45 protein-coding genes (2 of these 45 running past the window's edge) are annotated in these 57,671 nt (G+C 70.2%); 15 read left to right on the top strand and 30 right to left on the bottom strand.

What is annotated here, in order from left to right; translation table 11 throughout:
• From Q0Z83_RS51305 to Q0Z83_RS51285, 5 genes are all read right to left on the bottom strand, one after another.
• Positions 1–41 carry the beginning of a hypothetical protein gene (locus tag Q0Z83_RS51305; RefSeq protein WP_317790842.1) on the bottom strand. The gene continues 1,870 nt to the left of window position 1, outside the view, so the window shows 41 of its 1,911 coding nt (coding positions 1–41); it begins with the start codon at positions 39–41; its stop codon lies beyond the left edge, outside the window.
• Complete coding sequence (locus tag Q0Z83_RS51300; RefSeq protein WP_317790841.1) at positions 38–1,147, bottom strand: glycosyltransferase family 4 protein; 1,110 nt, start codon at positions 1,145–1,147, stop codon at positions 38–40. Before Q0Z83_RS51300 ends, Q0Z83_RS51305 begins: the two co-directional genes overlap by 4 nt.
• Positions 1,144–2,013 carry a glycosyltransferase family 2 protein gene (locus tag Q0Z83_RS51295; protein ID WP_317790840.1) on the bottom strand — a complete coding sequence of 290 codons (870 nt, stop codon included), beginning with the start codon at positions 2,011–2,013 and terminating at the stop codon, positions 1,144–1,146. Before Q0Z83_RS51295 ends, Q0Z83_RS51300 begins: the two co-directional genes overlap by 4 nt.
• 92 nt (positions 2,014–2,105) lie before the next feature.
• Positions 2,106–2,786, bottom strand: a complete 681-nt coding sequence (locus Q0Z83_RS51290; RefSeq protein WP_317790839.1) for an L-type lectin-domain containing protein — start codon at positions 2,784–2,786, stop codon at positions 2,106–2,108.
• Between the two features lie 336 nt (positions 2,787–3,122).
• Positions 3,123–5,441, bottom strand: coding sequence for a GcvT family protein (locus tag Q0Z83_RS51285; RefSeq protein WP_317790838.1), 2,319 nt, complete (start codon positions 5,439–5,441; stop codon positions 3,123–3,125).
• 74 nt (positions 5,442–5,515) lie between these two features.
• Between Q0Z83_RS51285 and Q0Z83_RS51280 the strand changes: the two genes are divergently transcribed.
• The 4 genes from Q0Z83_RS51280 to Q0Z83_RS51265 all read left to right on the top strand — a co-directional run bounded on the left by Q0Z83_RS51280 (position 5,516) and on the right by Q0Z83_RS51265 (position 10,456).
• Positions 5,516–6,283, top strand: coding sequence for a glycerophosphodiester phosphodiesterase (locus tag Q0Z83_RS51280; protein ID WP_317790837.1), 768 nt, complete (start codon positions 5,516–5,518; stop codon positions 6,281–6,283).
• A gap of 257 nt (positions 6,284–6,540) precedes the next feature.
• On the top strand, positions 6,541–7,983 hold the full coding sequence (locus Q0Z83_RS56025) for a hypothetical protein (protein WP_378079024.1): 1,443 nt from the start codon (positions 6,541–6,543) through the stop codon (positions 7,981–7,983).
• 420 nt (positions 7,984–8,403) lie between these two features.
• Positions 8,404–9,234, top strand: a complete 831-nt coding sequence (locus tag Q0Z83_RS51270; protein ID WP_317790836.1) for a siderophore-interacting protein — start codon at positions 8,404–8,406, stop codon at positions 9,232–9,234.
• A 46-nt stretch (positions 9,235–9,280) separates the two neighbouring features.
• Complete coding sequence (locus Q0Z83_RS51265; RefSeq protein ID WP_317790835.1) at positions 9,281–10,456, top strand: CynX/NimT family MFS transporter; 1,176 nt, start codon at positions 9,281–9,283, stop codon at positions 10,454–10,456.
• A gap of 22 nt (positions 10,457–10,478) precedes the next feature.
• On the opposite strand, the gene Q0Z83_RS51260 is transcribed toward Q0Z83_RS51265, so the two are convergent.
• Positions 10,479–11,939, bottom strand: a complete 1,461-nt coding sequence (locus Q0Z83_RS51260) for a glycosyltransferase family 39 protein (RefSeq protein ID WP_317790834.1) — start codon at positions 11,937–11,939, stop codon at positions 10,479–10,481.
• A gap of 381 nt (positions 11,940–12,320) precedes the next feature.
• On the opposite strand from Q0Z83_RS51260, the gene Q0Z83_RS51255 reads away from it, so the two are divergent.
• Positions 12,321–16,553 carry an AAA family ATPase gene (locus Q0Z83_RS51255; RefSeq protein ID WP_317790833.1) on the top strand — a complete coding sequence of 1,411 codons (4,233 nt, stop codon included), beginning with the start codon at positions 12,321–12,323 and terminating at the stop codon, positions 16,551–16,553.
• A 7-nt stretch (positions 16,554–16,560) separates the two neighbouring features.
• Here the strand turns inward: Q0Z83_RS51255 and Q0Z83_RS51250 are convergent, their stop codons facing one another.
• Positions 16,561–17,211 (bottom strand): 4'-phosphopantetheinyl transferase family protein, encoded by a 651-nt coding sequence (locus tag Q0Z83_RS51250; RefSeq protein WP_317797360.1) that lies wholly within the window; start codon positions 17,209–17,211, stop codon positions 16,561–16,563.
• Between the two features lie 130 nt (positions 17,212–17,341).
• On the opposite strand from Q0Z83_RS51250, the gene Q0Z83_RS51245 reads away from it, so the two are divergent.
• Positions 17,342–19,780, top strand: coding sequence for a glycogen/starch/alpha-glucan phosphorylase (locus Q0Z83_RS51245; RefSeq protein ID WP_317790832.1), 2,439 nt, complete (start codon positions 17,342–17,344; stop codon positions 19,778–19,780).
• A 68-nt stretch (positions 19,781–19,848) separates the two neighbouring features.
• On the opposite strand, the gene Q0Z83_RS51240 is transcribed toward Q0Z83_RS51245, so the two are convergent.
• On the bottom strand, positions 19,849–20,619 hold the full coding sequence (locus Q0Z83_RS51240; RefSeq protein WP_317790831.1) for a sulfite exporter TauE/SafE family protein: 771 nt from the start codon (positions 20,617–20,619) through the stop codon (positions 19,849–19,851).
• 145 nt (positions 20,620–20,764) lie between these two features.
• On the opposite strand from Q0Z83_RS51240, the gene Q0Z83_RS51235 reads away from it, so the two are divergent.
• Positions 20,765–21,265, top strand: coding sequence for a SigE family RNA polymerase sigma factor (locus Q0Z83_RS51235; protein WP_317790830.1), 501 nt, complete (start codon positions 20,765–20,767; stop codon positions 21,263–21,265).
• A complete protein-coding gene (locus Q0Z83_RS51230) occupies positions 21,262–22,116 on the top strand; it encodes a hypothetical protein (RefSeq protein WP_317790829.1) in 855 nt (284 codons plus the stop codon). Before Q0Z83_RS51235 ends, Q0Z83_RS51230 begins: the two co-directional genes overlap by 4 nt.
• 6 nt (positions 22,117–22,122) lie before the next feature.
• Here the strand turns inward: Q0Z83_RS51230 and Q0Z83_RS51225 are convergent, their stop codons facing one another.
• The 7 genes from Q0Z83_RS51225 to Q0Z83_RS51195 form a co-directional block, all read right to left on the bottom strand.
• Positions 22,123–23,700: a ricin-type beta-trefoil lectin domain protein gene (locus tag Q0Z83_RS51225; protein WP_317790828.1), complete on the bottom strand. Its 1,578-nt coding sequence runs from the start codon at positions 23,698–23,700 to the stop codon at positions 22,123–22,125.
• Positions 23,697–24,290: a prepilin-type N-terminal cleavage/methylation domain-containing protein gene (locus tag Q0Z83_RS51220; protein ID WP_317790827.1), complete on the bottom strand. Its 594-nt coding sequence runs from the start codon at positions 24,288–24,290 to the stop codon at positions 23,697–23,699. Before Q0Z83_RS51220 ends, Q0Z83_RS51225 begins: the two co-directional genes overlap by 4 nt.
• Positions 24,287–25,681, bottom strand: a complete 1,395-nt coding sequence (locus tag Q0Z83_RS51215; RefSeq protein ID WP_317790826.1) for a putative Ig domain-containing protein — start codon at positions 25,679–25,681, stop codon at positions 24,287–24,289. Before Q0Z83_RS51215 ends, Q0Z83_RS51220 begins: the two co-directional genes overlap by 4 nt.
• Positions 25,671–27,185 (bottom strand): ricin-type beta-trefoil lectin domain protein, encoded by a 1,515-nt coding sequence (locus tag Q0Z83_RS51210; protein ID WP_317790825.1) that lies wholly within the window; start codon positions 27,183–27,185, stop codon positions 25,671–25,673. The genes Q0Z83_RS51215 and Q0Z83_RS51210 overlap by 11 nt, the downstream gene beginning before the upstream one ends.
• Complete coding sequence (locus tag Q0Z83_RS51205) at positions 27,182–27,835, bottom strand: PulJ/GspJ family protein (RefSeq protein ID WP_317790824.1); 654 nt, start codon at positions 27,833–27,835, stop codon at positions 27,182–27,184. Before Q0Z83_RS51205 ends, Q0Z83_RS51210 begins: the two co-directional genes overlap by 4 nt.
• On the bottom strand, positions 27,832–29,532 hold the full coding sequence (locus Q0Z83_RS51200; RefSeq protein ID WP_317790823.1) for a putative Ig domain-containing protein: 1,701 nt from the start codon (positions 29,530–29,532) through the stop codon (positions 27,832–27,834). The genes Q0Z83_RS51205 and Q0Z83_RS51200 overlap by 4 nt, the downstream gene beginning before the upstream one ends.
• A gap of 74 nt (positions 29,533–29,606) precedes the next feature.
• Complete coding sequence (locus Q0Z83_RS51195) at positions 29,607–30,605, bottom strand: polyprenyl synthetase family protein (protein ID WP_317790822.1); 999 nt, start codon at positions 30,603–30,605, stop codon at positions 29,607–29,609.
• Positions 30,606–30,669: 64 nt separating this feature from the next.
• On the opposite strand from Q0Z83_RS51195, the gene Q0Z83_RS51190 reads away from it, so the two are divergent.
• Positions 30,670–31,836 (top strand): acyl-CoA dehydrogenase family protein, encoded by a 1,167-nt coding sequence (locus Q0Z83_RS51190; protein WP_317790821.1) that lies wholly within the window; start codon positions 30,670–30,672, stop codon positions 31,834–31,836.
• Between the two features lies 1 nt (position 31,837).
• Here Q0Z83_RS51190 and Q0Z83_RS51185 read toward each other — a convergent pair whose 3' ends face one another.
• From Q0Z83_RS51185 to Q0Z83_RS51175, 3 genes are read right to left on the bottom strand one after another with little or no spacing between them, the layout of a single operon-like run.
• Positions 31,838–33,451 carry a vWA domain-containing protein gene (locus Q0Z83_RS51185; RefSeq protein WP_317790820.1) on the bottom strand — a complete coding sequence of 538 codons (1,614 nt, stop codon included), beginning with the start codon at positions 33,449–33,451 and terminating at the stop codon, positions 31,838–31,840.
• Positions 33,448–34,521, bottom strand: a complete 1,074-nt coding sequence (locus Q0Z83_RS51180; RefSeq protein ID WP_317790819.1) for a hypothetical protein — start codon at positions 34,519–34,521, stop codon at positions 33,448–33,450. The genes Q0Z83_RS51185 and Q0Z83_RS51180 overlap by 4 nt, the downstream gene beginning before the upstream one ends.
• The gene (locus Q0Z83_RS51175; protein WP_317790818.1) at positions 34,518–35,567 is read right to left on the bottom strand and encodes a serine/threonine-protein kinase; all 1,050 of its coding nucleotides are present in this window, start codon (positions 35,565–35,567) and stop codon (positions 34,518–34,520) included. The genes Q0Z83_RS51180 and Q0Z83_RS51175 overlap by 4 nt, the downstream gene beginning before the upstream one ends.
• Before the next feature lie 181 nt (positions 35,568–35,748).
• On the opposite strand from Q0Z83_RS51175, the gene Q0Z83_RS51170 reads away from it, so the two are divergent.
• Both Q0Z83_RS51170 and Q0Z83_RS51165 read left to right on the top strand, forming a co-directional pair.
• Positions 35,749–36,990: a VWA domain-containing protein gene (locus Q0Z83_RS51170; RefSeq protein ID WP_317790817.1), complete on the top strand. Its 1,242-nt coding sequence runs from the start codon at positions 35,749–35,751 to the stop codon at positions 36,988–36,990.
• Positions 36,960–37,730 carry a heme exporter protein CcmD gene (locus Q0Z83_RS51165; protein WP_378079039.1) on the top strand — a complete coding sequence of 257 codons (771 nt, stop codon included), beginning with the start codon at positions 36,960–36,962 and terminating at the stop codon, positions 37,728–37,730. The genes Q0Z83_RS51170 and Q0Z83_RS51165 overlap by 31 nt, the downstream gene beginning before the upstream one ends.
• Before the next feature lie 53 nt (positions 37,731–37,783).
• Here the strand turns inward: Q0Z83_RS51165 and Q0Z83_RS51160 are convergent, their stop codons facing one another.
• From Q0Z83_RS51160 to Q0Z83_RS51140, 5 genes are all read right to left on the bottom strand, one after another.
• Positions 37,784–39,670, bottom strand: a complete 1,887-nt coding sequence (locus tag Q0Z83_RS51160) for a GGDEF domain-containing phosphodiesterase (protein WP_317790815.1) — start codon at positions 39,668–39,670, stop codon at positions 37,784–37,786.
• Positions 39,667–40,218 (bottom strand): RNA polymerase sigma factor, encoded by a 552-nt coding sequence (locus Q0Z83_RS51155; RefSeq protein WP_317790814.1) that lies wholly within the window; start codon positions 40,216–40,218, stop codon positions 39,667–39,669. The genes Q0Z83_RS51160 and Q0Z83_RS51155 overlap by 4 nt, the downstream gene beginning before the upstream one ends.
• Positions 40,215–40,481: a hypothetical protein gene (locus Q0Z83_RS51150; RefSeq protein WP_317790813.1), complete on the bottom strand. Its 267-nt coding sequence runs from the start codon at positions 40,479–40,481 to the stop codon at positions 40,215–40,217. The genes Q0Z83_RS51155 and Q0Z83_RS51150 overlap by 4 nt, the downstream gene beginning before the upstream one ends.
• 214 nt (positions 40,482–40,695) lie before the next feature.
• Complete coding sequence (locus Q0Z83_RS51145) at positions 40,696–42,084, bottom strand: Nramp family divalent metal transporter (RefSeq protein ID WP_317790812.1); 1,389 nt, start codon at positions 42,082–42,084, stop codon at positions 40,696–40,698.
• Complete coding sequence (locus tag Q0Z83_RS51140; protein WP_317790811.1) at positions 42,059–42,901, bottom strand: shikimate dehydrogenase; 843 nt, start codon at positions 42,899–42,901, stop codon at positions 42,059–42,061. The genes Q0Z83_RS51145 and Q0Z83_RS51140 overlap by 26 nt, the downstream gene beginning before the upstream one ends.
• Before the next feature lie 106 nt (positions 42,902–43,007).
• Between Q0Z83_RS51140 and Q0Z83_RS51135 the strand changes: the two genes are divergently transcribed.
• Complete coding sequence (locus Q0Z83_RS51135; RefSeq protein ID WP_317790810.1) at positions 43,008–43,643, top strand: TetR/AcrR family transcriptional regulator; 636 nt, start codon at positions 43,008–43,010, stop codon at positions 43,641–43,643.
• Between the two features lie 7 nt (positions 43,644–43,650).
• On the top strand, positions 43,651–45,444 hold the full coding sequence (locus tag Q0Z83_RS51130; RefSeq protein WP_317790809.1) for a bifunctional sugar phosphate isomerase/epimerase/4-hydroxyphenylpyruvate dioxygenase family protein: 1,794 nt from the start codon (positions 43,651–43,653) through the stop codon (positions 45,442–45,444).
• Positions 45,445–45,553: 109 nt separating this feature from the next.
• Here the strand turns inward: Q0Z83_RS51130 and Q0Z83_RS51125 are convergent, their stop codons facing one another.
• From Q0Z83_RS51125 to Q0Z83_RS51100, 6 genes are all read right to left on the bottom strand, one after another.
• Positions 45,554–46,636: a VWA domain-containing protein gene (locus tag Q0Z83_RS51125; protein ID WP_317790808.1), complete on the bottom strand. Its 1,083-nt coding sequence runs from the start codon at positions 46,634–46,636 to the stop codon at positions 45,554–45,556.
• Positions 46,636–47,604: a VWA domain-containing protein gene (locus tag Q0Z83_RS51120; RefSeq protein WP_317790807.1), complete on the bottom strand. Its 969-nt coding sequence runs from the start codon at positions 47,602–47,604 to the stop codon at positions 46,636–46,638. Before Q0Z83_RS51120 ends, Q0Z83_RS51125 begins: the two co-directional genes overlap by 1 nt.
• On the bottom strand, positions 47,601–48,479 hold the full coding sequence (locus tag Q0Z83_RS51115; RefSeq protein WP_317790806.1) for a DUF58 domain-containing protein: 879 nt from the start codon (positions 48,477–48,479) through the stop codon (positions 47,601–47,603). Before Q0Z83_RS51115 ends, Q0Z83_RS51120 begins: the two co-directional genes overlap by 4 nt.
• A complete protein-coding gene (locus Q0Z83_RS51110; protein ID WP_317790805.1) occupies positions 48,476–49,471 on the bottom strand; it encodes an AAA family ATPase in 996 nt (331 codons plus the stop codon). The genes Q0Z83_RS51115 and Q0Z83_RS51110 overlap by 4 nt, the downstream gene beginning before the upstream one ends.
• Before the next feature lie 21 nt (positions 49,472–49,492).
• Positions 49,493–50,344 carry a S1C family serine protease gene (locus Q0Z83_RS51105; protein WP_317790804.1) on the bottom strand — a complete coding sequence of 284 codons (852 nt, stop codon included), beginning with the start codon at positions 50,342–50,344 and terminating at the stop codon, positions 49,493–49,495.
• A 198-nt stretch (positions 50,345–50,542) separates the two neighbouring features.
• A complete protein-coding gene (locus Q0Z83_RS51100) occupies positions 50,543–51,244 on the bottom strand; it encodes a carbonic anhydrase (RefSeq protein WP_317790803.1) in 702 nt (233 codons plus the stop codon).
• 147 nt (positions 51,245–51,391) lie between these two features.
• Here Q0Z83_RS51100 and Q0Z83_RS51095 point away from each other — a divergent pair, with 147 nt between their 5' ends.
• Positions 51,392–53,260 (top strand): acyl-CoA dehydrogenase family protein, encoded by a 1,869-nt coding sequence (locus Q0Z83_RS51095; protein WP_317790802.1) that lies wholly within the window; start codon positions 51,392–51,394, stop codon positions 53,258–53,260.
• Between the two features lie 39 nt (positions 53,261–53,299).
• Here the strand turns inward: Q0Z83_RS51095 and Q0Z83_RS51090 are convergent, their stop codons facing one another.
• Positions 53,300–54,901: a chitinase gene (locus Q0Z83_RS51090; RefSeq protein WP_317790801.1), complete on the bottom strand. Its 1,602-nt coding sequence runs from the start codon at positions 54,899–54,901 to the stop codon at positions 53,300–53,302.
• Between the two features lie 180 nt (positions 54,902–55,081).
• Between Q0Z83_RS51090 and Q0Z83_RS51085 the strand changes: the two genes are divergently transcribed.
• Positions 55,082–57,671, top strand: the 5' portion of a protein-coding gene (locus tag Q0Z83_RS51085; protein WP_317790800.1) for an EAL domain-containing protein. Its footprint extends 422 nt past the window's final position; only the first 2,590 of its 3,012 coding nucleotides appear in the window; it begins with the start codon at positions 55,082–55,084; its stop codon lies beyond the right edge, outside the window.

Genomic DNA, 57,671 nt, shown 5'->3' with positions numbered 1-57,671 from the left:
TCCCGCCGGTCGATGGTGGGACTGGCCGTGGCAGCGCTCATCGCGCCACGGCCCCCACCGGGCCGGTCCCGACGGAGGTGGTCCGGCGGGCCACCGCGGCGTAGATGTTGCGTGTCGCGCCGACGACGTCCGACCAGGTCGGCAGGATGGCGGGCCGGGTACGCCCGATGGCCGCGGCGTCCTTGAGTGCGGCCGCCAGCGCGTTCTCGTCGTCCGGGTCGGCGAACCGCAGCCACGCGCTGTCCCCGGCCAGCCCGGCGACCTCGCGGTGCGCGGGGATCGGGGTGGCCACGGTCGGCAGGCCGGCGGCGAGCGCGTCGGCGACCGCCATGCCGAACGCCTCGTGAGTGGAGGCGGAGACCGCCGCCGAGGCCTGGGCCAGGCACGAGTCGAAGGCGGCGTCGTCGAGGCGGCCGTGGAAGACCACTCGCCCGGCCAGTCCGAGACCGGCCGCGAGCCTGCGCAGCCGGTCTCCGGCGGGGCCGGTGCCGACCACGTCGAGGCGGTGCTCGGGGCCGAGCCGGGTCATCGCCCGGATCACCCGGTCGACCCGTTTGTACTGCTCCAGCCGCCCGACGCAGAGGATTCGGCGGGTGCGCGGCGAGGCCGGGCCACGAATCGGACGCGGGTCGGTGCCGTTCGGGATGACCACGGCCCGGGTGCCGACCGCCGGGAAGTCACGCAGCACCAGCTCGCGCTCGGCCGAGGTGACGCAGACGACGGCGGCGGCCCGGTTCATGATGGTCCGGCCGAGCGGCCGGTAGAGCGGGTGCAGCGCCGCCCGGAACCTGGTGTGCCCGGTGCCGTGGTAGTGCGGCGTGAACACCAGCGGGGACCGGTTGCCCAGGGCGGCGCAGAGCGCGGTGAGGGCGTGGTAGCTGTGCGCGTGCAGGACGTCGTACTCCCCGGCGTGGGCGCGCAGCCAGCGCCACAGCGGCACGGACAGTCGGTAGTTGCCGGCCGGGACGGTGAGCGGGAAACGGCGGACGAGCACACCGTCGACGGTCTCCACCGACCGGACGGCGTGCTGGGTGATCACCTCGACCTCGTCGCCGGCCGCGATCAGCCCGGCGCAGAGCCGCTTCACATGGGTCTCCACCCCGCCGATGTCCGGGTGGTAGGCGTTCGCGACGATGCCGATCCTCATCGGGCCTGCCGTTCGGCGATCTGCTTGACGCGGGCCCGCCGGGGCCATTCCCGCGCGATGGTACGCAGCACGCGCATACCATCGGTGAGGGCGTTGAGATTGCTGACCCCGTGGATGCGGTTGTGCTCGAAGCTGGCCACTTCGGTGATCTTCAGGTCGGCCCGGGCCGCACGCAGGTTGAGCAGGGTCTCGATCTCGAACCCGTCGCCCCACAGCCGACCGTCCGTGTTGTCCGGCATCGGGGAGGTGCTGTCCAGGTCGAAGACGTCCAGGCAGTGCGCCCAGAACGCGTTGTAGCCGTAGCAGAGGTCGCTGTACCTGGTCCGGAACAGGACGTTCACCAGCAGGCTGAGGCACTTGTTACCGGCCCGCCGCAGCCGGGTGATGTCGGCGCTGCCGCCGGACGGCCGGAACCGGGAGCCCTTGGCGAAGTCGGCGCCCGCACGCAACGCCTCGACGAAGCGGGGGATCTCCAGCGGGTCGGTGGAGCCGTCGGCGTCGATCATCACGATGATGTCGCCCGTCGCCGCGGCGAATCCGCAGGCCAGCGCGTTGCCCTTGCCTTTGCGGTTCTGCCTGACGACACGGATGTCGGGCCGCAGCCGGCGGGCCACCGCCACCGTGTCGTCGATGGACCCGCCGTCCACCAGGACGATCTCGTCGACCTGCGGGAGCCGGGCGAAGACGTGCGGGATGTTGCGCGCCTCGTTGAGCGCCGGGACGATGACGCTGATCCGGGGTTCCGGCTCGGCGCCGTCGTCCGGGTCGTCGGGAAGGTCGGGGATCGCCGGGACGGCGGCCTGGATGGCCTCGATGTCGATGACGGTGTTCGTCTCGCCGGGAAGCACACGGTCGACCGTGGGCATAACTCTCTCCGATCGGGGAGGCTGGAGTCGGCCCGGTCCGGGCCGGAGCATGGGAAGGTGCCGGGGCGCGAGGCCCCGGCGGGACGGTGCGCTCACGCGTGCGGCATGCCGACCGACCACTCGTAGACGTCCTGGCGTGCGGTCAGGCTGCCGGTGGCGCCGGTGAACCCGACCCAGCCGTACCGGACGCCGGCCTTACGAGCGAGGTCCACCTTCTGGTCGAGCAGGAGTTCCTCGGTGGCCTTGCCGGCCCGCGGACGGATGTAGACGGTCAGCCGGTGCTGGCCGGCCTCGTACCGGATCCGGGCCTGGAACGGCTTGCCGTAGAGCCGGATCGAGGATTCGGCGGCCGACTCGTGCCGGTCCGGGTTGCCGTTGACCGACACCGCGAGGTGGTTGCTGCTCGGGTCCGGGGTGTTCTGGAAGATGTCGAACTCGACCGCCACACTGCGCCAGATGCCGCGATAGCCGAGGCCACCGCCCCAGCCGCCGAGCGCGCGGGGCCCTTCGCCCTGTGCGACGAACGCGATGCCGTCGGCGCCGACCTTGCCGGCGCGCAGGTGGGCGGTGAAGGTGGTCTCGAAGGAACTGGTCAGGTCGACCATCTCCATGCTCCAGGCCGACCCGGCCTGGCGGTATCCACCGTCGGTCAGGCGGATGACGCGTGCGTCGTCCCCGGCCCGCCACATCAGGGAGGCGGTCCCGTTGAGGGCCAGCGGGGGCGTGTACGGCGGCGGATCGGCGTCGGCCGCGAGCGCTCCTCCCGAATTCACCGCGGCCACTATGGAGAGCAGGGCGGAGGCCCAGAGACCGCCCCGCGCGACCCTGGACGTACGAGAAAAGCGCACGACATACTCCACTTCAAACGGATTTGCCCGAGTTAGACCTGGCCTAAGCTAGGGCAGTCCGCGAAGCCGTGTGAGCGAGTCCCGTTATTTACCCCGGACGGTTTCGTTTCGAGACGATCAGCGCGCGGCACGCAGCGTGGACCGGCCGGTCGACCCGGTCGGGAACCCACGATCGTGTGAACGGCGGCAACGGCGACTCGCCTGTCCTGATCGACTCGATGCTAGTCACAACCGGGCCGTTCGCGACGGAGAATCCGCAGATCAGCGCCGTAGACGCTCGTGTTTCGGATCGAACAGCGGCTCGGCCGCCACGGTGGCGAGCAGTAGCCGGTCGAAATAGCCGATCTCCACCTGTGTGCCCGGCAGGGCCAAGGCCGACGGCAGCCAGGCGTACGCGATCGGGGCACCCACCGACCAGCCGTACGCCGCGCTCGTCACGTGCCCGACCGGGAACCCGCCCGCGTACACCGGTTCCCGGCCGAGCGGAACGTCCCCGGTGTCGGCCAGCACCAGGCAGGTCAGCCGCCGATCCGGGGGCTGCTCCCCGAACGGCCGCAGACCGGCCTGATACGGGTCGTCCTCACCGGTCATGTCCCGTCCCCAAGCGCGATACCCCTTCTCCAGGCGCAGGCTGTCGAACGCCAGCCGGCCGGCCACGATCAGCCCGTGTTCCCGACCCGCCTCCCAGAGGGTGTCCCAGAGCCGCAGGCCGTACTGGGCCTCGGTGTAGATCTCCCAGCCCAGCTCACCGACATAGGACAGTCGCAGCATGGTCACCGGAACCGTGCCGAGGTGACCCTCGCGGGCCCGGAAGTAACGGAACGCCTCGGCCGACACGTCCACGTCGGTGAGCGGGGCGACCAGTTCGCGGGCCGCCGGACCCCACAGGCCGACGCCGCAGGTGCCGCCCGTGACATCGCGTACCGAGACGCCGGGTGGCGCGTGCCGACGCAGCCAGTCGACGTCGAGCGGCCCGTTCCCACCGACCCGGAACCGGTCCTCGCCGAGCCGGGCCACCGTGACGTCGCTGCGCACCCCGCCCGCCCGGTCCGGCAGAAAGGTGTAGACGACGGTGCCGACCGGACGGTCCACATCGTCGGCCACCAGACCGGAGAGAAAGGAGACCGGACCGGTCACGTCGATCCGGGTCAGCGGCGTCATGTCGTAGAGAGCGACCCGGCGGCGGGTCAGCCGGGCCTCGGTCTCGGCGATCGGCGACCAGTGTCGGGCCGACCACTCGTCCCGGGGGCGCGGCGCCTCCGGGGGCGGATTGGTCGCATACCAGAGCGGACGCTCCCAACCGGCCGCCTCACCGAACACCGCGCCCAGCTCGGTCTGTCTGGGGTGGAACGGGCTGACCCGGACGTTGCGCACCGGGGGCGGATCAGCCGGATGCACGATGTCGTAGACCTCGACGAAGTTGCGGATCGCCCGGCGGCGTACATAGTCCGGGGCGAGCTGAGCCGCGTCGAACCGGTTGAGGTCGCACTCGTGCAGGTCGATCGCGGGCCGACCGTCCACCATCCACTCGGCGACCGCCTTGGCCGCGCCCGCCGAATGGGTCACCCACACCGCCTCGGCCACCCAGAACCCGCGCAGCGCGGCCGCCTCGCCGAGCAGCGGGAAGCCGTCCGCGGTGAACGAGAAGACGCCGTTGAACGCCTCCTCCAGGGTGGCGCCGCGCAACGCCGGGATCAGCTCGCCGGCCGCCGTCCAGGACTGCCGGAAGGTGTCCGGGGTGAACGGCAGCTTCGACGGGTGCGCGTCGCCGGGCAGGTCGGCCAGGTCGACCGGCATCGGCTCGTGCCGGTAGGAGCCGATGCCGAACCTGTCGCCGTGCGCGCGGAAGTACAGGTCACGGTCCTGGTGGCGGAGGATCGGCAGGGAGTCGGCGGCGCCGGCCGGGGTGGTCCGGACGTACTGGTGCGCCATCGGCAGCAGCGGGATCGACACGCCGGCCAGCGCCCCGATCGCCGGCCCCCACAGCCCGGCGCAGCTGACCACCAGGTCCGCCGGGAACTCCTCGTCGGCGGTCGCCACCCCGGTCACCCGGCCGGCACGGGAGAGAACGCGGGTCACCGTCATGTCGCCGAGAAACCGGGCGCCCCGGGCGGTGGCTCGGGCGGCCTGCGCCTCGGCCGCGCGGACCGTCGGAACCAGTCCGTCGGACGGCACATGAAGCCCGCCGACAATTAATGATTTGTCCAATAATGGGTAGAGAGTTGCGCAGGCGGCCGGATCCAGGACGGATGACGGGACTCCCCAGGACTGTCCGAAGCCGAAACGACGGTGGAGTTCGGCGAGACGGGCCGCCGTGGTCGCCACCTCGAGACTGCCGACCGGCGAGAAGCAGCCGAGCTCGGAGTACTTCTCGACGGTGTACCGGGCGAGCCGCGACATGGTCCGCGACGGATTGGTCTGGAAGACCAGCCCCGGCGCGTGCGAACTGGACCCGCCGGTCTCGAAGAGCGGCCCCCGATCCAGGACCGTGACACCGGTCCAGCCGCGACCGGTCAGCTCGTCGGCGAGCGCGCACCCGACGATCCCCGCGCCGATGATGACAACAGTGGGTCCGGACATCGCGCCCCCTCTTCGCCGTCACCGCCATTCGACCTCTTTTGGCCCACACCAACAAGCCCCGGCATACTGCCCCGGTGAACCACCCGTTCCTGGACGCACCGGGACCGCTAGCCTTCGCGCACCGCGGCGGTGCCGCCGACGGCGACGAGAACACCGCCGAGGCCTTCCAGCGAGCCGTCGACATGGGTTATCGGTACGTGGAGACCGACGTGCACGCCACCGCGGACGGGATTCCGGTCGTCATCCACGACGAGCGGCTCGACCGGGTCGCCGGGCGGCGGGCTCTGGTCGCCGAGCTGACCTGGGCCGACCTCTCCTCGGTACGGGTGGGTGGTGCCGCCGCCGTACCCCGCCTCGACGAGGTGCTGGACGCCTGGCCCGGGATCCGCTTCAACGTGGACGTCAAGGCCGACGGCGTGGCCGAGCCGGCCGTCGCCGCGGTGCGGGCCACCGCCGCCGAGGACCGGGTGCTGCTCGCCTCGTTCAGCGACGCCCGACTGACCCGGGTCCGCGCACTCGCCGGGCCCCGGGTGGCCACCTCGCTCGGTATGCGGGCCACCACCCGCCTGCGGCTGGCCTCGACCGCCGGTCTCCGGCTACGCGTGCCCGAGTCGGTGGTCGCCGTCCAGATCCCGGTCCGGCACGGCCCGGTCACCGTGCTCACTCCGCGATTTCTCACCTATCTGCACCGGCTCGGATTGCAGGCCCATGTGTGGACGATCGACGATCCGGAAGAAATGATTCGACTCCTCGACATGGGCGTCGACGGCATCATGACGGACCGTATCGAGGTGTTGCGCGACGTCTATGCCGCGCGCGGTTTCTGGCCCACTGACGGATAGTGGCGCTTCCCGTTCGATCAGTTACCATCCCTGGTCAGAGACTTTTTCTCGAGATCGCATGAACCCCGGACATCATCCGTTCGGAGGATGCTTGAGGTTCGAGGCCGGACCTACATATTTTCTTTAAGGCGGCCATAAGAAATCGGCGAACCCGGTTCCGGAATTGCTTTCTGTGAGACGCGCCCTTAACGTCTGGTCGGTCGGCGCCGGGAACCGGCGCCGTCATTGACCGGGAATCGGGAAAAGAAGGTCTCGTCATGCGAAGCTCGGGGCAACGACGTACCCGGCTGTTGGCCGCCGGCGCCGTGATCACCGCCATCGGCGGGGTGATCGGTTTCACCCAGTTCGCCAACGCCGCGGACACGCCCGCCGCCAGTACCAAAGCCGGTGAGAGCGGGGCCGGAAAGGTCGTCGGCAACAACCTGACGATCCTCACCGACACCTGCGTGGACAGTGACCTGGAGGCGCACGACGGCTTCCAGAAGGGCAACCGGTGCGTCTCCACCGAGTTCGGTGAGGTGGGCGTCGCCGCCAACAACCCCACGCTGCTGATCACCGAGGCGCCGGACGAGGTCGCCGTCAACACGCCGTTCCAGCTGCGGATCAGCACCCGCAACCTGATCCGGGACCGCTTCCTCGCGGCCGGCCAGGGCGGTTACTACGTGGAGTCCAGCGTCCTGCAGAACGGCCTGGTCCGCGGTCACTTCCACACCGCCTGCCGGATCCTGAACAACGACGACGAGGCGCCCGAGTCCGCGCCGGTGCCGGCGTTCTTCGTGGCCACCGAGGACAGCCGGGGTGGCGCCGACCCGGACACCGTCACGATCCAGGTGCCGGGGCTGCCCCAGGAGGGCGAGTTCCAGTGCTCCTCGTGGGCCGGTGACGGTTCGCACCGGATCCCGATGATGGAGCGCGCCAACCAGACTCCCGCTCTCGACTCCGTCCGGGTCATCGCCCGCGCCGCGAACAACGGCGGGAACAACGGTGGTAACCAGGGCGGGAACAACAACGGCGGCGGTGACCAAGGCGGCAACAACGGCGGCGGTGACCAGGGCGGCAACCAGGGTGGCGGCGACAACGGCGGCAACCAGGGTGGCGACAACGGCGGGAACGACAACGGCGGGGGCAACAACAACGGCGGGAACGACAACGGGGGCAACGACACCAACAGTGGTGAGGTGACCCCGACGACGCCGGCCACCAAGCCCGCGACCGCGAAGCCGAACAGCACCGTGGTCACCGCGACTCCGCGCAACACCACGACCACCACGGACAGTGACGACGAGGCGGAGGCCGGCACCAAGGGGAACACCACCAAGGCGACCCCGACGCCGACCAGGACCCCGGCTTCGACGAAGTCCGAATCTGCGGAATCTGAAAACTCTGAAGAACCTTCCCAGTCGGAGGAGACCGCCACCAAGCCGGCGACGACCAAGAAGACCACCCAGGCGGTCGAGCCGGAGTACGACTCCGAGCCCGAGCCGACCGACGGTCCCGGTCTGGCCGCCGACCCGGGTGACGGCGCCCCCGACGAGCCGGAGAACACCACCGACACGGTCGCCGAACCGCCCGCCAAGGCCGGCCAGACGACCCTGATCAGCAGCAACCTGGCCTGGATCGGCGGCGGCGCCGTACTGGTCCTGATCGGCCTGCTGATAGCGGCCATGCTGCGGAGCCGGCCGCGCAACACCTGGCGCTGACCCCGCGCCACGAACACCGAACGGCGGGCAGGACCTCGGTCCGGCCCGCCGTTCGCGTTCCGGACCACCGCAACAGCCCGGCGGCGGCGTTTCGGTCGGAGTGGGCAGCCCCGTCGCCCCGGAACAGGCGGGACGGCGTAGTTGCTTCTGGCGAGTCGTGGCCGTACCGGATGAGCTCACAAAGGCCGAAGGATCAGATTGCGGAGACGGTCCGCTGACCCCGACGGATGCCTTCTATGCTGCGTATCCACCGAACCGCCGCGGAAATCAGCCACCGGGTGAGAAATTTCAGGAAAGCGGGGGCGGACGGGTAGAACGGCCAAAATAAGGGTAGCCTTACCTGCCGAGATCCGTTTTCACCGGCAGTATCGGCAGTTCCCGTTTCCGGCAGTTCTCGTTTCCGGCAGTGAGGTGCAGTCCATGGCGAACAGACCCGCGCGACCGGCCCACGAGGGTGTGGTCACCCGCGTGGAGCAGCTGACCCCGCACATGGTGCGTGTCGTGATCGGCGGTGACGCTCTGACCCGGATCGAGGCCGGGCAGTTCACCGACCACTACATCAAGGTGCTGTTTCCGCTGCCCGGGATCACCTATCCGGAGCCGTTCGACCAGGGTGTCATCCGGGAGACGCTGCCGCGTGAGGCGTGGCCCGTCGTCCGGACCTACACGGTGCGTAAGTGGCTGCCCGAGGCGGGCGAGATGTGGGTCGACTTCGTGGTGCACGGCGACGAGGGCATCGCCGGCCCGTGGGCGGCCGCGGCCCAGCCCGGCGACGTGATCCGGTTCATGGGGCCGGGCGGCGGCTACGCGCCCGACGACACCGCCGACTGGCACCTGCTCGCCGGTGACGAGAGCGCACTGCCCGCGATCAGCGCCGCCCTGGAGCGGATGCCCGAGGGCGCCAAGGTGCGGGCGTTCGTCGAGGTCGCCGGGCCCGCCGAGGAGCAGAAGATCGAGACCCTGGCCGACGCGGAGATCACCTGGCTGCATCGGGACGCCGGCGAGTCGCTCGTCGACGCGGTCCGCGGTCTGGAGTTCCCGGCCGGGCGGATGCAGGCGTTCGTGCACGGCGAGGCCGGTTTCGTCCGTGACCTGCGCCGCTTCCTGCGGGTCGAGCACGGCATCCCGATGTCCCAGTTGTCCATCTCCGGCTACTGGCGGCGCGGGATGAACGAGGACGGCTGGCAGTCCAGCAAGCGGGAGTGGAACGAACAGGTCGAGCGCGAGCAGGAGCCGGCCGCCGCCGCGTGACGACCTTGTAAGGAGTGTTACGCCGGTCACCCGATACCCTGATGGCGTGGTGATCCAGGCAAGGCCCCGGGCCGGTGGGCTGTTCGCGCTGACGGCGCTGCTGCTCGCCGCGGTCAACCTGCGGCTCGCGGTCACCAGCATCGGCCCGGTTCTCACCGAGATCCGGGCCGGGCTGGGGATGAGCGCCACCGTGGCCGGGCTGCTCACGTCCGTACCCGTGCTGTGTTTCGCCTCGATCGGTCTCGCGGCGCCCCGCCTCGCCCGCCGGTTCGGCTCCGCGCGTGTCGTCCTCGGCGGCCTGCTGCTCCTGGCGGTCGGCTTGACGATTCGGCCGTATGCCGGCGGCCCCGCGCTGTTCCTGCTGTTCAGCGCGGTCGCCTTGGCCGGGATCGCGCTGGTCAACGTGCTGCTGCCGTCGATCGTCAAGGACCGCTTCCCGGACCGGGTGGGCACCGTCACCGGCCTCTATTCGGTGGCGCTCAACATCGGCGCCACCACGGCCGCCGCCGCGACCGTGCCGATCACCGGCGCCTTCGACGGCGACTGGCGGCTCGGCCTGGCCTGCTGGTCCCTCGCCGCGCTGCTCGCCCTTCCCCCGTGGTTGCTGATGGCCCGCACGCGCGAGACCGCGACCGCTTCCGACACCCCTTCCGCGGTACGGGTGAGCCGCCACCCGGTGGCGTGGGCCCTGGCCGTGTACTTCGGCATGCAGTCCACCTCGGCCTACGTGATCATCGGCTGGCTCCCGGAGATCTACCGCGACGCGGGCCTGTCCCCCGCCCTGGCCGGTGTCCTGTTCGCGGTCACCTCCCTGCTCGGCGTGCCGCTGTCGTTCGTGCTGTCGTCGTATGCCGGCCGTCTCCGCTCCCAGAGCGGCATCGCCCTCGTGCTCGGCCTGTTCGGCATCGCCGGCTGGGCCGGGCTGTGGGCCGATCCGGCCGCCGCGCCGTGGGTGTGGGCGGTCCTGCTCGGCGTCGTCAACGCCGCGTTCCCGCTGGCCCTCACGATGATCGCGCTCCGCGGCCGGACACCCGCGACGGTGGTGCAGTTGTCGGCGTTCGCGCAGAGCATCGGCTACCTGTTCGCGATCCCGGGACCGATCCTGATCGGCGCCCTGCACGACGCCTCCGGCGGCTGGCGGGTCCCGCTGGCCCTGATGGTCGCCCTGATGATCCCGCAGATCATCGCAGGCATGGCCGCGGGCCGAAACCGCCAGATCTGACCGACGCCTGTGGTCGGAACACCTAGTCGTAGTGCTGGAGCTCCGGCCAGACCAGCGACCACGGGCGGTCCATCCGGCACACGTAGACCGGGATGCCGACCTCCTCGTTCTCGACGCCGGCCGAGTTGCGCAGGGTCGTCTTGGCCGTGCAGGTCCCGAGCCCTTCGGGCGGCGTCTCCACCACCGCGATCACGATCTTCTTGGCGTCCGGCGGCGGGCCGTAGTCGTGCAGCGTGTTGTGCCCGCTGTACACCTCCGGCAACCGCAGTGACGGACCGTACCGATCGAGGGCCCCGGCCTCGCCGTAATTGCCGGTGAACAGCACGGACCGGGCCTGGTCGGCCGCCGACAGCCCGGCCCACACGGTGCCGATCTGCCACACGTAGTCCCGCCAGCCGACCTGATCGGCGATCGTCTGGTTCACCTCGGCCGGCAGCGTCCCGGCCAGGTCCTCCTCCGGGATCACCGGCAGCGACGACACCACCGCGGCCGCCGACATGACCACCGCCGCTCCGGCGACCAGCGTCTGACGGCCACGCCGGCCGGTCGCCCAGCGGGCCACCGCGACCGCGCCGATCGCATACAGCCCGAGCAGCAACCCGACGGTGTAGTAGGGCTGCCCGGCCGAGATCAACACCACGACGAGCATCAGAGGGTACGCCACCGCCAGCGCCCGCAGCCGCCGCAACCTCGGATCGCGTACCAGCACGACCAGCCCGGCGATCCACACCGGAGGCAGTGCCAGGAACGCGAACTGGAGCGGCAGCAGCATCACCCGGGACTCGTCACCCTTGTTCTCCGCGATCGCCGCCGCCATCTCGGCCTGCGGGAACCCGTTCAGCACCTGGTAGATCAGGTTCGGCGCGCCGATCACCAGTGCGGCGGCCACGCCGTACCAGACGTGTCGGGACCGCAGCGCCGACCGCGGCCCGGCCAGCAGCAGACCCGCCGCCAGGCAGACCAGGAGCAGGACCACGAGATGCTTGTTCCACAGGCCGAGCCCGGCCATGATCCCAGCGCCGACCCACGCCCACGGGCGGTCCCAGAGCAACGCCCGGACCACGAAGAACAGCACACCGGCCCAGACCAGCAGGTCGGGCGTGGCGGTCGAGGTGACGTGCGCCGACGACAACGGGAAGACCCCGAACACGGCGGACGCGGCGAGCGCCTGGGCGGCCGTCCCGCCGCCTGTCTCGCGGGCGATGGCCGCCACCACCAGCGCGGTGAGCCCGAGCAGAGCGGCGGCCGGCACCCGGATCGCCCACAGGTTGTCGCCGAACATCTCGATCCCGAGCCGGACCAGCATCGGTGTGAACGGCGGCTGGTCGGCGTAACCCCATTGCGGGTGTTCGCCGAGGATCCGGAAGTACAACTCGTCGCGGTGGTAGTCGTAGTCGTCGGCGGTGATCAGAAGCAGTAGCACGGCGGCTGACGCGATCAGGCCGACAGGCCACCAGGCGTACGGCCGACGGGCGGATTCCATACGCTGCGTGTCCACAGTGCCACTCAGTGCATCGACCACCCGTTCACCGTACGGGCTGCCGCCCACCGTCCGCCAATGTCAACTCGACCAGCCCGCCCCCAGGAGGCACGTGCCACACCCACGGCACGCCCCGTCCCCCTCGACCGTCCCGTCCGCACGCAGCGCGTACGGGCACGGCTCCCCGGTGGGTGTCGGATAACGGCGGTCCGGCTCGACCTTGGGCGGCTGTTCCGAAACGGTCGTGGTGGTCATACCTCCATTGGCCCACGGAAGCCGCGCCACGACCCGGGCCGAAAGTCCCACCGATTCGGGCGGGTCATCCCGTGGATCGCCGGTGCCATCATGAGTCCGGCGACTTCCGTCGATGTCCACGGAGGAGTGTTGACCGAGCCCCGACCGAGTGAGCCCGAACGGCCGGCCGCGATCCAGCGGGCCCGGGCCGGCGTGCGCTCCTGGGTCCGGGCGGCCGGCCGGCGTACCCGGTCCGGACTGCGCTCGGCCAGCCCGTACGCCATCCTCGCCTTTCTCACCGCCTCGGCGGTCGCCCCGGTCGCCGGCGCCGGGCTCGGTGCGTCCGACGCCTTCGCCGTCGCGCTCGATCAGCTCGGCGGGCTGGGTGGCAACTACCTCGCCGACACCCTGAACGAGACCGCGAAACGGCTGCGCGCGCAGGACCCGGAGGCGGCCGGCTGGAGCGAGGAACAGTGGCGTGACGCGATCGCCGCCGACCTGCTGCCCCGGCTCGCGGCCGCCGACGAGCGGGGTCGGGCCCTGCACGAGGAGGTCTCCCGGGTGCTGCGCGAGGTGGACGCGGTCGGCGCCGCGATCACCGAGGCGGCGAACACCGACGAGGAGCTGCGGCACCTGCTGGAGGCGGCGTTCCGGGAACTCGGGATGGGCGTCGGCGAGCTCGGCTGGATGATCGACGAGGTTCGGCAGAGCGTCGACGACCTGCGCCGGCAGTTCGCCGTGCAGAGCCTGGCGCTGAGCCGACAGCTGGAGCAGGTCCGGCGGCACCTGGCCGAGGTGACCCGGGAGCAATTGCCGACCGGAGACGAGGTGCCCGCCGACATTCCCGGCGGAGTCGTTCCGCCGTACCCCGGTCTGGTCAGTTTCCAGCCGGAGGACGCGCCCCGCTTCCGTGGCCGGGAGACGCAGATCGCGCAGCTGCTCAGCCGGCTCGCCGAGCAGGCGGTCGGCGGCCTGCCGCTGATCGTCACCGGGGTGTCCGGCGCCGGCAAGTCGTCGCTGCTGCGGGCCGGTCTGCTGCCCGCACTCGGGGCCGGGGCGCTCGGTGACGAGCCGACCTCCTGGGCGTGGGTGCTGACCAGTCCCGGCCCGTCCCCGCTGGCCGACCTGGTGACCCGGCTGCATGCGCTGACCGCGACCCGGCGCCGCGACCGGACCGGGCCGGATCACGAGGTGCCGCACGATGACCTGCTCAAGGCGGTTCGTGCCGAGCCGCACCGGCTGGGTGTGCTCGCCGCGGAGGCGGCCGCCGCCGGTCGCCGCCCGGTCATCGTGATCGACCAGTTCGAGGAGCTGTTCACCCAGTGCCCGGACCCGGCGGAGCGGCTCGCCTACGCGTCCGCGCTGGCCTCGGCGGCGCCCGCGCTCGTGGTGATCGCGGTCCGGTCCGACTTCTACCGGGACTGCGCCGCGCTGCCCCCACTGGCCCGGATCCTCGCCGCCGGGCACGTCGTCCTCGGCGCGTTGGACGCCGACGCGATCCGACGGGCCGTCGTCGAACCGGCCGAGCACGCCGGCCTCACCGTCGAGCCCGGCCTGCCCGACCTGCTGCTGCACGACCTGGGCGCGGACGGGCGGGACGGCTACGAGCCGGGGGCGCTGCCGCTGCTCGCCCACGCGCTGCGCGCCACCTGGGACCGGCGCGAGGGGATCCGGCTGACGGTGGCCGCCTACCGGGCCACCGGCGGCATCCGGCACGCGATCGCCGAGACCGCCGAGGGCATCTATCTGGATCTGCCGCCGGAGGATCGGGACCGGCTGCGGGACGCGCTGCTCGCGCTGGTCGTGGTCACCGCCGACGGCACCGCCGCACGCCGCCGGGGTGAGCGGGCCGCGAGCGACTCGCGGGTGCTGCGCCGCCTGGTCCGGGCCCGGCTCGTCACGGTCGGCACGGACACCGTGGAGATCAGCCACGAGGCGCTGCTGACCAGCTGGCCCCGGCTGGCCGGCTGGGTCGCCGAGGCTCGCGAGGACCTGCTGCTACGCCAGTCGGTGATCGAGGCGGCCCGCGACTGGGACCGGTCCGGCCGCGACCCCGACCTGCTGCCCCGTGGTTCCCGCCTGCTCGCCGCCCGGGACCGGGTGCCGACCGGTGACGGCGTACCGCCGCTGGTCGGGGAGTACCTGGCGGCCGGTGACGCGGCCGCCGAGCGGGAGCAGCGGGCGCGGGAGCGGGCCACCCGCCGGTTGCGCCGGATGGTCGCCGGCCTGGCCGTGGCGCTGCTGCTGGCGGTCGGCGGCGGTCTGGTCGCGGTGCAGGGGCAGCGCACCGCCGGTGCGGCCGGTCGGGACGCCCGCTCCCGCCAGTACGCCGCCGAGGCCCTCGCCCTGCTGGACCACGACGAGCCGGCCGCGGTCCGTCGGGCGCTGGCCGCGTGGGGCGAGGAGCCGACCGTGGAGGCCCGGGGCGCGCTGCTCTCCGCCCAGATGGTGCGGTTCGCCGGGCACCTGGGCACGGTTCCGGGCGGCAACTCGGCCGCGGTCAGCCCGGACGGGTCGCGGATCGCGATCGGCGACGACAAGGGTGTGGTCCGGCTCTGGGACACCGCGACGCTCACCGAGGTCGGCCCGCCGCTGACCTATCCGGCACCGCCGGAGAACCTGGACAAGGTCTGGGTCAACTCGGTGCAGTTCTCCTCGGACGGCCGCTATCTCGCGTCCGGCGCGATCGTGCCGGACGGCGTGCGGATCTGGGACGCGACGACCGGCGAGCTGATCCGTGCGCTTCCGGCCTACGGGGCGGTCGGCTGGCTGCCCGGCACCACCACGGTCGTGTCCACCCGTACCGATGGGGCGCGGGATCTGGGTTTCTGGGACGCGGTGACCGGCCGGTCGATCCGCACCATGGCGGCCGGTGGCGACGGTGTGATGTCACTGTCGGTGAGCCGGGACGGGAAGTATGTCGCGACCGCCGGGGCGGATGCCCGGGCCGAGGTCAGGCGGATCGGCGACGGTGCACGGACGATGTCGCTGACCGGCCCGGCGTTTCTCGCCTTCGCCCCGGACGGCTCGCTGATCACGAACGAGCCGGGCACGAGCGGGCACAGCCGGCTCAAGCAGTGGGAGCCCGCCACCGGCCGCAAGCTCCGGGACATCACGCCGTCCGATCACACGAGCGCGCCGCCGGCACCGTTCGCGGTCACCGGTGACGGCATGATCATCGCCGCGGCCGCGCTGCGCAACGTCGACCTGTGGTCGCTCAGCAACGCGACGCAGAGCACCATGCGTACCGGCCTGTCCTCCTACGGCGCGGCCGCCGCCTCGGCGAACGGGCAGGTGGTGGTGGTGACCGCGCCGACCGGGCCGTCCGTGGTGCACAGGCGGTTGGTGAATGCACTGAACACCGACGGCGAGGTGTACGGCGCGGTGTTCTCCCCGGACGGGCGGCGGATCGCGGCCGGCGGCCAGGACGGGACGGTTCGGGTGTGGGACACCGCCACCCGGGAGCGGACCGGTTCGTTCCGCCCGGCCGGACCGGTGAGCGGCCTGGTGTACGCGACGGACGACCTGCTCGCACTGGTCACCGCCGCGCGGACCCTGGAGCTGTGGGACGAGACCGGTAGACGGCACGACTCGGTGGATCTGAGCCGGTGCACCGGTGACCTGGCCGTCTCCCGGGACGGCCGGCTGCTCGCGGTCGCCCTGTTCACCTGCCTCGGGGAGAGCGACGCCTGGCTGTCGGGCGAGATCCGGGTGTACGACGTGGCGGCCCGCCGGATGCGCGGCACGATCGCGCTGGAGAAGCCGGACGAGGAGAGGAACGAGTCGACGTACGCACTCGCCTTCTCCGCGGACGGGTCGGTGCTGCACGCCGGGGTGACCCGGAGCAGCGTCGCGCGAGCGGACGCCGGGTTCTCCGGTGTCCTGCGGTCCTGGCGGGTGGCCGACCTGACCCCGGTCGGCGAGCCCCACCCGCTGGGCGGCTACCAGCCGCTGGATCTGGTGGTCGCGCCGGACGGCCGGTCGATGGCGGTGACCGGGACGAACCGGTTCGTCGACGTGCGCAGCGGGGACGGGGCCGTATCGCTGTGGACCACCGCGGAGCAGGGCGACCAGATCGACCGGGTGGCGTTCTCGCCGGACGGGCGCACGCTGGCGGTCGGTGACCGGAGTGGGCCGATCCATCTGTGGGACACCGCGACCCGGGCGCGGACCGCCACCCTGCGTGGGCACATCGGCGTGGTAAGGGCGCTGGCCTTCGCCCCGGACGGCGGCCTGCTGGTGAGTGGATCGTTCGATTCGCTGGTGTCGGTGTGGCCGCTGGACCCGGCGGTGGCGGGCCGCCGGCTCTGCGGCATCGCCACCGCACTGAGCCGAAACGACGCCCAGCCGCTCCCGGAGCCTTGTCGACGGTTTCGTCAGTGACGCGCCCCTACGATTCGGCGCCCGGCGCAACGGTCACCGCCGTGAGCACGAGCCCGCCGGACACCTGCCACCGCCCGTGCAGGGCCGGCCAGGGTGATGCGATGTGGATCCGGGCGGCGAACGTGCCCCGTTCCCGGTCGATGGTGAGGCTCGCGTCCTCGAAGCCGAGCCAGCGCCGGGTCACCGGGAACCATGCTTTGTAGACGGACTCCTTCGCGGAGAACAGCAGCCGGCCCCAGTGCACCGCCGGGTCCTCTTCGGCGAGGTGGGCCAGGTGCTCCCGATCGTCGGGTGTGGTCACCGCCGGAAACACCCGGGGCGGCAGCGGGGCGTGCGTCTCGGCGTCGATGCCCAGGCTGGTCACATCGGCGACACGGGCGACGGCGGCGGCCCGGTAACCGGCGCAGTGGGTGATGCTGCCGACCACCCCGTCCGGCCAGATCGGTTCGCGGCGGGGGCCGGGACGGATCGGCGCCGGGGCGAATCCGAGCCGGGCCAGGGCTTCGCGGGCGCAGCGGCGGGCGGTCACGAACTCCCGGCGTCGGCCGTCGACGGCCCTCGCCACCAGGTCTTCCTCACCGGGGAAGCACGGCTCGTCCGGGTCGTCGGTGAACGCCTCGGCGGTGATCACGGAGGGGGGCAGCAGATCGTGGAGCACACGGAAGTGTCCCACCCGGCGGTGACCGGCCGGCATGCTGCCCGGACCTGACTTCCTGTCGTAAAGGGGACGCTCTGGTCGTTAGCTCGAAGAGGGGTGTTCTGAAACCTCTGGAAGGCACAATGGCGGCATGGATCTTCGACAGGGCATCGGTCTACGCAAACTGGGCAGGACCACCGATGAGTTCCAGCAGGACCTGTTGAGCAACCTCTATTACCGGCGCGGTACGACAGTGGAGTCGGCGAGCGCACGGGACGCGTACGAGGCTCTCTCCCAGACCGTGCGCGACCATCTCGCCGAGCGCCGGGCCCGGACCGCCGCGGCACAGTTCGCCAGCAATCCGCGCTGGGTGTACTACCTCTCCGCGGAGTATCTGCTGGGCGCGCAGCTCGAACAGAATCTGCTCTACTCCAGCACCGGTGAGCTGGCCGCGGAGGCGGTCAAGGCGCTCGGCTTCAGCCTGGAGGACCTGGAGGACCTGGACGTCGAGCCGGGCCTCGGTAACGGCGGCCTGGGCCGTCTCGCCGCCTGCCTGGTCGACTCGCTGGCCACCCGGGACATCCCCGCGGTCGGCTACGGCATCCGCTACGACCTGGGCATCTTCCGTCAGATCATCACCGAGAACGGACAGACCGAGCTGCCCGACGACTGGGCGTTCCAGGGCAACCCGTGGGAGTTCCCGGCGCCCGACGACAGGCAGACCGTCGGCTTCTACGGGCACACCGAGCCGATTCCCGGTTCGGAGACCCGCAAGACCTGGGTGCCCGGTGAGATCGTGCTCGGCGAGCCCAGCCACATGCTGGTCCCCGGCTACGGCACCGAGACCGTGAACATCGTCCGGCTGTGGAGCGCGAAGGCCAGCGAAGCCTCGTTCGACCTGAGCCGGTTCTCCGCCGGGCAGTATGCGGAGGCCGTGCAGGAGGCGGTCCGCGCCGAGAACATCAGCAAGGTCCTCTACCCCGACGACAGCACCGAACTGGGCCGGGAGCTGCGCCTCAAGCAGCAGTACTTCCTGGTCTCGTGCTCGCTGCGGGACATCGTGCGCCGGTTCCGGCTGCGTAACGAGGGCTGGGACACGTTCGCCGACAAGACCGTCATCCAGCTCAACGACACCCATCCGACGATCGCGATCCCCGAGCTGATGCGGCTGCTCGTCGACGAGTACGAGGTGGAGTGGGCGAAGGCCTGGGAGATCACCCGGCGGACCTTCGCGTACACCTGCCACACGCTTCTGCCGGAGGCCCTGGAGACGTGGCCGGTCCGGATGTTCGAGAAGCTCCTCCCCCGGCACCTGGAGATCATCTACCTGATCAACATGCTGTTCCTGCGTGAGGTGGAGGCCCGGTTCCCCGGCGACCACGACCGCCTGCGCCGGATGTCGATCATTCAGGAGGAGCCGGAGCGCCGGGTCCGGATGGCGCACCTCGCGGTGGTCGGCACCGAGGCCGTCAACGGTGTGGCCGAGTTGCACTCGAAGCTGTTGCGCGAGACGGTGCTGGACGACTTCGCCGCCCTGTGGCCGGCCAAGTTCCAGAACGTGACGAACGGCGTCTCGCCCCGGCGGTTCGTCAAGCTGGCGAACCCGCGACTGTCCGATCTGATCACCGAGGGTCTCGGCGACGACGGCTGGCTGCGTGACCTGGAGAGACTCGCCGGGCTGGAGCGGCTCGCGGACGACGGCTCGTTCCGGGAGCGCTGGCAGGCGATCAAGCGGGCCAACAAGGTCGACCTGGCCGTGGGTGACCCCGACTCGCTCACCGACGTGATGATCAAGCGGTTCCACGAGTACAAGCGGCAGCAGCTCAAGCTGCTCCACGTCATCACGCTCTACCAGCGGATCCGGCAGAACCCGGCGGCCGACTGGGTGCCGCGCACGGTGCTGTTCGCCGGCAAGGCCGCGCCCGCCTACCACGCGGCGAAGGACATCATTCAGCTCATCGCCACGGTCGCGCACCGGATCGAGGCGGATCCGGTGGCGTCGCCGTACCTCAAGGTGGTCTTCCCGTCCAACTACAACGTGACGCTCGCCGAGCGGATCGTCCCGGCCGCCGACCTGTCCGAGCAGATCTCGCTGGCCGGCAAGGAGGCGTCCGGCACCGGCAACATGAAGCTGGCCCTGAACGGCGCCGTCACCATCGGCACCCTGGACGGCGCGAACATCGAGATCCGCGCCCGGGTCGGTGAGGACAACTTCTTCCTCTTCGGCATGGACGCCTACGAGGCCGCCCAGGCCCGGATCAACGGATACCACCCGCGGCACTTCTACGACCGGGACGAGGAGTTGCGGGCCGCGATCGACACCCTCACCTCGGGTGTCTTCGGTGACGTCGGCCGCCGGGTGGCGGGCAGCCTGCTCGACTGGGACGAGTATCTGACGCTGGCCGACTTCCGTTCCTATCTGGAGTGCCAGGAACACGTGGAGAAGACCTGGCGTGATCCGGCCCGCTGGACGCGGATGTCGATCCTGAACACCGCGCACAGTGGTTTCTTCAGCTCGGACCGTACGGTCGCCGACTACGCGGCCCGGATCTGGCGGGTGTCCCCAATTCCGGTCGCACCGCCGGCCTGAGAAATCCAGGCGGCCGGTCGTGCGGGCTGTTCCGGGGCGGCCTCGACAGACCTCACGACCCGCCGCTTTCAGGCGGCCTGGAACAGGTAGACGACGCCCAGGGCCACGGCCAGGGCACCCAGTAGGAAACGCAGCGCCGCCTCCGGGAAGTGCCGCTGGAGCCGGGCGCCCAGGTAACCGCCGATCAGGCCGCCGAGACCGCAGAGCAGGCCGAGCGTCCAGTGCGGGGCGATCTCGCCGCCGTCGGTGGTGAGGGCGATCAGACCGTACGTGCCGGCGCCCGCGATCGACGTCACGAACGTGGACGCCAGTGCGGCCGGTGCGACCGTGGCCATCGGGATGCCGCTGCCGGCCAGGATCGGGCCGAGGATCGAGCCGCCGCCGATGCCGTAGATTCCACCGACCGTACCGACACCCAGCCCGAGCCAGACGATCGGCAGGTCACGCCGTCGGCGGGCGACCGGGGCGGGCCGGACCGCGCGCAGGCACAGCCAGACCCCGAGCGGCAGTAGCACCGCCGCCACGACCAGCCGGAACACCCGCGGGCCGGGCAGCGCGAACACCCGCAGGAACGCGCCGAGCACCACACCGGGCAGGGTGCCGGCGATCAGCAGCCGGGTCAGCGGCCTGTCGAATCCGCCCTGCCGCAGGTAACGCAGCAGCGCACCGGGGCCGGCCACCACGTTGTAGAGCAGGTTCGTCGGGGTGACCGCGGGGTTGGGCACGTGCAGGACGCTGAGCTGGACGGGCAGCAGGAAGACCGCGCCGGAGACACCCACCGGCGCGGTCACGATCGAGATGAGGAAACCGGCCAGGAGCCCGGCAATCCCTATTTCCATGATCGAGAAGGTAGACCATGCGGTGCTGATATCCGCGTCTCACCGGCCGAACAGCCCTTGCCCCGGACCCGACCTGATCTCTAACGTCGTCCGGTCTGCTCTCTGCCGTGGTCCGGTCTGATGGGAACAAGGAGGTGTGTGCCGGTTGCGCGACGATGCCTTCCACGCGTATTTCGAGCGGCATCATGCCTCGATGTCGCGTCTGGCGTACCTGATGACCGGCGAGTCCGAGGTCGCCGACGACCTGGCCGCGGACGCGCTGACCGAGGTGTGGCGGCACTGGGACCGGGTCACCGAGGCCGACGACCCGGTGGCCTACGGTCATGGCATCGTGATGAACCTGGCCCGCAACTGGGTACGCCGCCGCAGCCGGGAACGTCTGCTGTCGTTCGAGTCGCTGCGCCGCGGCCGGGACACCGACGTGTCGGCCGTCCTGGACGTCCGCGGGGCGCTACGCCGGCTCCCGCATCGCCGACGCGCCTGCGTGGTCCTGCGCTACGCCTTCGACCTGCCGGAACGTGAGGTCGCGGCGATCCTCGGCATCTCCGTCGGCGCGGTGAAGAGCTCGACCTCGCGCGGTGCGCGGCAACTCGCCGGATTATTGGGGGACGACGTCCGCATCGACGGCTGGGAGGCGGCACGATGAGGCCCTCCGACGACCGGCTCCGGGCGGCGCTCCGGGCCGAGGCGGACCGGCACCGCCCGGACCGCGACGCCATGCTGGACCGGATCACCCTGGCCGCGATGCAGGACACCGGCCACGGCCGCCGACGGGCGGTCCTGCCGGGCGGCCGGCGCGGTCCCCGGGTCCGGGTGGCCGCCGTGGTCGCCGCCGTCGTGACCGTTTTCGGCGGGGGCGGAGTCGGCACGTGGGCGCTGGCCGGTGCCGACGATCGGGACGAGGCCATTCCGGTGCCGTCGGTCGCCCCGGCGACGACCACGGCGAGCCCGGTCTCCACCGATCCGGTCAGCATCGCGCCGTCCCTCCCGGCCACCGGCAGTCCGGCCGAGTCGCCGGCCGGCCGGCCCACCCCGAGTCGGACGACGTCGGCCGCCACCCCGTCGCCGTCGCTCACCAAGGGGCAGCCCGGTTTCACCCGGGTCAGCCAGGGCCCGCTCTGGTCGGACGGCTCGGTCGATCCGGACAGCGGCGACACCCAGGGCGCGAGCGTCGTGACGCTGAAGACCACCGAGGAGCTGACCGCTCTGGAGGTGGTGATCCGGGTGGCGCGTACCGACGGGCTGGTGTCGCGGGGCGGCACCAAGCAGGTCCCCGGCGGCAGCGTCAGCACCACGGTCACCGAGGAGGCCGGCGCGTTGCTCTACCGGTTCACGCTCTCGTCGGCCGACCGACTGGCCCCGGGGACCTACACGTTCACCGCCAAGTACACCCATCCCTCGGGCGGGCGCAACGCCGGCGGCGACACCTATGAGGCGATCGCCACCGCGGGCGGCTCCGCGCTCGACGTCTACGGCAACTTCTTCCCGACGAACTGAGCGGCTTCAGTTCGTCTCCTTGACGTCCTTCAGGGCCAGGGCGGCGATGACGTTCTGGTCGGCGTTCCACTTCTGGAGGGTGGAGCCGTCGCACTCGGCGACGTAGATCTTGCTGATCTTGTAGGTGTTCGGCTGGTAGTAGTCCGGGTTGGCCGACTTCGGGTCACGCGGCTGAAGGCAGTACCGCCCGCTGCTGTCGACGATCTGGTAGCTGCTGGCGTACTTGTTCGTCTCGCCGTAGACGGTCCATTTCTGGTTGATACCGCCCGTGCAGGTCTTGGTCTGCACGTACTGACCCACCGCCGTCGAGAACGGACTGGTCAGGCAGTAGACGGTGCCGTTGTTGGTGGTGATCGTCCCGGTGGCGTGGTTGTCGGCGGTCCCGGCCTTCGACGAGTCGAGCGCGGGCAGGCTGTACCGCTGGTTCCATTCGACGTTCGCCGGGTTCGGGTTCTGCTTGCACGGCCAGGCGATCAGGTGCCCGAAGTTGACGTTCTTCTCAGTGACGTCGAGGCACCGGCCGAACTGGTTGTAGTTGACCAGCTGGCCGACGGCCTGCCCGGCCGGGGAGGCGGCCATACCGGCGCCGACCGCGGCGTCGGGCGACCAGCGGCGGGCGTTGACCGAGCTGGTGTTGCAGGCCGACGAGTTGACGATCAGCAGGAGCAGGCTGTCCGCCGCGCCGTCGGTCTCCCGGTAGAAGCAGGAGCCGTCGGTGTTGGTGCCGGCGGTCAGTTCGGAGCCGACGAACTCGGCGGAACCGTTGAAGCTCCACTGCTGCCGGTACATCGAGGGTTTGGAGCCCTGGCACGGCTGCACGGTGACCCGGTTGCCGGTGACGTGGGTGGTGCCCGCTTCCAGGCACATGCCGAGCGGCCGGGACGGTTTTTGCGAGGCGACCAGCACGATCTGCAGATTGTCGGTGTACGCCCAGGTCTGCGACACCGCGCCGGGGCTGCACAGCTGCATGGTGACCTCCGAGGCGGACGGGTCGCCCGAGGTGGCCGCGATGCAGTAGTCCTTGACACTGCCGCTGGTCCGGTACGCGTGGATGAGCCCGCCGTAGATGTTGGCGTTCGTGGTGTGCAGCACGTAGGTGCCGCTCAGCGTGCGGGTCAGGGTACGACCGCCGGTGACCGCCTTGCCGACCGCGGTGAACCGGGCGTACGCCGGGACGTACTGCGGCCCGTTGACGGTGGCGCAGGAGATCGCGTTGTCGTGGAGCCAGCCGGCGTCCTTGCCCTGCGGATCAGTGCGGTAATAGTCGACCGAGACGGTGTACGACGACGCGTTGCCCGCTCCGACGGTACCGGTGAGCGGGCTGCACGGCAGCTCGGACCGATCGCCCTCCTCGGCGCCGGTGATGGCGTTGGTCTTGACCGCGCCACGCACCTGGGCGAGCCCGACGTCCAGCCCGGCCTGCGCGGCGTGCAGCGCCAGCACCCGGCGGGCCTGGAGGTTGGAGTCGCTGATCGCGTTGATCACCATCGAGGTGAGCATGGCGCTCAGGCTGACGCCGACGAGCGTGATCAGAACGGCGATGGGGAGCGACCCGTCGTCCCCACGTCGGCGCCAGGACCTCATGAGCTCACTCCCCTGGCCTCGGTGCAGGTGCCCGAATTGTCGTCGGCGGTCGCGTTGAGCGCGGTGAACGTGATGTCGGTGACCCGGCTGGACGAGGCCTCGCCGGAACCGACCTTCGCCGTGAAGAAGACCCGCAGCCGCTGGTAGCGGAAGGCGTCCAGGGCGTTGGCGTCGGCCGGGGTGACCGTGAACGGCTGCGCCGAGGTGGTCAGCGACGCCAGCGTGGTCCAGCCGGTCGGGGCCAGCGCACCGGTCTTGACCCACTGGCGGCGCTGCAGCTCGCTTGTCGACGGGCGCAGCCGCAGCTCCACGCAGGTGTCCACGTCGTCCAGGTTGACCAGGTACTCGACGTAGAAGTCGCCGTCCACGGTCGCCGGGTCGCTGATGCTCCGGGCGTACCGGATCTCCTGGTCCAGGGTCCGGAACGCGGCGGTGACCTGCGTCTGCGCCTCGATCTCGGCGTCGATCGAGTTGTACGACCGGTAGATCTGCACGATCGCGACGGTGGTCACCGCGGTGACCACCCCCATCAGCGACGTCGCGACGATCAGCTCGGCCAGGGTGAAACCACTGTCGTCGCGCCGCTTCATCCCGTCACCTTCCAGGTGGCGTTCTTGGTGATCGTGCCGCCGACCGCGTCGGTCACCGTGACCACGACGGTCCAGCTGCCGGCCTTGGACGGGGTTCCGCTGACCACGCCGGTCGCAGCGTCCATGGTCAGCCCGGTGGGCAGGTTGGTCGCGGTGTAGGCGTACGGCTGGACACCGCCGGCCGCCGCGATCGTGACCGTGGTGGCCGTACCCATCGTGAAGGTCTGTGCGGCGACGCTCAGCGACAGGGACGCGGCCGTGAAGGTGAACGTCTTGGACGCCGCCTGCTGGTGAAGGTCGGTGACGGTGACCGTCGAGGTCCAGGTACCGACCGCGGTCGGGGTGCCGGAGACGATGCCGGTGGCCGAGGCCATGGTGAGGCCGGGCGGCAGACCGGTCGCCGTCCAGACGAGCGCCGGGGAGCCGCCGGTCGCCGCGAAGGTCTTGGTGTACGCGACCCCGCCCTTGATCGTCGACGCGCTGGTGTTGCTGGTGCTGATCACCGGCAACGCCTTGATCTGCCAGCTCCAGGCGACGTAGTCCTGCTGGTCGTAGATGTCGGTGACGACGACCCGGGTCGGATAGGTGCCGGCCGTGGTCGGCGTGCCGCTGACCGTGCCGGTGGTCGCGTTGATCGAGACGCCGGGCGGCAGGTCCAGGGCCGACCAGTTGCGGTCGCCCTCGCCGCCGGCGGCCGCGAAGCTCAGCGACACCGGCAGCGTGACGTCGTCGTAGACGACGGCGTCCATCTCGGTGGTCAGGGTCAGCACGCCGGCGCTGCTGTTGGTGTTGAAGACCGGTTCCTCGGTCTTGCTGCCGATCAGCGACGAGCTGACGTACGTGCAGAAGTCACCCGGGCAGAGCCGGCCGGGCCAGGTCACCGCGACGATGACCCGGTAGAACGGGATGAGGTTGCTCTGCCCGGCGGCGGCCGAGGCGGCGATGCACTCGGAGGCGTCCGCGCTCGGCCGGACACACCCGCCGATGTAGAAGTGCTGCCGGTAGGTCAGCCCGTTGAGGGTCTGCTCCAGCGGGGTGGTCGGGAGCTTCGCGGTGGCGCCGGCCCCGGAGGCGGCGTCGGTGTCGTAGGCGACGTCGGTGAGGGCGCTGTCGAGCATCGGGCCGACCGCGTCCAGCGGTGCGGCCCACTGGTCGGTGACGCTCTGCCGGTCGCGGCCGGTGAGGATGGCCGCGACCTTCAGAGCGTGCACCCGTTCCATGGCGTCGTCGGCGAGCTGGATCGCGATCAGCTTGTCGCCGTGCAGATGCGCGAGCCGGCTCGTCGCGACGAACAGCCCGGTGAGCGACGCCGTCACCACCAGGACGACGGCGATCGCCACCATGGTCTCCACCAGGGTGAAGCCCGAGTCCGGAGCCTCGTTACTCCTCATTGACGTCGGTGATCGGCGTCAACTTGCTGATGTTCGCGGGCGCGTTCCACTTCTGCAGCTCGGAGCTGCTGCACTTCTCCACCTTCACCTTGCTCGTGCCGTCGCTGTGGGTGTCCTTGACGGCGGCGTTGAGGTCGGTCGGCTGCAGGCAGTTGCCCTTGCTGTCCATGATCCGGTAGCTGGAGGCGTAGTTGTCGGTGGCGTGGTAGACGGTCCACATCAGGTTGTCGGCCAGCGTCGTGGACTTCGGGTTACAGGCCACCGTCGTGACGTAGATGGTCGAGGACGTGCTGTGCGGCGACTTCAGGCAGAAGAAGTCGGTGTTGTTCGAGCTGACCGCGATCGGGCCGGTCTTCTTGTATTCGGGGGCGACCGGGATCGGGTGCGTCCAGATCTGGTTCCAGTCGACCGCGGCGGCCGGGCTCTGCTTGCAGAACCACGCGATCATGTACGACGAGCCGGTGTTCTTGCTGGTCACGTCGAGGCAGCGGCTGAACTGGGCATAGTTGACGAGCTGGTTGGTGGAGTCACCGGCCATGCCGGCGCCGACACCCGGGTCGGACCGCCAGATCACCAGCGAGGTGTTGCCCGAGCAGGAGTTGAGCAGGATCGGGGTGCCGATCGTGTTGGCGGCCTTCAGGTTGATGCAGTAGCTCTCGATCGCCGACTTGGTGCTGGTCGAGTGGAACTGGCTGCTGCCGTCCAGGCTCCACTGGTATTCGGTGGACCGGGTCACGTCCGGGCACTTCTGGAAGACCACGGCGACGTTGTTGGCGTGCGCGGTCTTCTCCGGCGTGAGGCACATGCCTAGGTTGTTGTTGGTCCCGTTCTCCGAGTTGATCAGCTTGAGGTACAGGTCCTGCGTGTAGCCGAACTGCTGGCTACTGGAGCCGTTGCAGACCTTGGCCACCAGGGCGGTACCGGCCGTCGGCTTCGACGAGCCGGCGTCGAAGCACAGGCTGCCGGTCGTGGTCGCGGCGATCCGGATCGCGCCGCCCGGGATGTTGGTGTTACTGGTGGAGAAGACATAGGTGGCGGTCAGCTTGCGAGCCCCGTCCACATCGTCGGCGGCGGTGGCCTTCGGCGACAGCCCTCTGGACGTCACCTTGGCAGTGGCCGGCACCTCGATGAGCGGACAGTCGAGCTTCTTGTTCTCCTGGTTGTAGTACTCGATCGTCACCCAGTAGTTGAGTTTCTCGCCGGTGCTGTCGACCCCCGCGTCGCCCTTGATGTCGCACTTCGGCATGTCTTCGAGCTGGCCCTCCATCTGGCCGTCACCGTCGAGGTCGACGGAGGCCGCCCGGACCCGTGCCATCACCACGTCCAGGCCGACCTGCGCACCGTTGAGAGCGGTGTTGCGGTCGACGATGCCGCGGGTGGTCTTGATCTGCTGGACGACCACCGGCAGCATCATGGCCGCCATGACGACGCCGACTGTCACGATCATCATCGCCATCGGCAGCGATCCGCGATCGTCGCGGGAGAAGCGGAGCGTGGTCATCATGTGGTCGGCCTTCCCTTGCTGCAGTCGTTGAACGACGACGATCCACGGGCGATGTTCTGAGCGGTGAAGACGCTGTCGAAGGGCAGGGAGACCTTGCCGACCTTGACCGCGAACCTGAGCCGGATCTGCTGGTACTGCGTCTCGAACGTCGAGCCCACCCCGGAGGTGCCGACCGCGGCCGAGGCGTACGGCTTGGCGCCCGGTGCGTAGAGCTCGACCGGCCCCTTGGTGGTGTCCGCGGTCACGCCGGAGGCGATGATGAACGGATTGGCCGGGGTGGAAGACGGCAACGTCCACGACGCCAGGGTGAGCACCCCGTTGTCGAGCTTGATCTGCCGGCACGGGGATTCGAGTTTCTGGTTGACCGGCAGCGCGTACTCCAGGTACCAGCGGCCGTTCACCGCCTTGGCGTCGGAGACCCACGTCGCGTACCGCAGCTCTCGGTCGAGCCGTCGGAAGCTGACGTCGATGGCGTCGCGGACCGACACCGTCTCCTCGGTGCGGTTGACGCTCGAGTAGATCTGCAGGACGGCGGTCACCGACACGGCCATCACCACGGACATCAGGCTCGCCGCCACCAGGACTTCCACGAGGGAGTAGCCCTCATCGCCGCGCCGCCGCACCCGCTTCCCCCTTCTGATCAGTTTCATGCGATGGTCCAGACGAACGTGGTGATCGCGGTCTGGGCCGGGGTCACACTGACCGCGGTCAGGGTCACCAGGTAGGTGCCGGCCTTCGTCGGCGTACCGCTGATGGTGTCCTTGCCGGTGTTGTAGGTGAGGCCCGGCGGCAACCCGACCGCCGTGACCGTGGTGGCCTTGTTGCCGAGAGCCGTGGCGTTGGTGGTGACAGGCACCGTCACCGCCTGGTTCAGGGCCGAGGTCATCTCCGTAGTCGGTGAGGTGAAGCCCAGGGCCGCCGGATTCGCGATGACCAGCGCGAACCGGTCACTCTTCGTCAGGCCCAGTGCGTCGGTCACACTGACCGTCGGCAGGTAGCGGCCGGGGATGAGCGCGACACCGGTGATCTTGCCGGTGGTGGTGTTGATCGTGACGCCGGTGGGCAGGTCGGTGGCCGCGTAGGTGTAGGTGCCGTAGCCGCCCGAGGCCGACACCGTGGCGTTGACCGAGGTGCCGGAGTTGACCTGCTGGTCGGCCGGCTTCACCAGGGTCAGGTCCGGGTGGACGTTGTGGGTGTAGGTGACCTCGGCGAAGGCGCCGTTGATGTCGGTGACCCGGATGACCGCCGTGTAGGTGGCGATCGCGTTGCCGGTGATCGCCCCGGTGCCGGTGTTGATGGTCATCTCGGCCGGGAGCCCGGTCGCGCTGAACGTGTACTTGGGGCTGCCGGTCAGGTCACCGCCGGCGGCGGTCGGCTGGATGGTCGCGGCCTCGCCGACGTGGGTCCGCGGAGCCGACGCGAGGGTGATCGTCGGCGGGTCCACCACCCGGTACGTGATGCTGCTCAGGGTGTCCGAGCGGCCGGCCTTGTCGGTGACCTTCGCGGTGCCGCCGGAATAGGTCCCGACCTTCGTGGCCGTCCCGCTGAGCTGGCCGTCCGTCGACCCGGTGATGCCGGGCGGCAGGCCGGTGAAGACCCAGGTGTTCGGCAGCGTGCCACCGGTGGCCTTGAACTGGAACGGGGTGGCCATGGTGACGCCGTTGTAGAAGACCGGCACCGGGTTGAGCGTCAGGTTCCGGACGACCGGCGACGGGCGCTTGACGTCGAAGACCGGCTCGGCGACCCGGGACACCAGGGTCGAGGCGATGTACGCGCAGCGCCCCCCGGTCTCCGGGCAGCTCTTGTGCGGCCACGTCTCCAGCACGACGACCCGGAAGTACTGCAGGATCGTGGTCGCGTCGGCGGGCCGTTTGGTGCTGGTCGACGGGTCGACGCAGTCGTCGGTCGTCATGAAGTAGACCTCACAGCCACCCACGAAGATCGACTGCTCGAAGGTGATGCCACCCACCGTCACCGACTTGGTCTTGGTGGGGATGGCCGCATCGTCACCGGCCGCCGCGTCGGCGTCGGCCGACCACTCCATCTTCATGCTCTTCAGGTACGGCTTGAGCCGCTCCTTGAAGGGACTGGTGTCGGAGGCGGCCTTCCACTGCGTCGTCACGGTGTCCTTGCCCCGCCCGACCAGCAGCGCCTTGGCCTCCAGCGCCCGGATCTGCTCCAGCGCGGTGGCCGCCACCTGGGACGCCTGCCGCTCGTCGCGCTGCTGTGAAACGGCTGTCGTGCCGTCCACGAAGAACATACCCAGGCCCGCCATGGCGACACTCAAAACCGCCAAGGCGACAATGAGTTCGACGATGGTGAAGCCCTCGTCTTCTTCCCGTCGCATCTCACTCCCAGCTGTGCTCTTCCAGAGAATCGGCACAGCGTCCATCGGCACTCGGCCGGGGGAGTGAAGAAAACTCAGCCGGTTCGTTCGCCGATGTAGTGGCAGAGCTGTTCGAGGGCCTTCCGGGCCGGCCCGGCGGGCAGGGTGCCGGCGCTGCGCCGGGCCGCCTCCGCGTAACCGTGCACGGTCTCCCGCGCCTGCTTCAGCGCCGCCGACTCACGCAGCAGGCCGAGGGCCTCCGCGTGCTCCTCATCGTCGGTCAAGGGGCCTTTCGACAGGAGTTCCCGCAAACGGGGACTGCCGGCCGAAGAGTCGGACAACACGTAGAGCACCGGCAGGGTGGGCACGCCCTCCCGCAGGTCGGTGCCGGGCGTCTTGCCGGATTGGGCGGTCTCCGAGGCGATGTCGAGCAGATCGTCGGAGAGCTGGAAGGCGATACCGATCGCGGTGCCGTACTCGGCGAGGGTCCGCACGTGGTGCTCGGGCAGACCGGAGAAGAGGCCGCCGAACCGGGCCGAGGTGGCGATCAGCGAGGCGGTCTTGTCCTCCACGACCTGCAGGTGGTGCCGGATCGGGTCGCCACCGCGCGGGCCGACGGTCTCCGCGAGCTGCCCGCGGACCAGCTGAACGAGCATGCCGGCCTGCAGACGGACCGCCTCGTCCCCCAGGCTCGCGGCCATGTCCGCGGCCCGGGCCAGCAGGAAGTCGCCCACGTAGACCGCGATCCGGTTGCTCCACCGGGAGTTGGCACTGGCCGCGCCCCGCCGCAGCGGCGCCTCGTCCATCACGTCGTCGTGGTAGAGGGTGGCCAGGTGGGTCAGCTCCATCATCACGGCGGCGGTCAGCAGCTCGGGCCGGGACGGGTCGCCGAGCTGCGCGCCGAGCGCGACGGTCAGCGGGCGGAACCGCTTGCCACCGGCCCGGACCAGATGCGCCGCGGCCTCGTCGATCAGCGGGTCGGAACTGGTGACCGAGACCAGCAGCTCCTGCTCCACCTCCGCCAGGAACTCCGCGACCCGGTCACGGACGTCCGGATCGACGAGGTCGCTGAGTCCAGGTATCGAGGCCGCCATGATCAAAAGGCTAGATCACGCCTCTGAGAGAACGCCGGCGAGCCCGCCGGTGCAGAATCAGGACATGACCCTCACCGACCCGCTCGATCTGCTGGACATCGACAGCCTGCTCAGTGACGAGGAACGGCAGATCCGCGAGACGGTGGCGCGGTTCGTGACCGACCATGTGCGGCCGCACGTGGCGGACTGGTTCGAGGAGGGCACCTTCCCCCGCGAGCTGGCGCCCGAGTTGGGCAAGCTGGGGGTCCTCGGGATGCACCTGGAGGGCTACGGCTGCGCCGGGACGAGTGCGGTCGCCTACGGCCTGGCCTGCCTGGAGCTGGAGGCCGGCGACTCGGGGCTGCGCAGTTTCGTCTCGGTGCAGGGCTCGCTGGCGATGTTCTCGATCTGGCGGTACGGGTCGGAGGAGCAGAAGCAGGAGTGGCTGCCCCGGATGGCGGCCGGCGAGGCGATCGGGTGCTTCGGTCTCACCGAGCCCGATTTCGGCAGCGACCCGGCGAACATGCGCACCCGGGCGGTTCGCGACGGTGACGACTGGATCCTGAACGGGTCCAAGATGTGGATCACCAACGGCAGCATCGCCGACGTGGCGACCGTCTGGGCCCGTACCGAAGAGGGGGTCAGGGGTTTTCTCGTCCCCAGAGACACACCCGGCTTCACCTCCCGGACGATCAAGAAGAAGCTGTCGCTGCGCGCCTCGATCACCGGTGAGCTGGCGTTCGACGACGTGCGGCTGCCCGCCTCGGCGCAGTTGCCCGGCGCGCAGGGGCTGGGGGCGCCGCTGAGCTGCCTGAGCGAGGCCCGGTTCGGCATCGTCTTCGGCTCGGCCGGGGCGGCCCTCGACTGTGTGCGCACCGCGGTCGACTACGCGAAGGCGCGGGTCCAGTTCGGCAAGCCGATCGCCGCCTTCCAGCTCACCCAGGAGAAACTGGCGGACATGGCGGTCGGCCTCAACACGTCGGCGCTGCTCGCGCTGCACCTGGGCCGACTCAAGGACGCCGGCACGATCAAGCCGCACCAGATCAGCGTCGGCAAACTCAACAACGTGCGGACCGCGCTGGCCATCGCCCGCGAATGCCGCACCATCCTCGGCGGCAGCGGCATCACCCTGGAGTATTCGCCGCTGCGGCACGCCAACAACCTCGAATCGGTCCTCACCTACGAGGGCACGTCCGAGATCCACACGCTGGTGATCGGCCAGGCGCTGACCGGCCACGCCGCCTTCAAATGAGCTACTGGTAGCCGCGGATCTGGCAGAACACCTTCGTCAGGTCGCCGCCCCGGGCGTCCCACACCTCACCGCCACTGGCCTGGGCGACCTGCCGCATCTGCTCCTCGGCGGCCTCCCCGAACAGCACCGGGAAGACCGGCACCGGCTCGGCGTCGGCCGGGCGTTTCCGCAGCTGGGCGGTGAAATCGGCGAGAGCCCGGCCGCGGTTGCTCTCGCCGTCGGTCATCAGCACGATGCTGGCGAACCGGTTCCGGTCGGCGGCGCCGTCCAGTTCCCGGTAGGCGGCGAGCAGCGAGTCGTACACGGCGGTGTCGCCACCGGCGGACAACCGGCCGACCGCGGCCCGAAGCCGCTCCCGGGACGGCTGCGGGTCGGCGGCGTCCACGGTGAAGCGCCGCGCCGCCGCCGGTTTCGAGCTGAACGGGAGCAGGACCACCTCCTCGCGGCTGCGGAACCGGCAGGACTCCCCGGTCAGTGAGGTGTTCAGGCCGGTCAGCCCGGCGAGCGCGGTCTTCAGCTGGGCGATCCGGCCGCCCCGCATCGAGCCTGACACGTCCAGCACGTACACCGTCCGGGACGGCCGTCGCAGCCGATCCTGGTACGCGGTGAGCAGCGCGTCGATCGCCTCCCGGGTGTCCGGGAAGGACAGTTCCACCGGGGCGGCCGGCAGCTCGGCGGGCAGCGTCACTCCGGTGACCGCGGGCCGCCGCCCGGTGTCCCGCACGATCCGGTCCTGCACGGCGGCGCCGCGCAGATGGGCGGCCAGCCGCTCGTGCGCGTCGCGGGCTTCGGTGGCCGCGCCGGTGAGCAGGGTCAAGGGATAGTCGGCGCTGATCACCCCGTCCCCGGGACGGATCACGGTCAGCTGCTCGGACAGCTTCCCGGAGGTGTTCAGCTCCAGCAGCGACGCCTCGTAGGTGATCAGCCCGTCCACCGCCGGGCCGGGATCGGTTCCGGTCATCCGCCCGATGTACGCGTCGGTCAGCCAGCCGGACGATCCGGCGGTGATCCGCTGCCCGCTGAAGAACGCGGTGAGCGGGGCGGCCACCCGGTCGATCGCGGCGGCGTCCAGGGCCCGGCCTCTGCCGTCGAGTGCCGAGGCGACCGCCACCAGCGCCGAGAAGCCGGTGTTGGAGGCGGCCGGGTCGGTCATCGCGAAGGTCAGCTCGCCTTCGCCGGCGGCGGTCGCGATGTCGGTCCAGGTGACCGCCCGGCCGGTCCAGCCGAGGCGTTGTGCGGTTGACGCGCGGACGCCGAGCACCACCGGCGAGCCCATGATCCGGGTGGCGTTGCCGAGCCGCTGTTTCGCCTCGGGCAGCGTTTCCAGGTAGCGGTTCGAGGAGAACCACAGCGCGTCGTACTTCCCGTCGGCCCGGCCGGTGGCGACCGCCTCGGCGCCCTCCAGGCTGCCGATCAGGTCCATCTTCACCGAGACGCCGGTCGCCTTCGCCGCCTCGTCGAGGATCGGCTGCATGTCGGCCAGTTCGCTGCCGGCCAGCACCCGGAGCGTCGTCGGCGGTCCGGAGCTGACCGGAAGCGGCGGTGGTGGCGTCTCCCTCCCCGTGCAGCCGGCCAGGATCGTCGCCGCGAGCAGGGCGGCCAGGAGACGTCTCACTTCGGGCACTGTGCGGCCTTCCGCTGCTCAGCGAGCTTGTCGAGCATCAGTTCGAGCACCTGGTAGTCGGGCGGTTCGACGACCACCGGCGGGTTCGGGCGGTCGGCCAGGGTGCGGCCCTGCGGGCGGAACCCGTACTCGGCCGCGATGTCCTTGAGGGTCACGTCGTCGCGCAGCAGCTTCCCGAGCTCGCTACCGGCCGGGGTGAGCGGGACCAGGGTGTGCCAGGCGTACACGGTCGGGTCGGGGAACAGCAGCACCCGCTCACCGTCGGCGGGCACCCGCTGCTCGGAGACGGTGTCCAGGAACTGCGACTCGTAGACCAGCGCCATCGGGATCCGCTCCGGCCCACCGGTCAGGTACTCCTCGAAGAGCACGCCGCTGGTGTTCGGTTTGGTGCCCTGGTCGAGGACGAGCCGGCACAGGTCGGGCAGCAGTCTCGGCAGCGCGTCGGCACCGCTGACCGGCCGGTCGTCGTTGAGCACGGCCGACGCGATGGAGAGGAACATGATCGCCGAGTTGGAGTCGGCCGGGTCGGTGGTCCGCAGCATCACCACGTTGCCGTTGGGCGAGCCCGGGTTGACGTCTTTCCAGGTGGTCCCGGCCCGGCTCATCTCGATCAGCCGCCCGATCGAGACGACGTCGCGGCCCTTGACGGTCTGCACCACGCCGTCGGCGCGCAGCACCTCGACGGTCGGCTTGAAGGTGGCCACGCCCATCACCGAGGAGAACGGCTTGTACGACTCGGTGATCCCACGCTCCTCCATGATCTTCTCGGCGGTCGGGGTGCTCGACGGGAACGCGAAGTCGTACCCGGAGGCGACCCGCTTCGCCATGTCGCGGGAGCCGTCCGCGTCGATCCGCAGCGTGAACCCGGCACAGCGGAGCACGTCGACGACCCGCGAATCCCTGAGGTAGGTCTCCTTCTCCGAGCCGACGATGCCGCTCACCTCGGTCTGCGTCGTGGCGCAGGTGCCACCGGCGACGGCCTCCTCGCGGGTCGCCACCCGCCAGACCACGACCAGGATGAGCAGCACCGCCACGGCGACGGCGAGTAGCCGGAGTCTCATCGGGTCGCTCCATCGATCAGGCGGGTCGAGTCGTCGCGGCCGGAGGTGCCGGGACGGACGCCCCAGCCGAGGAAGGCACCGGCCGTGGCGAGGGCGGGCAGCGCCCACAACGCCGAGGTCGCGTCGAGCAGGCCGGCCGAGGCGAGGCCCAGACCGGCTACCGCACCCAGCGCACCGCCACCGATCGGCCACGCCACCTCCCGGGACATCCGGGACGGCGCCTCGGCCCGCGGGTTCAGCGCCGCCCAGGCCTCCTCGCCGAAGTCGGAGGCGCTCGCGTACCGCTGATCGGGGTCTTTGGCCAGGCCCTTCTCGACCACCCGCCGCAACTCGGCCGGAATCGTCGGCGGCAGCCCGCGCGGCGGGTCGAACAGGTGCGCCCGCAGCGGGAACGGCATGCCGGTGTCGCCGAACGGCAGCTTCCCGGTCAGCGCCTGATAGAGCACGACGGCCAGCGAATAGATGTCGGCGCGGTGGTCCGACCGGGTGCCGAGCAGGCGTTCCGGGGCGATGTAGGACGGCGTGCCGACGATCTGCCCACCCCGGGTGATCTCCGGGTCGGCCGTGTCGATCCGGTGCGCGATACCCCAGTCGAAGAGGTACGCGTGATCGTGCCCCGCCCGGTGCCCACGCTCCAGCATGATGTTCGACGGTTTCACGTCACGGTGCCGCAGGCCCTTGGCGTGTGCGGCGGCCAGCGCGGACGCGATCTGCTGGACGATGTCGACCGCCCGGGCCGGGTTGAGCGGCGCGATCCGGATCTCCTCGGCCAGGGTGATGCCACGGATCAGGCGCATCGCGATGTACGGCTGAGGCGTCGCCGCGAAGTCGTAGACGGCCACCACGTACGGGTTCTCGATCTCGGCGGCCAGGCGCATCTCGCGTAGGAAGCGTTCCCGCAGCTCCGGGTCGAGCAGGGCGGCCGAGGTGAGCAGCTTCAGCGCGACGGTCCGGCCGGTGTGGCTGTCGAGCGCCTCCCACACCTCACCCATCCCGCCCTTTCCCAGCAGCGTGATCTTCTGATAGCGGCCGCTCTGCTCGGGCATTTCCACTCCGGACGGCATCGAGGTGCTCGGGACCGGATAGTACGACCACCTGACCTGCCAGAAATCGGCGCAAACTCCCGCCAATGCGCACGCGAGAGCCGGCTGTTCATCACACGTTCATCCATGGGTCGCGCCGCCCCGAGAGACCCGTACCGATGAAGTATGTTTATGATCTTGCCGCGTGATCCACAGAAAACTGTCCATAGTGGCAGCAATAGGATTGATCGCGGCCGCCGTTCTCGGCGCCTCCCCCGCCCACGCCGACGAGACCACCGCCGAACCCCCGGTGGTGGAGCTGGTCCTCGACGTCAGCGGCTCGATGAAGGCCGCCGACATCGACGGCGAGACCCGGATGACAGTCGCCAAACGCGCCTTCAACGAGGTCGTCGACGCCCTGCCGGAGACCACCCAGCTCGGCATCCGGGTGCTCGGCGCGACCTACGGCGGCGAGAACAAGAAGCTCGGCTGCAAGGACACCCAGCAGATCGTGGCGGTCGGCCAGGTCAACCGGGTCGCCGCCAAGAACGCCATCGCCACCCTGAAACCGACCGGGTTCACCCCGATCGGGCTGTCCCTGCGCGAGGCGGCCAAGGACCTGGACGGCGCCGGCTCGGCCCGCCGGATCGTCCTGATCACCGACGGCGAGGACACCTGCACCCCGCCCGACCCCTGCGACGTGGCCCGCGAACTGGCCGCCCAGGGCACCGACCTGGTCGTCGACACCCTTGGTCTGGCGCCCGACGAGAAGACCCGTAAACAGCTGGTCTGCATCTCCCAGGCGACCGGGGGCACGTACGCCGCGGCGCAGAGCGAGGAGGAGCTGACCGACCGGATCAAGCAGCTCGTCGATCGGGCGGCCCAGCCGCCACCGGTCACCCCGTCCGTGGTCAAGGGCGCACCCGACTGTGCGACCGCGCCGCTGCTGGCCGCCGGCGTCTACACCGACCGCGAGCTGATCGGCGAGCACCGGTACTACCGGGTCTCGGTCCGTGACGGCGACGAACTGCGGGCCTCGGTCAGCATCGCGCTGGACCGGCCACTGAACCGGGACTACGGCGTGCTGGTCAAGGCATCCACGGTGGACGGCCGGGAATTGGTCCGCGGCGTGGACGCGGGTAGCGGACGGGCCGACGTGATCTCGGCGGGTCTGCGCTGGTCCGGTGACGAGGAACCGGCACTCTCCGCGACCTCGGACATCTGCCTGATCGTGAGCAACTCGTTCGCGTCGGCCACCGCGGCCGGCGCGCCCGGTATGCCCGTCGAGCTGAGCATCGGCCTGGTCGCCGCCTCCCAGGCGCCGGACGCCCCCGGGCTCGGCCGCGGACTGCTGCTGCTCTTCGTGCTCGTGATCGCCGGCCTGATCGCCGGAGTGCTGGCCGGCTGGCTGACCCGCTGGTGGGTCGCCAAGTGGAAGGAGAACTGACCATGCAGCAGCTCATACTGGCCGCGGCTCTTCTTCTCGCCGACCCGTCCGCCGGACCCACCCCGCTGGTCAGCACCGCGGGCACGTCGTACCTGACCGCGGTGGCGATCTCGGCGGATCAGCCGGTCGACGTCTCCGCCGTGACCGGCGACTACCTGTACTGGCAGTTCCCGGCCACCGCCGGGCAGCGGCCGGAACTCGCGATCGACGTCAAGCTGCCGGCCGAGGGGCGGACCGGTTCGCACGCGTGGACCGTCGAGGTGTTCGACGGGCTGCGGCGTCGGCAGGCCTGCGTCGGCGGCGAGCAGAGCCCGGTCGCCGAGACGTCGGACACCTCGGTGACGCTCGGCTGCCGACTCCGGCAGGTCCGCTCGTGGGCCGAACCGTGGGACGGCGACCCGCTGCCCGGCACCTACTACGTGCGGCTGTCGAGCACCGACCTGCCGGAGAAGGACCTGGGCCTACCGGTCGAGGTGAACCTCAAGCTGACCGCGCCGACCGGTGACACCGGCGCCGATCAGGGTTCGCTGGCCGCCCCGCTGGTACCGGACAACCGCCCCGGCAAGGTCCTGACCACACCGGCGCCCGTCCCGTCGGCTGCGCCCGCCGACGAGTCGTCGTTCTCCTTCGACTGGATCCCGGAATTCTCGTCCCGCTGGATCTGGACGGCGAGTGGTGGCGTCCTGGCCGCGCTGGCCGGCCTGATCGGCTTCTCCTGGACCCGCCGGCGCCGGGTCTGAGAACAGCGCCACCGTCGTGAGGCGTCCCGCCGGGGACGCCTCACGACACGGCGTCAGATCGCGGACCGATCGGCGATGTACGGCCTCAGCTCCAACTCGATCGAGCGGGGGCCGTGCCGCTCGGTGCGAACCAGCTCCGGGCGTCCGATGTGGTATCCCTGGGCGAAGTCGACACCCAGCTCACCCAGCATCACCATCGTCGCGTCGTCCTGCACATATTCAGCGGCGGTGCGGACACCGAGATCGCGGCACATCCGAACGACCGACCGAACGATCACCTGGTCGGTCGGCGATCCGGGAAGATCCTCGATGAAGCCTCCATCGATCTTGACCAGGTCGATCGGGAAGTACTTCAGGTAGCTGAGCGAGGCGAACCCCGCGCCGAAGTCGTCGAGGGCCAGTTTGCAACCGAGGTCCCGGAGTCCGGCCGCGAATCGCAGGGCCTCCGTACGGTTGCCGATGAGGGCGGTCTCGGTGATCTCCAGAGTCAACCGCTCCGGGTCGACGCCGTACCTGCCGATCGCCGTCTCGATGTGCCTGATCAGGTTCGGATCGGCTAGCGACTTCCCGGACACGTTGATTTGGTAGTGCGACGTCTGCGGGCCCTGACCCACGAAGCGGAGTGCCTGATCGAGCACCCACCGGTCGACCGGGAGGATCTCGTCGACCCTCTCCGCCAGATCGAGGAAGTTCAACGGCGGGAGCGCCCGGCCGGCACCGTCGAGCACCCGCAGCAGGATCTCGTGACGGGTGACCCGGTTCAGAGCGAAATCCCAGATCGGCTGGGCGTACAGGGCGAATCTGTTGTCGGCGACGGCGGATCGGATGCGGTCGCCGAGAGTGGCTCGACGTTCCTCCTCCGAGGGCGCCTGCCACAGGACATGCATCGGCACACCGTCCCGGGCGGCTCGCCGCCAGGCCGCCTCCGCATCGATCAGGAGGTCAGCGCTCTCCGTCACCGGCCGGTCGCCGTACCGCACCAGTCCCCCGCGTGCGTCCAACCGGGCGGCACACGCCAGGAACGGCGAGTCGCGAAGCCCGCTGATGATCTCTTCAGCGATCGGGACCGCCGACTCCAACGTGGTGTAAGGCATGAGGACGCCGAACTCACTGGGACCGACGAGGCCGCACGTGTCGGCCGGTCGGATCAGACGCCGCAGGCTCTCGGCGGTGGCCGAGGTCAGCTCGGCCGAGATCCCGTCGGACGCGGCATGCCCCGGTTTCTGGGAACCCGGCGGCGCCGCGACGAACAGCAACGTGCCGGTGCCGAGCCGCCGGGCGGTGTCCACCTCGTCCAGGAATCGAGAACGAGTGAGCAGACCGGTGATCGAATCCCGATCCAGCAGGTCGGCCCGAACGTTCTCGTAACGGCGCGCGAGCCGGTCGTTCTCCTGACGGGCCATCTCGATCTCGGTGTGGTCCTGTGCGGTTCCGACGATCCCGATCCGCCGGCCGCCGCTACCTTCGACCGCTTCGATGAAGCAGTGCACGTAGACGGTGGCCCGGTCGGGACGGATGACCCGGCAGGTAACCTCGGCCACCGAGCCGTCCCGCCAGGCGACGGTGATCCGCTCCCGAACGTTCGCCCGCTCGTCCGGGTGGATCAGCCTGAACAACTCCGTGATCGACGGCCGCAGAGCCACCGGAGCCACCCCGAGGATCATCGCCATCTCGTTGGACCAGACCAGCTCCTGGCGGCGGGCATCCCAGACGACCGTGCCCAGCTTCGCGAGCTCGGCCGCACGGCTGAACCGGTGGATGTCGTCCAGGCCGGCGGCGAGTGGATCCTGCGGGTCGACGTCGGTGGTGATCTCACGCCCCAGTGCGATCCGTCGGGCATGCTCCTGGCGGATGCTCCGGACGGCACGCCGCGCCCGCGCGTGTTCCATCGGGGTGGGCGTCGCACGCGACGCCAATGCGATCATCTCGTCGAGACTCATCTGCGCCTCCTCGCCGCTTCCTGATAGTCCGCGTCGGCGGCCAGCTCCTGAAAACGGCGACGCGCCTCCGCCTTGTAGGTGCGGACCGTGTTCTCGGTGATGTCCAGCTCAAGGGCGATCTCCGCGTCCGTGCTCCCATCCATCTCCAGCGCCAACACCTCACGCTGACGTCGGGGAAGTCGCCGCAGCAGATACAGGATGGTCTGCCGGGCCTCATAGGGATCGGCCGGCTCGGTCAGCCGATCCGGAACGATGTCGTCCAGGGGCGCTTCCCGGTGACGGCCGTTCTGAGCCTGGAGATGCCACAGCTTGTTGCGTGCGACCTTGCGCACCCAGATGAGCGGCCGCTGGTGCCGGGAGACCACGTCCCACTTGGCGTAGGCGACGATGAAGGCCTCCTGAACGGCATCGTCGACAAGGTGCCGGTCTGGGCACAGACTCCACAGGAACCGTTCCACTCTCGGATAGTTCTCCCGGAAGAACACCTCGAAGGCCGCCCCTGGGGCGACCTCGGTGTTCTCGCTCCATGTGGCCTCGGCGGGATTCATGCCATCGTCTCCGGCGAGTGCTGTGCAACCGGGCCGACCTCGACCACACGCCGCCCGTCGCCGTCCTGTTCGTCCACCCGGACCGGCATCTGCTGACCGGCCGACCGCACGATGCCGGCGATCCGCGCCGACCGCTCCCGTTCGACCTGCAACCGGCCGTGCTGAAGCAACATCATGCGCAGCACTGCTCCGAGGTTGAGGCTCACCGCCAGCACGGTGATCAGCCCGTCCCCTGAGGCGAGCCATCCCCCAATGTCGATCATTACCGTCCTCCAGCTGTCAACCCTTCTGCAACTAAGTCCCGGAGAACGACGTTCGGTAAGTGCCCGAGCGGCGGGCAAATTCGAGAAGATCGATGATCAAGACCTCAACTGCGCCAACTCATCCGTACGACCAATCGATGCTGCCCGTTAGGTTGAGTGACGCTCAGTGATGGAATCATGCCCGCGAGCAAGTGCACCCGCGGGCTTGATTCGCTCAGAGCTTGTCGAGCTGGGTCACCACCATCGCGATCGCGAAGAAGCCGTAGAAGGTGATCGCCAGCAGCAGGCCACCCAGGCGCCAGCCACGGATCCGGATCGGGGCCGGCAGGTCCTTCGTGTTCAGCCGGACCAGCAGGATCGAGTAGAGCAGTGTCACCACCGAGGCCGCGCAGGTGGAGACGATCAGCAGGCCCAGCGGTTGGGTGAAACCGGCCAGCAGGATGGCCGAGCCGAGGACGATCTCGATCCACACCACGAGCAGGTAGAGCCGCGGCTCGGTCCACCGCACCGAGTCGGTCAGGTAGTTGCGGCGCAGGAAGTCCGACGCCAGCCGGCCGATGATGTCGAGCAGGCCCATCGCGGCCGCCCACAGCGAGACCACCGCGACCGCCAGGAACAGCAGTTTCAGCCAGGTGCCGACCTCGGCCTCGAAGATGTCGCCCTGAATCCGCAGGAACGACGGGTCCGACTTGAGATCGCCGCGGCCGAACAGCGTCTCGTACGCCAGCAGGCTCATCACACCGATCGTCACGAAACACACCGCCACGAACGTGACCAGGTGCTCGACGTTGGCCCGCTTCCACCACAGGTTCCAGCGGCTCATCGACGTCTCGTCCAGGGGGAACTGGTAACGGTCGCCGTTGCCGGACGCCTCCTCCTGGCCGGTGATCGGCGAGACCAGCCGAGGCACGTGCGCGCCCATGCCGTACCGCTTGTCCCGGATCCAGTTGCTCAGCACCAGATTGTGCACACCACCGGCACCCGCCGCCCCGATCGCGCTGAGCAGCATGGTGAACGTGATGCCGTCCGGGATCTGCCCGAACTCGGTGACCGTGGCCTTGGCGCCGTCACCCCAGGTGCTCAGCGAGATGACGAAGACGACCACGACGGCGAGGAAGAACAGCGTGAGGACGACCTTGACGGTCTCCACCCGCTCGACGGTCCTGTAGACCACCTTGGACAGCGACAGCAGGGCACCGATGACGACCAGGGTGGCCACCGTGATCCACACCGGGTCGCCGCCGCCGATCAGGTAGGTGAACACCGTCGAGCCGCTGGTCGCCCAGCCGGGCCACACGTACTGGAAGGCGCCGGCCAGGCAGATGATGATGCCCCAGCCCTTCCACCAGCGGGAGAACCCGGCCACCACGGTCTGGCCGGTGGCCAGCGTGTAGCGCTCGATCTCCATGTTGATGACGAACTGCACGGCCAGCGTGGTGAACGCGAGCCAGAGCAGGCCGAGGCCGCCGATGGCGGTCAGGTAGGGCCAGAGGATGATCTCGCCGGCCGCCATGCCGATGCCGACGGCGACGACGCCGGGCCCGACCATCTTGCGTAGTCCGGGGGGTTCGGGAAGGTCACGAGTGGTGGTCTCGGTCAACATGTCCGCGCTCCAGGAGTCGGGAGAGGTGAAGCAACATCCGCGCGATGTCGGGGGTACGCCCGGTGAACAGCTCGAACGCGGCGGCGGCCTGATAGGCGCACATCGCCGCGCCGCCGACCGCCCGCAGTCCGGCGGCCCGGGCCGCGCGCAGCAGCTCGGTCTCGACCGGCATGTAAACGATGTCGGCGACCCACAGGCCACGGTGGAGTGACTCTGCGGGAAGCGGGATCCCCGGGTGGTGACGCATACCGATCGGACTGGTGTTGACCAGCCCGTCGGCGTTCTTCAGGAGGGCCGGACCGGCCTTCGTCAGGTGTTCCGCGCCCAGCCGTCCGGCGAGCTCTGCGCCGCGGGAGTGGTCCGGGTCGACGATGGTGAGCCGTTCGACGCCCAGACCGCGCAGGGCGTGGCCGCAGGCGGCTCCGGCTCCGCCCGCCCCCAGTTGCACCACGTGGCCGGTGGCCGCGCCGGCGAGCTGGGTACGGAAGGACTCGGCGAACCCGTACGCATCGGTGTTGTGCCCTTGCCGTTTTCCGTCTGTGAAGACGACGGTGTTGACGGCGCCGATTTCCCGGGCGTTCGGGGACAACTCGTCGAGGTGCCTGATCACCTGCTGTTTGAAGGGGTGGGTGATGTTGAGCCCGGCGAAGCCGTCGCGCTCGGCCTCGTCCAGGTGCCGTTCGAGCTCCGCGGGACTGTCGGTGTCGAACAGCGTGTAACTGAGTCCGAGGTGGTGGTGGCTCCCCTCGGCCTCGTGCAACGCGGGTGACAGCGACGCGCCGATCCCGGTCCCGATCAACCCGACGCATGCCGCCATCTCGATCTCCGTTTCTAATGTACGAACTGGTACGTTAGTTATCGGGTGTGACGGCGGACACTGTCAAGGCCCACGGCAGACTGGGTTCATGACGCAGGAGAAAACAGTGCGGGCAGAGACGGGCGAACGGCGGCGCGACGCCGAACGCACCCGCACCGAGCTGCTCGACGTGGCCACCGACGAGTTCGCCGACCGCGGCTACAGCGGGGCCAGAGTGGACGAGATCGCCGCCCGGACCCGCACCACGAAACGGATGATCTACTACTACTTCGGCGGTAAGGAGCAGCTCTACCTGGCCGTTCTGGAGCGGGCGTATGCGGAGATCCGCGCCGCCGAGCGGACCGCCGACGTCGGCCATCTCGACCCGGTCGCGGCCGTCCGCCGGCTCGCCGAGGTCACCTTCGACCACCACGAAGCGCACCCCGCGTTCATCAAGCTCGTCGGCGTGGAGAACGCGCAGCAAGCCAAGCACATGAACCACGTGGCGCGGCTCGTCGACCTCAACAGCTCGGCCGTCGACCTGCTCCGCGAGGTACTCGAACGGGGCCACGCCGAGGGCCTGTTCCGCGACGACGTCGACGCCCTCGACGTCCACATGATGATCAGCTCGTTCTGCTTCTTCCGCGTCGCCAACCGCCACACGTGGGGCGCGCTCTTCGACCGGGACCTGCTCGACCCGGACCGTCGGGAGCACTACCGCACGATGCTCGGCGACCTGGTGACCGGCTATCTACGAAAGTGAGTCCCGCATGCGCCGGTCGATCGCCACCGTCTGTCTCTCCGGAACCCTCGACGACAAGCTGACGGCAGCGGCCGCGGCCGGTTTCGACGGCATCGAGCTGTTCGAGAACGATCTCGTGGTCTCGCCGATGGCGCCGGCCGAGGTCCGCAAGCGGTGCGCCGACCTGGGCCTGAGCATCGATCTGTACCAGCCGTTCCGCGACCTGGACTCGGTTTCCGAGGGACGGTTCCGGAACAGTCTGGACCGCGCCGAGCGGAAGTTCGACGTGATGGCCGCCCTCGGTGTGCACACCGTCCTGGTCTGCTCCTCGGTCGCGCCGGACGCCGTGGACGACGACGACCTGGCCGCCGCGCAACTGACCGCGCTGGCCGAGCGCGCCGACGACCACGGCATGCGGATCGCCTACGAAGCGCTGGCCTGGGGACGGCACGTCTCCACATGGGACCGCTCGTGGCGGATCGTGCAGCGCGCCGACCATCCGGCGCTCGGGCTCTGCCTCGACTCGTTCCATGTGCTGTCGCGCGAGGTCAGCCCGGCCGGGATCGCCGGGATCACCCCCGGCAAGATCTTCTTCCTGCAACTGGCCGACGCGCCGCACCTGAGCATGGACGTCCTGCAGTGGAGCCGTCACCACCGCCTCTTCCCCGGCCAGGGCGCCTTCGACCTGCCCGGTTTCGTCCGGCTGGTGCTGGCCGCCGGCTACCGGGGGCCACTGTCGCTGGAGGTCTTCAACGACGTGTTCCGTCAGGCCGACCCGGCCCGTACCGCGATCGACGCGATGCGCTCCCTGATCGCGCTGGAGGACGACCTCGGGATCCGCCGCCTCCCGGACGCGCCCGAGCTGACCGGCCACGCCTTCACCGAGTTCGCCGTCGACGGCAACTCCGGCCCGGAGTTGCGGTCGGCACTCCGCGGACTCGGCTTCGCCCACACCGGCCAACACCGCACCAAACCCGTCGAACTCTGGGAACAGGGCACCGCCCGGATCGTCCTGAACAGTGCCGTGACCCAGCCCGGACCGGCCGCCATCAGCGCGTTCGCGGTCACCTCGGCCGATCCGAGCCGGTCGTTGGCCCGGGCCGGGGCGCTACTCGCCCCCGCCCACCCGAACGTCCGCGAACCGGGCGAAGCCGAACTGGCCGCCATCACCGCCCCCGACGGCACCAGTGTCTTCGTGACCCACCCGGGCGACGACTGGCGAGCCGACTTCCTGCCCACCGGTACCGCCGCGGGCCCCGGTGCCGGCCTGCTGGCGGTCGACCACCTCGGACTGGCCCAGCCGTTCGACCACTTCGACGAGGCGGGACTCTTCTACCATTCGGTGCTCAATCTGGACCATCTGGCCACCGAGGAGTACGCCGCCCCGTTCGGCCTGATGCGTTCCCGAGCCATCGCGAACCCGTCCCGCACCGTCCGGCTGGCCCTGACGGTGGCCCTGCTCCGCCGGGGCGACTGGGCACCCGCGGTGGCCGACCCCCAGCACGTGGCCTTCACCACCACCGACATCATCGCCACCGCGGCCGCACTGACCGTCCCCGCGCTACCGGTCCCGGACAACTACTACGAGGACCTGGCCGCCCGTTTCGCCCTGACCGCCGACTTCGTCGCCGCCCTGGCCGCCCACGGCATCCTCTACGACCGGGACCCGTCCGGCCACGAGCTCCTGCACCTGTACACCCCGGTCTTCGGCGGGCGCGTCTTCTTCGAGATCGTCGAACGCCGCTCCCACTACGACCGCTTCGGCGAGCCCAACGCCCCGGTCCGCATGGCGGCTCAACGTCACCGCCGCCTCAACCCCTGAGGTGGTACGGCCACCCAGCGCCACGCCGAATCCACGCCGCCCCGGGCCTACCCCGCGACGCGGGCGGCCCGTCCCGGCCGAAACGCGGCCGCCGGGCCGCCGCCTGCCCTCACCGGCGGATCGCCGGACCGCGATTCCACCAGAGGGAAAGGCCGACCGCCGCGCTGACCAGCAACGTACCGAGCAACAGGAACCAGACGCTGATCTCGACGTTCTGCTTGGTGAGCCCGAACTCGCGGGGCAGGTCGCCGAGGACGTCGGTGAGCTGTTCGGCGTCCGACGCCTTGAAGTAGCGTCCGCCGGTGAGGTCGGCGACCTCGGTCAGCGCGTCTTCGTCGATCTCCCGATTGCCGCCGCCGCGTCCGCCGCCGCCCCCGCCGAAACCACCGCCACCGAAACCGCCGCCGGTGAACGCCGAGTCGCCGCTGACCTGTTCGGCGGTACAGACCATCTGCTGCGGGTTCGTGGTGCCGAACCCGATCGTGTAGACGCGCAGCCGACGGGCCGCGGCCTGTTCGGCGGCGGTGACCGGGTCGACGCCCGTGGTGTTGGAGCCGTCGGTGAGGACCACGATGGTGTCCGGCTCGTAGTCGGTGCCGGTGCCGTCCGGGATGGTCCCGTTCAGCTCGACGCCGGTCGCGGCCACGTCCGGGTTGATCTCGGCGATCGCGTCGATCGAGGTGAGGATGGCCTGGCCGATCGCGGTGCCACGGGCGGTCTTGAGGGTGTCGATCGCCTCCAGCAGCGGGTCCTTGTCGGTGGTCGGCGGGACCAGCAGACCGGCGATGCCGGAGAAGGCGACCAGGCCGATCTTCGTGTCGCCCTCCTGCGCCTCGACGAACTCGCGAGCCGCGTCGACGGCCACGGCCAGCCGGTTCGGGGCGATGTCGGTGTTGCACATCGATCCGGACACGTCGATGGCCAGCAAAATCGTGGTGTCGTTGGACGGGACCGCGACCGACGCCTGCGGCCGGGCGATGCCACCGGCCAGCGCGACCAGCCCGGCCAGGAACAGGTAGACCGGGATCCGACGGCGCCACGCGGTACGGCCGGGCAGCGCGGCCCGGATCAGGGCGATGCTGGACACGGTGACCGCGGTCCGTTTGCGGCGCCGGTTGAACCACCAGCGGGCGAGTAGCAGCAGCGGCACCGCGAGGACCGCGGCCAGCGCCCAGGGCCAGCTCAGCGACATCAGACGATCCTTCCGTGCCAGCGGACGCCCAGCAGCCCGCCGAGTGTCAGGAGCAGCAGCGCGGCCGCCGCGAATCCGGCGGTCAGCTCGATCGGCTCCTTCTCGGTGGTCAGGCGCAGGTCGATCGACTTGGTGCTGTCGGTCAGCGCGTCCGCGTCGCCGGCCTGCTGGTACGCCCCACCGGTCACCTGCGCCACAGTGGTCAGCAGTGTCTCGTCCAGCGCGGTGCCCAGCTGGAAGCCGTCGACCTCGACCGTCGCGCCCTTGGCGGTGCCGACGCCGACGGTCTGGATGCGGACCCCGGCGGCCGCGGCGAGCTCCGCGGCGGCCTGCACGTCGGGCCCGCCGGTCTCCTCACCGTCGGAGAAGACCACGATCGTGGCCGACGGCCAGTAGCCGAGGTCCTGGGTGGTCGGCGCCTGGCCCTCGGCCGGGAGGCTCACCGGTTTGCCGGTGATCGTGCCGAGCGCGACCAGGATCGCCTGCCCCAGCGAGGTGCCACCGCTGGGGGTGACCCGCCCGATCGCGGCGACCGCGGCCGCGTGGTCGTCGGTCGGCGCCTGGGTGAGCAGCGCCTGGTCACCGAAGACCAGCACACCGACGTCGACGCTGTCCGGCTGGTCGGTGACGAACGCCTTCGCGGCCTCCTGTGCGGCGCCGAGCCGACTGGGGGCGACGTCGGTGGCGGACATGCTGTTGGAGATGTCGAAGGCGAGCAGCACGGTGCCGGCGACCCGGGGCACGGCGACCTCGGCCTGCGGGCGGGCCAGGCCGACGAGCATGACCGGGAGGGCGGCCAGGAGCAGCCCGTACGGCAGGTGCTGACGCAGTCTGCTTTTCTGCAGGGTGGCGAAGCCGGCCTTCTTCAACGCGTCGGCCCGTTTTCGCTGGAGGGCCACGTAACCGGCGACGGCCGCGGCACCGACCAGGACGGCCACGCCGATGACGGCCGGGTAGAGGAAGGTCACCGGCGCCTCCGTCCGGAACGGCGGACCATGTCGACCAGGGTGGCCAGCATGTCCTGGTCGGTGGTGATCCGGTGGGCGTCGACGCCGGCTCTGCGCATGCCGGCGGCCAGCTCGTCCTCGCGGGCGCCGACCTGCTCGGTGAGGCGGGCGCGCAGCAGCGGGTCACTGGTGTCGACGAGGAGTTGCTCGCCGGTCTCGGCGTCCTCGACGAGGATCAGGCCGAGGTCGGGCAGTTCGAGTTCGGCCGGGTCGACGACGCGGATGACGACCACCTCGTGGCGGTGGGTGAGCTGGGCGAGCGGGCGGTCCCAGCCCGGGTCGCCGATGAAGTCGGACATCACGAAGACGAGGCTGCGGCGCTGCGCGGTGGTCGCCGCGGCCAGGCGCAGCATCCCGGCCAGATCGGTGGTCTTGTCCGATTTTTTCGTGACTTCGGCGGTGGTTTCGCGGGCGATGCGCAGCACCTGGTCTCGTCCGGTGCGCGGTGGAATGACCTGGTGGGACTGATTGTCGAACAGGATCGCCCCCACCCGGTTCCCACCCTGGGAGATCAGCCGCGCGATCACCACCGCCAGATCCGAGGCGGCCGACTCCTTACCGGCCCCGAACCTCATCGACGCCGACCTGTCGATCACCATCCAGGCGGTCATCTCGCGGTCCTCGGTGTACTGCCTGACGAACGGCTCGTCCAGCCGGGCCGTGACGTTCCAGTCGATGTGCCGGACGTCGTCCTCCGGCGTATACGCCCGCAGGTCGGTGAAGTCGAGCCCGGCGCCGTGCCACACGGTCCGATAGGAGCCCTGCAGGCGCCCGTCGAGGCGGCGTCCGAGTTTCCACTCCAGGCGCCGCAGCAGCCGGTCGGGGGCGGTGGTCATCTACCGGCCCGGCCCGCGGGTTCCGGGAACGACAGGTTCGCCAGGATCTTCGCGATGATCAGGTCGGCGGTGACCTCATCGGACAGCGCCTCGTAGGAGAGCACGAGACGGTGCCGCAGAACATCGAGGGCGAGATCGCTCAGATCCTCCGGTACGACGTACTCGCGCCCGCGGATGTAGGCCAGCGCCCGCCCGGCCAGCACCAGACTGATCGACGACCGTGGGCTGGCTCCGAAGGTCACGTAGCGGGCCAGATCGGTCAGCCCGACCCGGGCCGGGTCGCGGGTGGCGTGGGCGAGGTTCACCGCGTACTCGATCAGGGACGGGTCGACGTAGACCTTGTCGACCTCCTCCTGGAGTGCCGCCAGCGTGACCGGGTCGATGATCTTCTGGATCGCGGCGGCCCGCCCGAGCGCCCGCTCGACGACCACGAACTCCTCGGTGACGCTCGGGTAGCCGACGACCACCTTCATCATGAACCGGTCGACCTGCGCCTCGGGCAGCGGATAGACGCCCTCGTTCTCGATCGGGTTCTGCGTGGCCATCACCAGGAACGGACTGGGCAGCTTGTGGGTCTCCCGGCCGATGGTGACCTGCCGCTCCTGCATCGTCTCCAGCAGCGCGCTCTGCACCTTGGCCGGCGCCCGGTTGATCTCGTCGGCCAGTAGCAGGTTGGTGAAGACCGGGCCGAGCTGCACCTGGAACTCGCCGCTCTGCTGGTTGTAGACCCGGGTGCCGACGATGTCGGCGGGCACCAGGTCGGGGGTGAACTGCACCCGGTGGAAGTCACCGCCGATCGCCTCGGCCAGCGATTTGACGGCGAGCGTCTTGGCCAGCCCCGGCACGCCCTCGACCAGGATGTGCCCGCGGGCCAGCAACGCCACGATGAGCCGTTCGAGCAGGTTGTCCTGGCCGACGATGGTCTTCTTGACCTCGTACAGCACCTTTTCGATCGGGCCGGCGGAGGCGGGCGGGGCGTCGGTCCAGCTCATGTGTCCGTCACTTTCGTTAACTCAGAGGGGAGGCGACTGGCCGTCGCCCTCGCCGGTGCCGCCGAGGGCCGCGCCGATCGGGACGGCGAAGCCGATGCCGATGAAGGTGCCGGCGCCGCTCGGGTTGGCCAGCGCGATCACGATGCCGACCACCTGACCCCGGTCGTTGATCAGCGGCCCGCCGGAGTTGCCCGGGTTGACCGCCGCGTCGAACTGGATGAGGCCCTCGATGTCGGCCTCGCCCTGATCACGGTCGAGCACCCGCTCCAGACCGGAGACGACACCGCTGCTGGTGCTGAAGGTCAGACCGAGCGGGTTGCCGATCGCCACCACGTCGTCGCCGACCCGGCTGCCGCCACCGAGCACCGCCGGGACCAGCGTCTCGGGCAGCTTGGCCGGCGTGAGGGTGGCGATGTCCCGCGCCGGATCCGCACTGGCCGACTGGGCCGCCGCCTTCGTCCCGTCGGCGTAGGTGAGCTCGATGCTCTCCGCGCCGTCGACCACGTGCAGGGCGGTCAGGATCGTGCCGTCGGCGTTGGCGATCACGCCGGTGCCGGTGCCGGCCTCCAGACGGTTCTGCGAGTCGTGCCCGGTGGTCCGGATCAGCACCACCGACGGGGTGAGCGCCTGATAGATCTCGGCCACGGTGAGCGGCGCGTCGGACGCGGAGGGCGAGGCCGAGGGGCGAGCCGCGGCGGGCGCCGGGTCGTCACCCCCGCCGCGCACGGCCACGAGCGCCGTGATCACCACGGCCCAGATCACGATCGCCCCGATCAGCGCCCTGCGGCGCAGCTCAGGAGTGTTCCACCGTCTCTTCGGCTCCTCCGGGACGGGCTCCGGCGCGACCGGACCGTCCGGGCGGAGCACCGTCATCACGATGCGACCACCGGACTCTGCATTCATCGACCCTAGAAGCGTTTCCTAGGAATTCGCCATGAGACTTCTGATGGTTTCCGGGACGCAAAATCCGCCACAGCTTCATGAATCTGGCATATCGCCGCCTTGTCGACACTCGACGGCGGGAACGCATGCGGGGGCGGCACCGTGACAGTGCCGCCCCCGAAACGTGCGTCAGGCCAGAACGGTGACCTTGCCCGAGTCCAGGTCGTAACGGGCTCCGACCACCTTCATGTGCCCGGCCTCGACCTTCTCCCGGATGATGTCGCTCTGCGCCAGAACGGCCGCGACCTGCGCCTTCACGTTCGCCTGGACACCGTTCTCGACGGCCGCGTCACCGTCGCCGGCGTACGGCCCGACGATCGGGGTGAGGGCCTCGACGATCGACTGGATGTGGCCGGGCGCCTTACCGCCGGTACGCACACAGCCCTGGGTGGCCGCGACCGCGCCGCAGCGCTCGTGGCCGAGCACCATGACCAACGGCGGCACGAACTCCTCCGCCGCGTACTCCATGCTGCCCAGCAGCAGCGGGTCGACCGCGTTGCCGGCCACCCGGTTCACGAACAGGTCACCGACACCCTGGTCGAAGAGCAGCTCCGGCGCGACCCGCGAGTCGGCGCAGCCCAGGATGATCGCGAACGGGTGCTGCCCCTTGGAGACGACCCCGATCCGCTCACGGCTCAGGTGCGGGTGCTTGCACTTGCTGGCGACGAAGCGCTTGTTGCCGGCGAGCAGGTTCGCGAGGACCGCGTCCGGGGTCGGTCCGGCGTCGGCGGCCATCGCGGCCGAGGACCCGAGACCGCCGAGGGCGATCGATCCGGCAACGGCACCGCCGGCACCGAGGAAGAAACGGCGGTTGAGCTTCGACTCGAGCAATGGACTCTCCTGAACATTCCGGCGGCTGGTTACGCCACGACTGTTCGGCCCGCCCGGGCCGCAACGAAGGGGTGCAACCGAATGCCTACCGACGGCTACCACTCGGTAACGCGAGTGCGTAGCGTGGCCCGGAGGAGGGGGTATGTGATGAGCACGAACGTCTCGGAGAAACAGGCACGGCAGACCGCTGAAGCCGCTCGCGAGTCCGAGTGGCGCCAGCCCAGCTTCGGTAAGGAACTCTTCCTGGGCCGCTTCCGTCTCGATCTGATCCACCCACGGCCGGCTCCCGCGCCACGGCCCGAGTTCCTCGACCACCTGGCCGACTACCTGCGCTCCGAGGTGGACGGCGCCCGCATCGAGCGGGAGGCCCGGATCCCCGACGAGGTCTTCCACGGCCTCGCCGAGCTCGGCGCCTTCGGCATGAAGATCGACCAGGAGTACGGCGGGCTCGGGTTGTCCAATCTGCACTATTGTCAGGCGCTCACGATGACCGGTTCGGTGAACGCCGCGGTCGGCGCCCTGCTGTCGGCACACCAGTCGATCGGTGTGCCGCAGCCGCTGAAGATGTTCGGCACGCCCGAGCAGAAGAAGGCGTTCCTGCCCCGGCTGGCCGCCGGCGAGGTGTCCGCGTTCCTGCTGACCGAGCCGGACGTCGGCTCCGACCCGGCGCGGCTGGGCACCGTGGCCGAACCGGTCGAGGGCGGTTTCCAGCTCAACGGCGTGAAGCTGTGGGCCACCAACGGCACGGTCGCCACCCTGCTCGTGGTGATGGCCCGGGTCCCGGAGAAGGGCATCACCGCGTTCGTGGTCGAGGGCGACTCGCCGGGCATCACGGTGGAGCGGCGCAACGCGTTCCTCGGGCTGCGCGGCCTGGAGAACAGCGTCACCCGGTTCCACGACGTGTTCGTCCCGGAGGCGAACGTGATCGGCGGCCTCGGCAAGGGCCTGCGGATAGCGCTGTCCACGCTGAACACCGGCCGACTGTCGCTGCCGGCGATGTGCGTCGGCGCCGGCAAGCGGGCGCTGGCGATCGCCCGGGAGTGGTCGGCGGACCGGGTGCAGTGGGGCCGTCCGGTCGGCTCACACGAGGCGGTGGCCAAGAAGATCGCGTTCATCGCGGCGTCCACCTACGCCATGGAGTCCATGCTGGACCTCTGCTGCCTGATCGCCGACGACGCGCGCAACGACATCCGGATCGAGGCCGCGCTGGTCAAACTGTTCGCCAGCGAGATCGCCTGGCAGGTCGCCGACGAGCTGGTGCAGATCCGCGGCGGCCGCGGCTACGAGACGGCCGAGTCGTTGACCGCTCGCGGCGAGCGCCCCTCGGAGACCGAGCAGATCCTGCGTGACCTGCGGATCAACCGGATCTTCGAGGGCTCGACCGAGATCATGCACCTGCTGATCGCCCGGGAGGCGGTGGACGCGCACCTCGCGGTGGCGGGCGACATCATCGACCCGGAGGCCGATCTCGGCCGGAAGGCCCGCGCGGGGGCGCGGGCGGGGGCGTTCTACGCGCGGTGGCTGCCCACTCTCGCGGTGGGTCAAGGGCAGAATCCGACGGGGTACGGCGAATTCGGCCCCCTGGCGGCGCATCTGCGGTACGTGGAGCGCACGTCCCGCAAGCTGGCCCGGTCGACGTTCTACGCGATGTCCCGCTGGCAGGGAAAGCTGGAGCGTAGGCAGGCGTTCCTGGGCCGGATCGTGGACATCGGCGCGGAGTTGTTCGCGATGACCGCGGTGTGCGTGCGTGCCCACGCCGAGCGTGCTGACCGTCCCGAGGGCCGCGAGCTGGCCGATCTGTTCTGCCGGCAGGCCCGGCTGCGTGCCGAGGCGAGGTTCGCCGACCTGTGGGACAACACCGACCGGCTCGACGTGACGGCCGCCGAGCGGGTGCTGTCCGGCCGCTACGCCTTCGTCGAGGAGGGCGTGATCCACCCACCGGCGGACGCTCCGTGGGTGGCCCCGTGGTCGCCCGGTGCCAGTACCGCCGAGGACGTACGGCGGCGCCTGAGATGACGAACGTCCCCGGGCCGATCGGCCCGGGGACGTCCTGGGTCAGCTGGTGACCGGTTCCCCCGGCACGATGAACAGCGGTTTCCACGGATCATCGGGGCTGATCGGGTACTCGGTCGACGGGGCGTCACCGGTGCTGGTCCAGCGGGCCTCGTACGGCAGCCCGTCGAACATCACCTTCTGTCCGCGTACGTAGATCGTCTTCGGGTCCCACTCGTCGGTCACGCCGGTGACCGTGGGACTCGGCGACGGCGCCACGTCGGTCGAGGTCACCGGGCCGATCACGGACCACGGGGTGGGTGTGGTGGAGTCACCGCCGGCCGACGGGTCGGTGCCCTGGTTGGCCCACTTCGCCTCGTAGACGACACCGTGCCAGACGACCTTGTAGCCGCGCACGTACTGGGCGGTGAGACGCCACACCGGGTAGGGGCTCTTCGCCGGGTCGTCGGTGATCGACGACTGCGCCGGGATGGTCACCGCCTCCCGTCCGGAGCTGCCCACGATCGCGCCCGGCAGGTCGGCGAACACCTTGGAGAAGGCCAGCTTCTCCTGGGAGACGCCACTGCAGGTGTTGGAGTGCACGACCACGTTGGTGAAGGTGCCGGTGCACGGGGCGTCCCGGTTCAGCGACCACATCGACACCCGGCCGAGGCCGTTGTCGACCGCGAAGGCGGCCAGCCCCTGCGCGTCGGCGACGGTGAACCGCTCGGCGTCGATGTCGTTCTGCCCGATCATCGGGGTGGCGCCGATCCGCGACCACACCTCGGGCCCGGTCAGCTGCACGCCGAGCCGCAGGTAGAGGTCGGACAGCTGCTTGTGGGTGGCCTTCAACGCGCTGATGCCCATCTCGAGCATGTCCGGGCTGGAACCGCCGGTGCCGTAATCCATGATCATCGGGTTGACGCCGTCCAGCGCGACCCCGCCCTCCAGCGTGGTCCGCACCGCGGCGACGCCGTCGGCGGTGAGACCGTCCGGCGTGACCGGGAGGGTCAGCCACACGCTCAGCGTCTCGCCGGCCGCCTTCCGCTCGGCCTGCAGGGTCGAGAGGGCGGTCGCGCGGCGCTTCAGGGACGCCTGGTCGGCGACGGCGGTCCCCTCGATGTCCAGGTCCAGGGTCTTCAGGTCGTAACGGCGCACCAGCTGCCGGTAGGCGTCAGTCAGCCGGGCCTGGTCGGTGCAGGCCACCGCCAGCTCGGTGTTGGTCAGGCCACCGACGCTGAGCATGATGTCGCCGCCGGCCGCGCGCAGCTGCTCGATCCGCCGGTCCAGCTCCAGCGACGCGGCCGCCTCGTCGGGCGTGTAGGCGCCGCCCCAGCTGGGTGCGCACCCGTCCTCCGGGTCGGCGACCACGAACGCCAGGGCCACGTCGTTGGCCGGGTTCACCGCCGGGTCCTGGAACTCGAACGTCGGGGTGAGCGTGACGTCGACGTACGGCACCGCCCACGACTTGGCCGCCGGTCCGGCGGTGTCCCGGTAGTGGATCACCGCGGCCGCGCCGCCCCCGCCGATCCCGGCCACCAACAGGATCAGGAAACCGAGCCGCAGCCAGGACAGCTTCTGCACCGGCGCCTCGGGTTCCTGCCAGTCCGGATCCGCGAGCGGATCGTCCGGTTCCGGCCGCGCCAAGGGGGTGGCGGTCTGCATGGTGGGCCTCTCGGTCGCGGGTCTTCGTCGGCTCTCGAATCGGCAGGTTCCGGCCGCGCTGAAGGCAACCGGCCGGAAACCTTCAAGCGACCGGGCGTACCGGCCGATGGTGCCGTTCGACGGGCACCGGCGGAAACGCGCCGGGACCGGCGTCCCATCCCCAGTGAGAGGCCATCCCACATGCAGCGCAAACCGGTGGAGCAGCGCCGGCCCGACACCCCACGGCAGTGGGGCGCGGACCGGCGGACGGCACCCCACCCGCTGACTCCGCCGCCCGTCTCCGAAGGCCGGATCGCCCGTGGGCGGCTCGCCATCGTCCTGACCATCGCGGTCTGGGCCTGTTACATCGCCTACACGGTGTTCGAGCAGTTCATCGTGGGCAAGGCGAGCAGCCCGAAGCTGGTCGTCGAGGCGATCGTCTACATGCTGGTGGTCACCGCGCTGATGGGCTCGGCGATGGCCTACCTGATCACCCGGATCGGGTTCTTCTACCGCAGCCGGGCCCACCACCGGGCGCCGCGGATCGCGCTGGACCCGTTCCTGGCCGGACCGACCCCGACGGTGACCGTGCTGGTGCCGTCGTACCAGGAGGACGAGCGGGTCATCCGGACCACGCTGCTGTCCGCGGCGCTGCAGGAGTACCCGGGGCTGCGGGTGACGCTGCTCATCGACGACCCGCAGCAGCCGAAGACCCGGGCCGCGCGCGACCTGCTGCTCTCCGCCCGTGCCCTGCCCGGCGCGATCGAGTCCGAGCTGGCCGTGCCGTTCGCTCGCGCGCAGGCCGCTTACGACCGCTTCGAGGCCGGCCTGAACGGCGTCGCGACGGTCGCCGACATGCGGGATCTCGCCGCCGAATACCAGTCCGCGGTGGGCTGGCTGTACGGCCTCGGGCATCGCCAGGAGATGGTCGACCACACCGACACGTTCTTCGTCGAGCACATCGTCAACCGGCTGGCCGGTGACCTCGGCACCATCTCCGAGGCCCTGGAGCGCGGCGCCGCCGAGGAGGCGGTCCTGCCGGTCGAGCGGATCGTGCAGCTCTACAAGCGGCTGATGGCGATCTTCGACGCGACGGTGACCAGCTTCGAGCGCAAGCGGTACGTGTCGCTGTCGGCCGAGCCGAACAAGGCGATGAACCTGAACAGCTACATCGGCCTGATGGGCGGCAGCTACCAGGAGGTGAGCACCCCGATGGGAGTCGCCCTGGTCTCCGCCGGGGCCGGCCGGGCCGAGGTGACCATCCCGAACCCGGACTACGTGCTCACCCTGGACGCCGACAGTGTGCTCCTGCCGGAGTACGCGCTGCGCCTGGTGCACCTGATGGAGCAGGGCGCCTATGCACAGTGCGCGGTGTCGCAGACCCCGTACAGCGCGTTCCCCGGAGCGGCGACCCGGCTGGAGCGGATCTCCGGCGCCACCACCGACATCCAGCACATCGTGCACCAGGGTATGACCCACTATGGTGCGACGTTCTGGGTCGGCGCGAACGCGGTGCTGCGCAAGAAGGCACTCGACGACATCTGTGAGGCCACCTACGAGGGTGACTGGGAGATCAAGCGGTACATCCAGGACCGCACGGTCATCGAGGACACCGAGTCGACGATCGACCTCGGGGTGCACGGCTGGACGCTCTACAACTACCCGGAGCGGATGGCCTACAGCGCCACTCCGCCGGACTTCGGTTCGCTCGCCATCCAGCGGCAGCGCTGGGCCAACGGCGGCCTGCTCATCCTGTCCCGGCTCAAGGACCAGTTCCGGGCCAAGACGGCCCGCGGGCAGAAGAACCGCTTCGGTGAGCTGTTCCTCCGGGTCAACTACATGGCCTCCATCTTCTGGAGCTCCATCTGCCTGGTGATCATGCTGGCGTACCCGTTCAACGCCGACCTGCTCAACCCGGTGCTGCTGCTGGTGTCGGTGCCGTACTTCATGATGATGGCGGCCGACCTGAAGTACGTCGGCTACAAGCGCATGGACATCTTCCGGATCTACGGTTTCAACCTGATCCTGCTGCCGGTCAACCTCTCCGGCAGCTTCGCCTCCATACTCCAGCTGCTCACCGGCGAGAAGAGCCAGTTCAAACGTACGCCCAAGGTCCGCAACCGGACGACCGCGGCGACCACCTACCTGCTCGCCCCGCTCGCCCTGATCGCGCTCTGCGCCTACACCGTGGTCCGCGACGTGCAGCTGGGCCAGTGGGCGAACCTGGTCTTCGCGGTGATCAACCTGGTTCTCGCCTCGTACGCGATGATCGCCTTCGTCGGCCTCGGCAACACCGTGGTCGACCTGCTCACCCACCTGAAGGGTTGGCTGTACCGCCCGGTCCAGCCGAAGAAGTCCCGTTCCACCGCCGCCGCGAAGCCGGTACCGGCCGGTCACGGCGAGGGCCGCGCGATGGCCGGCGCGATCGGCGACTGGGCTTCGGTGCTGCACTACGGCGCCGAGGGCAACTCCCCCGGCATGGTCGCGGTCCGGGCGTCCCAGGCCGCCGCCAGCCGCCGTGGTGTCCGCACCCCGCAGTCGTCCAGCTCGTTCGAGGAGTACACGTTCTTCACGGTGTTCCAGCCGATCTTCGAGCTGGAATCGGGTGAGGTGGCCGGTTACGAGGCGCTGACCCGGTTCGCCGACGGCAGCAGCCCGCACCAGGGGCTGGCCGACGCGCAGGAACAGGGCCGGCACATCGACCTGGACGCCGCGCTGGTCCGGGCCGCGATGGCCTCGGCGGTGTCGCTGCCGGAAGGCACCTGGCTCGCGGTGAACGTCTCGGCCGGGC

The organism is Actinoplanes sichuanensis, assembly GCF_033097365.1.
GTDB classification, from domain to species: Bacteria; Actinomycetota; Actinomycetes; order Mycobacteriales; family Micromonosporaceae; genus Actinoplanes; species Actinoplanes sichuanensis.
Note: the sequence above shows the minus strand (reverse complement) of the source record. Positions and strands in the feature narration are given on the sequence as shown.

Excerpts from the sequence above, each read along its gene's own strand:
- Q0Z83_RS51195 (WP_317790822.1), bottom strand. The coding sequence starts at position 30,605 with ATGGCGGCCTCGATACCTGGACTCAGCGACCTCGTCGATCCGGACGTC.
- Q0Z83_RS51110 (WP_317790805.1), bottom strand. The coding sequence starts at position 49,471 with ATGAGCTGGACCGACGCCCCGCCCGCCTCCGCCGGCCCGATCGAAAAG.
- Q0Z83_RS51115 (WP_317790806.1), bottom strand. The coding sequence starts at position 48,479 with ATGACCACCGCCCCCGACCGGCTGCTGCGGCGCCTGGAGTGGAAACTC.
- Q0Z83_RS51260 (WP_317790834.1), bottom strand. The coding sequence starts at position 11,939 with ATGGAATCCGCCCGTCGGCCGTACGCCTGGTGGCCTGTCGGCCTGATC.
- Q0Z83_RS51160 (WP_317790815.1), bottom strand. The coding sequence starts at position 39,670 with ATGAGTCTCGACGAGATGATCGCATTGGCGTCGCGTGCGACGCCCACC.
- Q0Z83_RS51295 (WP_317790840.1), bottom strand. The coding sequence starts at position 2,013 with ATGCCCACGGTCGACCGTGTGCTTCCCGGCGAGACGAACACCGTCATC.
- Q0Z83_RS51245 (WP_317790832.1), top strand. The coding sequence starts at position 17,342 with ATGGATCTTCGACAGGGCATCGGTCTACGCAAACTGGGCAGGACCACC.
- Q0Z83_RS51300 (WP_317790841.1), bottom strand. The coding sequence starts at position 1,147 with ATGAGGATCGGCATCGTCGCGAACGCCTACCACCCGGACATCGGCGGG.
- Q0Z83_RS51155 (WP_317790814.1), bottom strand. The coding sequence starts at position 40,218 with ATGAATCCCGCCGAGGCCACATGGAGCGAGAACACCGAGGTCGCCCCA.
- Q0Z83_RS51150 (WP_317790813.1), bottom strand. The coding sequence starts at position 40,481 with ATGATCGACATTGGGGGATGGCTCGCCTCAGGGGACGGGCTGATCACC.
- Q0Z83_RS51240 (WP_317790831.1), bottom strand. The coding sequence starts at position 20,619 with ATGGAAATAGGGATTGCCGGGCTCCTGGCCGGTTTCCTCATCTCGATC.
- Q0Z83_RS51205 (WP_317790824.1), bottom strand. The coding sequence starts at position 27,835 with ATGAAACTGATCAGAAGGGGGAAGCGGGTGCGGCGGCGCGGCGATGAG.
- Q0Z83_RS51215 (WP_317790826.1), bottom strand. The coding sequence starts at position 25,681 with ATGAGGAGTAACGAGGCTCCGGACTCGGGCTTCACCCTGGTGGAGACC.
- Q0Z83_RS51090 (WP_317790801.1), bottom strand. The coding sequence starts at position 54,901 with ATGCAGACCGCCACCCCCTTGGCGCGGCCGGAACCGGACGATCCGCTC.
- Q0Z83_RS51220 (WP_317790827.1), bottom strand. The coding sequence starts at position 24,290 with ATGAAGCGGCGCGACGACAGTGGTTTCACCCTGGCCGAGCTGATCGTC.
- Q0Z83_RS51225 (WP_317790828.1), bottom strand. The coding sequence starts at position 23,700 with ATGAGGTCCTGGCGCCGACGTGGGGACGACGGGTCGCTCCCCATCGCC.
- Q0Z83_RS56025 (WP_378079024.1), top strand. The coding sequence starts at position 6,541 with ATGCGAAGCTCGGGGCAACGACGTACCCGGCTGTTGGCCGCCGGCGCC.
- Q0Z83_RS51180 (WP_317790819.1), bottom strand. The coding sequence starts at position 34,521 with ATGAGACTCCGGCTACTCGCCGTCGCCGTGGCGGTGCTGCTCATCCTG.
- Q0Z83_RS51190 (WP_317790821.1), top strand. The coding sequence starts at position 30,670 with ATGACCCTCACCGACCCGCTCGATCTGCTGGACATCGACAGCCTGCTC.
- Q0Z83_RS51200 (WP_317790823.1), bottom strand. The coding sequence starts at position 29,532 with ATGCGACGGGAAGAAGACGAGGGCTTCACCATCGTCGAACTCATTGTC.
- Q0Z83_RS51175 (WP_317790818.1), bottom strand. The coding sequence starts at position 35,567 with ATGCCCGAGCAGAGCGGCCGCTATCAGAAGATCACGCTGCTGGGAAAG.
- Q0Z83_RS51095 (WP_317790802.1), top strand. The coding sequence starts at position 51,392 with ATGAGCACGAACGTCTCGGAGAAACAGGCACGGCAGACCGCTGAAGCC.
- Q0Z83_RS51130 (WP_317790809.1), top strand. The coding sequence starts at position 43,651 with ATGCGCCGGTCGATCGCCACCGTCTGTCTCTCCGGAACCCTCGACGAC.
- Q0Z83_RS51125 (WP_317790808.1), bottom strand. The coding sequence starts at position 46,636 with ATGTCGCTGAGCTGGCCCTGGGCGCTGGCCGCGGTCCTCGCGGTGCCG.
- Q0Z83_RS51230 (WP_317790829.1), top strand. The coding sequence starts at position 21,262 with ATGAGGCCCTCCGACGACCGGCTCCGGGCGGCGCTCCGGGCCGAGGCG.
- Q0Z83_RS51140 (WP_317790811.1), bottom strand. The coding sequence starts at position 42,901 with ATGGCGGCATGCGTCGGGTTGATCGGGACCGGGATCGGCGCGTCGCTG.
- Q0Z83_RS51145 (WP_317790812.1), bottom strand. The coding sequence starts at position 42,084 with ATGTTGACCGAGACCACCACTCGTGACCTTCCCGAACCCCCCGGACTA.
- Q0Z83_RS51285 (WP_317790838.1), bottom strand. The coding sequence starts at position 5,441 with ATGTCCGGACCCACTGTTGTCATCATCGGCGCGGGGATCGTCGGGTGC.
- Q0Z83_RS51210 (WP_317790825.1), bottom strand. The coding sequence starts at position 27,185 with ATGATGACCACGCTCCGCTTCTCCCGCGACGATCGCGGATCGCTGCCG.
- Q0Z83_RS51105 (WP_317790804.1), bottom strand. The coding sequence starts at position 50,344 with ATGACGGTGCTCCGCCCGGACGGTCCGGTCGCGCCGGAGCCCGTCCCG.
- Q0Z83_RS51270 (WP_317790836.1), top strand. The coding sequence starts at position 8,404 with ATGGCGAACAGACCCGCGCGACCGGCCCACGAGGGTGTGGTCACCCGC.